Origin of the sequence: Bradyrhizobium japonicum USDA 6, assembly GCF_000284375.1 — a bacterium.
In the GTDB taxonomy this organism is placed as follows: Bacteria; Pseudomonadota; Alphaproteobacteria; order Rhizobiales; family Xanthobacteraceae; genus Bradyrhizobium; species Bradyrhizobium japonicum.
In genome coordinates, this window is sequence record NC_017249.1 from 6,831,235 (window position 1) to 6,887,474 (window position 56,240).

Below are 56,240 nucleotides of genomic sequence, written 5' to 3' on the forward strand. Positions count from 1 at the left end.
TGCAGCAGCTAACGTGAGCCCGTCGCAGGTTGATGATCGGGACTCGCCTGAACTAGCGCTCTTCGGTCGGATGCACCCATTTGTACGGCGTGATGCTTTGCGTCGCGGTCAGCTTGATCATGTGGACGGGCGGTGCGGAACGCCCTTTTCGGCATGACCGGCACTTGAGCGAGGCTTCCAGCTTCCAGATCGGCGTATCGCGCGGGCGGCGGATCGCATCGAGCGGCAGGCTCGCGCGCGCCTTGCACCTGTTGCACTCGACCTCGAGCCAGCCCATGCCGCCGTTGAGGCATTGCGCGATCGTCGGAGACGGCTGCGAGGGGCCACCATAGCCTTCCATGCGGACCGACCAGGCCTCGGCTTCAGCCCGATCGGCCGCACGGACCGCCTTCCTGGCTTCTTGGCGGGCGTGCCTGGCGGAAATCTCCGCCCCCATGATCCGGCCGCTCCAGATGACTTCCCGCGATTTGGTGCCCATGCCGCCACCAAAGCTGCGCCCGACAGCGTTGGCAAATTATCGATCGCTAGTGGGTCGGATCCGCAATTCGGTACTGCGTGTCGTGGGTGTGGACAACTGATGTTGCAGTTCCCAAGGCGATGCACCCAATCCCCCCGCGGGTTTTCTCATGGTGGAGCGAAGGTCGCCATGAAAGACGACCTCCGCTCCCCCCTATTCGGCGGCTTGCGAAACGCGCCCGGTCCATTCATCGGCAGGAGCCGATCGCTCGCCCGATGGAAGCCCCCGTCCCTTCACCAAGCCGAAAATTGCAGGGATTACGACCAGCGTCAGCAGTGTCGATGACGTCATGCCGCCGATCATCGGCACCGCAATGCGCTGCATGATCTCCGATCCGGCCCCGGTGCTCCACATGATCGGCAGCAGACCGGCCATGATGGCAACCACCGTCATCATCTTGGGCCGCACGCGCTCGACCGCGCCCACCATGATGGCATCGTGGAGATCCCGGCGCGTCAGTGGCCTCCCCTCGGCGCTGCACCTGGCTTTCACCTCGGCCAGCGCGTGATCGAGGTAGATCAGCATGACGACACCCGTCTCGGCGGCGACGCCTGCGAGCGCGATGAAGCCGACCGCGACGGCAACGGACAGGTTGAAGCCGAGCCACCACATCATCCAGATGCCGCCGACCAGCGCGAACGGCAGCGACAGCATCACGATCAGGGTCTCGGTCATCGCCCGGAAGTTCAGGTACAGCAGCAGGAAGATGATCGTGAGCGTCACGGGCACGACGATCTTCAGCCGGGCGGCCGCGCGCTGCAGATATTCATACTGGCCGCTCCACACGACGTAGGTGCCGGCTGGAAACCGGATGCTCTCCGTCACGGCGCGTTGCGCGTCAGCGACGTAACTTCCGATGTCGCGATCCCGGATGTCGACATAGATGTAGGTCGCGAGCTGGCCGTTCTCCGTCCGGATCGACGTCGGCCCGCGCGCGGGTTCGACCTTCGCCACCTCGCCGAGGGGCACGGCGCCGCCCGACGGCATCGGCACCAGGATGTCGCTGGCGATGGCCTTGGGATTGTCGCGGAGGTCGCGCGGATAGCGCATGTTCACCGTGAACCGCTGCCGTCCCTCCACGGTCGTCGTGACCGTCTGACCGCCGAGCGCGGCCGCGATGGTGTCCTGGACGTCCTGGATCAGGATGCCGTAACGGGCGAGCGCCTCACGGTCGGGAACGATCTCGAGATAATAGCCGCCGATGCCGCGCTCGGCGTAGGCCGACGACGTGCCGGGCACGGTCTTGATGACGCGCTCGATCTGCTTCGCGAGCCGGTCGATCTCGGCGAGGTCCGTGCCCATGACCTTGACGCCGACCGGCGTGCGGATTCCGGTGGAGAGCATGTCGATGCGCGCCTTGATCGGCATGGTCCAGGCGTTGGAGACGCCCGGAAACTGCAACGCCTTGTCCATCTCGGCGATGAGACTGTCGACGGTAACGCCGGAACGCCACTGCTCCTTCGGCTTCAGGTTGACGACCGTCTCAAACATCTCGGTCGGGGCGGGATCGGTCGCAGTGGCGGCTCGTCCCGCCTTGCCGTAGACCGAAGCGACCTCCGGGAACGACTTGATGATGCGGTCCTGCATCTGCATCAGTTCGGCCGCCTTGGTGACCGAAATGCCGGGCAGCGTCGTTGGCATGTAGAGCAGCGTTCCCTCGTTCAGCGCCGGCATGAACTCGGTGCCGAGCTGGCGCGCCGGCCAGATCGTCACCGCAAGCACGACGAGCGAAGCCAGGATGACCAGCGTCTTGGCGCGCAGAACCCCCTTGATCACGGGACGGTAGACCCAGATCAGGACGCGATTGATGACGTTCCTGCTCTCCGGGACGATCCTGCCGCGGACGAAGATCACCATCAGCGCCGGCACCAGGGTGACGGACAGCAGGGCCGCTGCGGCCATCGAGAAGGTCTTCGTGAACGCCAGCGGGCTGAACAATCGGCCCTCCTGCGATTCCAGCGTGAAGATCGGCATGAACGACACGGTGATGATCAGCAGGCTGAAGAAGAGCGCGGGGCCGACCTCGGATGCCGCGTCGATCAGGACCTGCACGCGCGACTGATCGGGCCTCGCCCGTTCGAGGTGCTTGTGCGCGTTCTCGATCATGACGATGGCGGCGTCCACCATGGCGCCGATGGCAATCGCGATGCCGCCGAGGCTCATGATGTTCGATCCCAGCCCGAGCAGCTTCATGGCGCCAAACGCCATCAACACGCCGACCGGCAACATCAGGATCGCGACGAGTGCGCTGCGGACATGCAGCAGGAACACGATGCAGACGAGCCCGACGACGATGCTCTCCTCAAACAGCGTATGCCTGAGGGTATCGATGGCCGCATAGATCAGGTTCGACCGGTCGTAGACCGGCACGATCTCGACCGATTTCGGCAGGCTGCTCGCGATCTCCCTGAAGCGCTTCTTGACGTTTTCGATGACGTCGAGGGCGTTGACGCCGAACCGCTGCAGCACGATGCCGCTTGCGACCTCGCCCTCGCCGTTCAATTCGGCGATGCCGCGCCGCTCGTCGGGCCCGAGCTCGACGCTGGCGACGTCCCGCAGCAGCACCGGGGTGCCGTTGCTCGTCTTCAGCACGATGTTGCCGAGATCGTTGATGCTCTTGATGTAGCCCTTGCCGCGGATGACGTATTCGAACTCGGAGAGCTCGACGGTGCGGCCGCCGACGTCGGCGTTGCTGGAGCGGATCGCCTCACGTATTTTCTGCATGCTGATGCCGCGGTCGCGCATCCGCTGCGGGTCGAGGACCACGTTGTACTGCTTGACGAAGCCGCCGACGCTGGCGACCTCGGCGACGCCTTCGGCCTTGGCCAGCGCGAATTTCAGATTCCAGTCCTGGATCGTGCGCGTGTCCGCCAGGTTCAATTCCTTCGATATGACGGCGTATTGGTAGACCCAGCCGACGCCGGTCGCGTCGGGCCCGATGGTCGGGGTGACGCCGGCGGGAAGCCTGGACGCCGCGCCGTTCAGGAATTCCATGACGCGCGACCGCGCCCAATAGATGTCGGTGCCGTCCTCGAAGATCACATAGACGAAGGAGACGCCGAAGAACGAGAAGCCGCGGACGACCTTCGATTTCGGCACGGTGAGCATCGCCGTCGTCAGCGGATAGGTGACCTGATCCTCGATCACCTGCGGCGCCTGACCGGGATACTCGGTGTAGACGATGACCTGCGTATCCGAGAGATCCGGGATCGCATCCAGCGGAAGGTGAACCAGGGCATAGAGGCCGGCGGCGGCCGCGAAGCCGGTCCCGAACAGCACGAGCAGCAGATTGCGCGCCGACCAGGCGATGATGCGGGCGATCATTTGCGATCTCCCGTTGCATCGCCAGGGCCGGCGTCGGAGGCCTGGGACGCCGCCTCGCCAAAACCCTTCAGCGCCGCCTTCAGGTTGCTTTCCGCATCGATCAGGAAGTTGGCGGAAGTCACCACCGCCTCGCCGTCCGCGAGACCCTGGCGCACCTCGACATAACCGCCGCCGCGACGGCCGAGCTTGACTTCCCGCGGCTCGAAGCGCCCTTCCCCCTTGTCGACGAGGACGGCCTGCCGGCTGCCGGTGTCGAGCACCGCGCTGTCCTGTATCGCCAGGACGGGCGCGGCATCGGCCGTGTCGATGTCCGCATCGACGTACATGTCCGGCAGCAGCACAGCGTCCGGATTGGCAAGCTCGATCCTGACGCGAACGGTTCGCGTGTCGCGGTTCACCTGCGGATAGACGACGGCGATTGTCCCGGTGAAGCTTCGGCCGGGGAAACTGCGCGCGCGCACCGCGACGGACTGCCCCACCGCGATGTTGCCGAGATCGCGCTCGGCCACGTCGACCAGCGCCCAGACGACCGAGGTGTCCGCGATCCGGAACAGGACGTCGCCGGGATTGGCCCGCATCCCTTCGATCGCGTTGCGTTCGAGCACGACCCCGTCGCGCGGCGCGGACCAGCGTATGGACACGGGCGCGGTGCGCGTCTTGTCCATCTCCGCGATGACGGACTCGGGAACGTCGAGATTGACCAGCCGCTGCCGCGAGCCGCGGCCGTACATCTCGACACCGCCGACCGTCTTGGAGGTGATCGTCGCGAGATATTCCGCCGCCGCGGACGCCACCGCCGAACTGTAGATCTCCATCAGCGGCTGGCCGGCCTTCACGCGCGTGCCGGTCGTCACGTCGGCGACCTTCTGCACGAAGCTTTCGGCGCGCATCGCGATCACCGACACGCGGCGTTCATCGAGCTGGATCGTGCCGGGCGCCTTCACCGAGACCCGGATCGAGCGCCGCGCGACGGGCTCGGACTTCACGCCCGCGCGCTGGATCTTGCCGGGCGACAGCTTCACCGTGCCGTCGTCGGCGTCGTCGCCTTCGTAAACGGCGACATAGTCCATCCCCATCGGATCTTTCTTTGGGACGGTCGACGTATCGGGCAGCCCCATGGGATTGCGGTAGTAGAGGATTTTTCGCGGCGAAGCCGCCTGCGCCTTCGGCGGCGCCGGCGCGACGGCCGCGCCATCGTCGTCGTAGACCGGCAGATAGTCCCGCCCGCGGTCGTCCTTCTTCGGACCCGCGGACCAGAGCGGCGCACCGCTTGGATCGCGGTAGTAGAGCGGCGTTCGCTCCGCGGCAGCCGCAGCCGATGTCATGTCGGCCTCAGCGAGCCAGCCCGCACCGTTCGAATGCCAGTAGTCGCCGGCCAGGACCAGGCCGCCGCCCAGCACAAGTGCCGTCAGGAGACGCAGCGTTTTCATGTCGTGTATCCGCGCGCCCGGGAGCGCGCGTCCGTGTGAAGGAAAATGGGGAATGTCGGGCGCCGCCGGGCAGCGCCCGAACGCTCACTTGACCGCCGTGACGATCACCTTGCCGGTGACCGTCTCCGGTTCGCCCTGCACCTTCACGGACAGCGTCATCTGGTAGCGGCCAGCCATCGGCAGGTCCGTCTTGAAGGCGTACACACCCGGCTCCCTGGACGGCAGCGGCGCGACCGCCGATTCCATCTCGGCCATCCCGTCCGGGGCCATGTCGAGGCGGGTCTTGAAGATGACCGCGTCCGGTATCGGCTTGCCGGTCTGCTTGTTCGTCAGCCGAACGGCGAGCGTGACGTCTTCGCCCTTCTTCATCTGCGGCGTGACGGGCTCGAAGGCGTAGTCGCCCGCGCCCGCCATCGCGGCGGACGCGGCAAGCGAAAGGGTGGCGGCGAGAGCCGCGGTGCTGATTTTGGAAAGCATTGTCCTGTCCTCATGAATTGATCTTTCGCCGTGGCGCGTGAAGCGCGCACGTCAGTCGTCGTCGCGAGCAGGCATGCCGCTCGCGTCTCGGGCTTTGCGAGATCAGATTCGAGGAGGTCGGAAAGGAGGACTGCCGCCACGGAAGGAAACGACCTGATCCGGGGGAATAGCCATCGTGCTGGCCACGACGGCGAGACGTTCGAACGCCACAGGCCTGACATCACCGAGCGCGATGGTCCCGCCGACGCAGCAGAAGCCCATCCCGCACTTGTAGTCGCCGCTATGGGAGCCCGTTCCCTTCATGTCGGGACAACAATCGTCCATCGACATGGCGGCGTCGCCGCTCATGTGCATGGCCGTCTGCATGCCATCCGACGACATTGCGAGGTTCGCCGCGGACGCGCCAACCGGCAGCATCGCCAGGGAGATGGCGATGGCGACTGCCAGGATGGTACGGACGAACTGCATCAATATCGACTTACCTTGTCGGGCCGGAACTCGGTCTCAGTAGCATATTCGGACACCAAAGGCAGTCATTGATCGTGGTCAAGCGTTCGTTACCCAGGCTCGTCCGGAGGCCGGGTTGGACGTTTCGTCGCGGTCCCTCGGACTATCGTGCAAATCGGCAACACAAGGCCGCCATCGACCGACCGGTCCGTCCAGCAGCCCGCGGGGATGTTGACGCGCCCATCCCCGGATGCCAGTTTCGTGATCGGTAGTGCCCGCAAGGGCTCTTCAAGGGAATGCGGTGCGTCCACCTCAGTGGGCAATTCCGCGGCTGCCCCCGCAACTGTAGGCGGATAGCCGACGACCAAACGAACCACTGGAGCCCCGCTTGGGCCTCTGGGAAGGTGGTCGAAGGCGATGACCCGCGAGCCAGGAAACCTGCTACCAGCCATGGTCACGCGCGAACGCATTGGGCGGGGTGCCCTGATGTCGGACAAGTAGCCGGTGCATCCGCCGCCTGGGGCGAAGGTGGATGACTAAGGCAACCGCGGTGACGGTTTGTTTGCGTCGCCGCAGAGCGTTGTCATGCAAAATCTTTATTTCCGTGCTGGCGCGAGGCCAGCGTTGTCGCGTGCTTTCCTGATTACCCTGCTCTCGTCGGTGTCCTTGTGGTCCGCGGCGCTCGCGCAAAGCGCGGCGCAGGACAACCGCTCCCGGGAGGTTGGCCCGGTGATCGTCACCCCGCCTGCTCAGAGACAGGCTCCCGCCATAAGCCCCGGCACCCAGAAGCCGCGCGCGGCCCGGCGCGCCGCGGGACGCAATCGTGGCGCCCCTGCTGTCGCCGTTCCGGCCACGCAAGCTCCGAGCGGCCCGGTGCAGACGCCGCTCAACACGGCCGCCGTCACCGACGTCGGCTCCCGGCTCGGCATCACGGCGCGGGAAATGCCGGCGACCGTCGAGGTCATCAGTCAGAAGACGATGGAGGATCTCGGCATCAGGACCACGACCGACGTCGCCAAGGCGGCGGTCGGCGTCATCGGCGGCGATGCGCCCGGCGCGCCCGCCATCTTCTCGATGCGTGGCTTTTCCGGCGACCAGATCTCCACGCTCTACAACGGCATCCCGATCGGGCCGTCGACCATGACCGGCCGTCCCATGGACGTGGCTGGCCTCCAGCAGGTCGAGATCATCAAGGGACCGGACTCGCTGGTGGCGGGCCTCGGCGCGACCGGCGGCGCCATCAACTACGTGAACAAGGTGCCGCATACCGGGCCTATTATCAACGACGCCTTCACGTCCTACGATTCCTTCAACGGTTATCGCGCCGGTTACGGCTCGGGCGGCAGCACGCTGATCAACGGCCTCGACTACCGCTTTGACATCAGCCATTTCAACAACAAGGGCTTTATCGACGACACCTATTCGAAGCTCAGCAACGTTTCGGGCCAGCTGAACTATCGCGTCAACGAGAACCTGAAGATCTGGGGCGCGGCCGAATACAGGCAGGACAACGACCGCTTCTACTGGGGAACACCGCTGGTGCCCGCGAACGCGCCGGGCATCGTGCCGACGAACGGCATCGTGTCCGGTCGGTGGAGCAACTATTACCTCGGCGGCGGCACGCCGGTACCTGTCACCATCGACGCGCGCACGCTGACCACGAACTACAACGTTCTCGACAATCACAGCGGCGCTGGCGAGCTCTGGCTACGCAGCGGCTTTCAATGGGACATCACCAACAACGTCTCGCTGAAAAGCCAGGTCTATGGCTATGACGCCCACCGGCACTGGTTCAACAACGAGATTTCGTCGTTCGACCAGACCGTAGGCAATTTCGCAGGCGCGCAGAGTATCTATCGCGAACGTCTGGCGCTGGATCACGCCCAGCGACTCTACGGCAACATCACCGACCTCACCGTTAATTCCAGTCTCGGCGGAATGGACAATCGCTTCGTCGCCACCGTGGCGGCGAGCAGCAACCAGTTCAACGTCTCGCAGGACACGCTGTTCTTCAACGACTACGTCGACCTCCTCAACCCGGATCGCGGCCTCTACGGCCCGCGCAGCGACGAGAAGATCTACACCCATCTCGACACCACCTCGCTGTCGTTCGAGGACCGGCTCAAGCTGACCTCGACCTTCGCGCTGATCGGCGGCATCCGTTTTGAGAATATCGAGCTATCGCGGACCCGCTTCGACGAGAATGGCCTCCTGAAAGCCAACTATCCTTTCTCCAAGACGTTCAATCCGGTCACCGGACGCATCGGCTACACCTGGGACATCGCGCCCGGCGTAATGCTTTACAGCCAGTACGCGACGGCAGCCGACCCGACGGTGGCGAACATCTTCATCCTCAGGCCCACGACGCCACTGCTGCTCACGACGTCGCGGACCTACGAGACCGGCGTGAAGCTGCTGTCGGCCGACAAGCGCGCGGAGGCCACGTTCTCGGCCTTCGACATCGAGCGCAAGAACGTCTACGTCCCCGAAAGCGGCATCCTCTTCAACGTCGCCGGCAAGATCGCCTCCAAGGGCGTCGAGATTGCCGCCGCGGTCAATCCGGTCGCAGGCCTGAAGCTGTGGGGCAACGTCGCCTTCGTGCAGTCGCGCTTCATCGACTTCACCTATGTCGACGGCAATGGCGACTTCCAGTCCTATTCGGGCAAGACGCCGCCCAACGTTCCCAACTTCATCGCCAACGCCGGAGCCTCCTACCGCTTCGACACGAAACTGCCGGTGGAGATCGGCGGCCTCGTCCGTCACGTCGGCGACCGCTTCAACTTCCAGGACAATTTGGTCACGATGGACGCCTACACGATCTTCGACGCATACGCGTTCGTCGATATTCCAAAGGCGTACTTCCCGACCGTCGACCAGACCCGGATCAGCTTTCGCGTGAGGAACCTGACCAACAAGCTCTACGCCGCCTGGGGCGATCCCGGGTACACCGACCAGATCATCCTGGGCGCGCCGCGCAGCTACGAGGTCGCAGCTTCGTTCAAATGGTAGTCGCGGATCACCTTGCCCTCGCAGTGGCGGGAGCTGTCACGCGACAGTAGGACGCAATCGCAAATCGATTGCGCCGTTGAAGCCGCAGGTCTGGAGAGCTATCGATCAACGAAACCTGCCTGCCATCGGGAGGAACGCATGAGCACCATCACCGGCGGTTGTCACTGTGGCGCGATCCGCTATCAGGTCGAGGGCGAAGCGATCGTGCATGCGCTGTGTCACTGCCGCGATTGCAGGCTTCACGCGGGCGCTCCCGTCGTCGGCTGGACGATGTACGCGGACGATGCCGTCAAGGTGACCAAGGGCGAGCCCAAGGTGTATCAGTCCTCGGAACATGCCCGGCGGCACTTTTGCAGCGACTGCGGAACCGGCCTGTTTTATGTCAATGCCGACATGTTGCCCGGGGTCATCGACGTCCAGAGCGCGACCTACGACGATCCCGATGCCGTACCGGCGACGATGCACATCCAGGTCGCAGAGCGCCTTGGATGGATGGAGCGCGCGCACGAACTGCCGACATTCGACCGCTATCCTCCGCCACCGTAGCAGCGCGCGCGAAGCGTTCGCCGTCTAGATGGAACCGCACAAACACCATCTTGCAACGACCGGATGATCTCACGTAGATTGATCGGCGTGGGGACGAAGCAGACTCCCCGTGAGACCTCGGTCCAAGCTCTGCGCAGCACGCCATTCGTGGAGCTTGCGCATGGATACCGAACGCCACTCTCCTCTCCGCCATACCGTTGCCATCCTCTCCCGCGGCGACGCTGCCGCGCGCCGGGACGCGACGGCGCAAAACAGCCGCTTCGTCCGCGTTTTCGAAGCACTCGCTGTGGTCGGCATCGACGCCCGGCCGGTGATCTACGACGAGATCTTCGCCGACGCCGTCCGCGATCAGCTGCTCGCCGTCGATGGCGTGCTCGTCTGGGTCGATCCGATCCATCAGGGCAAGACGCGCGAAGCCCTCGACCCGCTGCTTCGCGAGGTTGCGGCGCAGGGACCATGGGTGAGCGCCCATCCCGACGTGATCCTGAAGATGGGCGTCAAGGACGTGCTCTACCGAACGCGTCATCTCGGCTGGGGAGCCGACACGCATCGCTATGACACCGCCGCAAGCTTCCGCGACGAATTTCCCGCGCGCCTTCAGGCGAACGGTCCGCGCGTGCTCAAGCAGAATCGCGGCAATGGCGGCCAGGGGGTGTGGAAGGTGGAGGCCCTGCCCAACGCGGACGGCATGGTTCGCGTGCTGCATGCGCAACGCGGCAGCCTGCCCGAGGACATGCCGCTCGATGCCTTCCTCGCCCGCTGCGAACCGTATTTCGGATGGGGCGGCTGCGTCATCGACCAGGCGTTCCAACCCCGCCTGCCCGACGGCATGATCCGCTGCTACATGAGCGGCGCCAAGGTCGCGGGCTTCGGGCATCAATTGATCAAGGCCCTGATCCCGCCGCCGCCGGAAGGCCCCGACGCACCCGAGGCGCAGCCGGGTCCGCGGATCATGCACGGACCCGACGCTTCGCAATTCCAGGCGCTCCGAAGATCGATGGAGGACCAATGGACGCCGCAGCTGATGGACACGCTCGGCATCGACGAACCGTCGCTGCCGGCGATCTGGGACGCGGACTTCCTGTACGGGCCCCGCGACGCCGCAGGTACCGACACCTACGTCCTGTGCGAAATCAACGCGAGCTCCTGCTTCGCGATTCCCGACGACGCGCCGGCCGCCATCGCGCGAACGGTGAAGCACCGCTTGCTCCGGACTCAAGCAGTGCGTTCGGGCGCATAACGGGACGGCAGGATACCCCGATAGCATCCAACACTAGTCACATGAATCTAAAGTTCGCCACATAAAGTCTGCTGGGCTTTGTGGCAAAAGCGTTTGACGGAAGCCAAGATCTGGTCTGCGGACTTGGTCCATTTGAAGGGCTTCGGGTTGTTGTTGTGCAATTCGATGAAGGTACGGATGTCGGCTTCGAGCTGCCTGACGGAGGTGTGAACACCTCGCCGGATCTGCTTTCTGGTGAGTTCAGCGAACCAGCGCTCGATCTGATTGATCCACGACGCGGAAGTCGGCGTGAAGTGGACATGATAGTGCGGCCGGCGAGCGAGCCACGCTTTAATCTTGGGGGTCTTGTGGGTAGCGTAGTTGTCCATGACGATATGGACAGCGAGCCCCTCAGGGATTTGAGCGTCGATCTCTTTGAGAAACTTCAAGAACTCGAGCGCCCGATGGCGCTTGTAGCATTTGCCAATGACGAAGCCGGAAGCGACATCGAGCGCGGCAAACAGCGTGGTCGTACCATGCCGCACATAGCTATGCGTGCGACGTTCCGGCACCCCAGGCATCATCGGCAAGACCGGCTGCTCGCGATCGAGTGCCTGGATCTGGCTTTTCTCATCGACACTGAGGACAACGGCTCGGTTAGGCGGCGACAGATAAAGCCCGACAATATCGCGCACCTTATCGACGAATAGCGGATCGCTCGATAGTTTAAATGTCTGGCTGCGGTGCGGCTGCAAGCCGAACGCCGTCCACATTCGGCGGATCGTGGTGTGAGAAAAGCCAGTATCCGCAGCCATCGAGCGGATCGACCAGTGCGTTGCGTCGGGCGGCGTCGTACGCAATGTCCGCTCGATTACCTCGGCAACCTGATCATCGTCGATGGTTCGAGGGCGGCCCGGGCGGGCTTCGTCAAGCAGGCCATCACAACGATCCTTCAAGAATCGGCGGCGCCACTTGCCGACGGTGTGTTCATGGATGCCAAGTTCGGCAGCCACAGACTTGCTTGGCAGACCATCTGCACACCGCAGGATCGCGCGGCATCGCTCAGATAGCGATCGGGCTACACGATGACGACGAACTTGCCTCTCCAAGTACGCCCGCTCCTGCGAACTCAGCACCAACGGCGCGATCGGCCGGCCTTTCACACCTGCATTCGCCACGAGCGCTCTCCTCTCTAGAGATCCGAGCGATCAACTAATGTCACGAACTTCCGTTCCAGATGACTAGGGCGTGGACTCATAACGCGCCGCCAGCCGTAACCGGATAGATGCGAGTTGGACGAAGGCGAGGTAGTTTCCCGCAAGCCTGTCGTAGCGCGTCGCCACACGACGACATTGTTTGATCCTGTTGAAGAACCGTTCGACCTGGTTGCGAGCGCGATAAAGGTACGAGCTGAAGCAGATCGGATCGCTGCGATTGCTTTTCGGGGGATGCTGGCCCACGCCCCCTTTTTCACGGCCAGCTCTCTTATCCAGTCGGCGTCATAGCCACGGTCGGCAAGCGGCATTGACCCGGGCTTCAGGCGAGAGGCAGTTTTCCGGCAAGTCGAACGTCGTGGGCCTCGCCGGGGCTCAACGCCAACCGTACCGGCAAACCATTGCGATCGACCACCGCGTGGATTTTACTCGTCAAGCCGCCGCGTGACACTTCCCATCGATTGGCGCCGATTCCCAGTGATGCAGGCTCCATGCTGATGCACGCGGACAATCGAGGTGTAGATCATCTGGACAGCGGCATCGTAGGCAGCAGCAAGCGCGTCTATGATGCGGCCCCAGACACCAGCCCGCCGCCACGGACGAAGCGGTTGTAGCATGTGGTGTACGGACCAAACGTCTCGGGCAGATCACGCCAAGGTGCTCCAGAGCGCAAGACCCAGAAGATGCAGTTGAGGACACGACGGTCGCTAACCCGAAGAACGCCGCGCGGCTTGTTCGGCAGCATGGGCTTGATGGCAATCCATTCATAATCGGCGAATTCGTAGCGCACGATTCGAGCCCCCAGTTTGGATGCTTGAATCACGGGGTCTAGCCAGGCGCAACGCTTCCGGGCAAGCCCCGGCTGGACGCTTACGGGGGTAGAAGCGGACATCAACCGACCGACGACCCCGCCGAAACCGTCGAAAATGACCCAAAGCCGACCTCTTACCTTTCGGGGAAGAGCAGAGACAATTCGGCCCGCAACTGCCAATTTGGCGTGCCGGTTGGACGAACAACGTTGTAGTAGCCGGATATGTACGCACTCACAGGCTGGTCGCCGAGCTTGAAGATTCGACCAACACCGCCACCAACCGGTACGGTCCACTGCTGCCCTGATGCTGCCAACCAGTTCGCGGTGATCACTGGTGAACTTGTCAGGAACCAGCCGTGCGCCATGTTGTAATTGACAAATGGCTGCGCGAGAAATTGGTTCACGCTCTGGCGCAGTGGATCGCCGCCGACTGACCATTGATTGTTAACGAGCACGCCGATCACCCAGTGTCCGGGCGTTGTCAGGAAGACGGCTGTGGGACCGAGCAGAACTTTCCCCTGTCCAAGAATAGGATCGGTCGCAGACGGAACTGTAAACACGGGGCCGAGGCCCCAAATCAGTGAGCCTGGATGAGTGGGGGTGAAAAAGAACTGCTGAGTAATGTCGCCAATTCCATTCGTGTTGTTGTTGAAGAACGGACTGGGCTGACTGACGACGGGCATGATGGTGCGCGAGATCACGTTCCAGTCCGCGTTGATGCGCAGCGGTATGACTGGCTGAATGTTGAGAACTTCCTGGGTGCGGTTGAACGGCCCCGCGTTGAAGTTCGTATTGCTCTGGAACGGGACGCTGACAAGATCGGCGATGGGATTCTGCGATTTTTTGGCGAGGTCTTCGTCTTCGGAAGGTTCCGCAGAATGCCCGGCTCTCGGCGTGACCGTATCGGGAAGGCCACGCTCAAATTTGTAGTTAGCGCCAAGCTTGACCATTTGAAGGTCGCGGTTCAGCTGGATCGGCGGGACGGTGGGCGAAGTCCAGTTTCCTAGCCCAATGTAGTCGTATTCGAGTTTGAGCGTCCAATTCGGCTTGAAGCCGTACTCGACACCCACTCCTGCCAGCCAACCGGCGCTGGTGTTGGACCCCTGCCAGTTGACGCCGGGGAAGCTCAGCGTGGCATTGCTATGCACCCAGCCGCCGCCAAGTTTGGCATAGAAGAGCCACTCGTCCTGTACGAGGCCGGCGCGGCCTGCGATCGTTCCAATCCAGTTCTGCCTCACGGTGCCGAGGGTAGGTGTCGGAAGCGGAGGATGGCCAAAGGTCGCCCCATCGAAATCGCCTTCCACGCCAAACAAGAGATGACCGACCTGGAAATTGTAGCCGGCCTGAACGCCACCGATGAATTCGGTGATGCCGCCATAGAAATTGTTGCCTGGAATATTCAGGCTCCCGTTGGTCCACGCCCCACCGAGATTTGCGCCGAGATAAAACCCCGACCAATTGTACGTTGGCGAGGGAAGCGGCGCAGCCTTCACCGGCATATCCGCGGCACGCGCGGTGACACTCACACAGATTGCGAGCAGTGCAGCGCTTCCAAGGAACGGCTTCATGACGCCCCCAAAACAGGGTAACGATACTGCCATTTTTTCCCGTAGCCCCATTCAACTATAAAGCGTTGCTTTCCGCTGTCTCTCACGGGCCACACCCGCGAAAAATCCGATTTGCCGTATTGGGCGAGACTGCGTCCAAACAGATGCTGCGAAACGCCGCATCACGTCATCGCGAAATTAGCTCCTCAAAGGGGTTTGGGAGGCCAAATGACGCAACAATTTTCGCTATTCGTCGGCACGTTCACAACCTTACTGGCGATTATTAATCCGTTTGAGGTTCTACCTGTGTACCTAGCGATGCTGTCCGGCAAGGACAACGTGGCGCACCGATCGGTTGCCCGGAGATCTTGCCTTTACGCTCTGCTTCTTTGCTTTTTCTTCCTGGTCTTTGGCACGTTCCTGCTGCGGTTGTTTGACGTGCCCCTGAGCATGGTCCGTATTGCCGGAGGATTAATCCTTATGAAGATCGGGTTTGAGCTTTTCTCTCCTTCATCCGGCGGGATGGCGAGACCCGCGGCGGAGGCGAATGGGACCGACGGCGCCTTTGTGCCACTGGCAATGCCGCTAATGTTCGGACCTGGCGCGATCGCCACCATCCTCGGTATGACGTCCACGATCAAGAAGTCCTCAAATGAGCTTGCCTCATTCATGGCCATCGCGGCTGCGATCGTTGCCACAATGCTAGTCACCTTCCTATGTCTTGCCTATGCGGCGAAGCTGACGCGGGCTCTGGGCCGGCTCGGGATCGATGCGGCCACACGGATTGTTGGCTTCTTTGTCGCAGCCATGGGCGTCGGGCTGGCGTTTGATGGCGTGATCGAGGCCTTAGTGAGCCACGGCATGTCGTCGCTGCACTAGCACGACGACGGGCACAATCCGGTTCAACCATCTCGTGAATGTCGCCTGTTGGCCCATCGCGACATACTGCGCTGCCGCACGAACTTGGTCGCTATGGGAGCAAAGCGGACGTGGTCACCAGTCACATGACGCCGCGTACACGGCTTAGTGCGTCCCGCACCGGCAGCGCTCGTAATCGACGGGATCGTGGCTGTTGACGATGCTCACGCGGTCGCCGTGGTTGAGCTTCAGCGCGCGCAGCCGCGCCTGATTGGCGATCCGCATCTTGCGATCCATGTCGCCGCGGCGCTGGAAGTAACCCAGCATCAACGGCACGCGCGGCGATGGGGCGAGCTGGGCGTGGTGGAAATAGCTGTCGCCGGCATGCAGCAGCCATTTGTCACCTGATCGCACCGCGATGCCGCAGTGGCCGAGCGTGTGGCCGGCGAGCGGGATCATCAGGATGCCGGCTTCCTTGTCGCCGAGCGCACGCACGCCCTTGAAGCCGAACCAGTCCTCGCCGGCCTCACCATAGAATGTCCAGTCCGGGCCACGGCTCCACTGCCCCGTGACATAGCGCCCTTCGGGCGGCGCGGGCTTGCGCAGCACCGCCATGTCGTATTCGGCGCGGTGGACGTGGATCGCGGCATGGGGAAAGTCCGGCACGCCGCCCGCGTGGTCGCGGTCGAGATGCGTCAGCAGCACGTGGCGCACATCGCCGGGTGAGTAGCCGAGCGCCTTCACCTGCTCGACCGCCGTCTCCGCCGGATCCAGCCTTGGCGCGGTTTGGCGCAGCCATCGATCACCCAGCCGATCGGGCGCTGCGATATCGCCGAGACCGATGCCGGTGTCGACCAGAGCGAGGCCGTCATTGGTCTCGATCAGCAGGCAATGGCAGACCAGGCGGGCGCGCTGGAACAGGCTGCCGGTGCCGTTCACCAGCCGGCGGCCGATCGGACACATCGTGCCGGTGTTGAGATGGTGGATCTTCATCGCGCGTTCCTGCCTGTTGTGAGCGGAAGCGTTCTTGCCACCTGATGATCCATAGGTAAAATATCGAATAGTGATATTATCTCTAGGCTAGTCCTATGGACATCCGCGAGCTTCGCTACTTCGCCGCCGTCTACCGCGAGCGCAATCTGACCGCAGCCGCGCGCGCATGCTTCGTGTCGCAGCCGTCGATCTCGACCGCGATCACCCATCTGGAGGCCGAGCTCGGCACCACGCTGTTCATCCGGCACAAGAAGGGCGTCGCGCCGACCGCCTCGGCGGAACAGTTTCATGCGCTGGCCCGCCGCATCATCGACGAGGCGGACGCCGCGCGCAGCCTCTTCAGGAAACCGAATACGAAGACCACGGTGACGCTGGGACTGATGCGCACGCTCGACGTCCCCCGAACGATCGCGCTGCTGAAGCCGCTGACGGCGCGCGCCGACATCGCGCTCCGCCTCGTCGGCAGCGACGAGCGCGCCGATGCGCGCATCATCTCGAAGAGCATGCTCCGCGCCGACGAGCATTTCGTCGCGCTGTGGAGCGAGCGCTATGTCGCCGCACTTCCGCCCTCGCATCCGCTGACGCTGAAGGAGAAGCTGCGGACCGCCGATCTCGCCGGCGTCCCCCTGATCGACCGCTGCCATTGCGAGCAAAGCGAGTTCTTCGGTCGGAGTTCACAACGAAGGCAGACCGCGGCGATCGCGCAATCGGAGGATTGGGCGATGGCGCTGGTCGCGGCCGGCGTCGGCATTGCCATCGTCCCGGAAGGCGCGGCGCGCGGCAATCCCGACGTCACCGTGCGCGAGATCGAGGTCAAGGTTCGGCGCGAGGTCGGCCTCGCCTACCGCGCATCCGTACCGCTGGCGGATGCGCTGAAGGAGTTTGTCGGGAAGCTTCAGAAGCAGCGGCGCAAGCCGGATCGGATCGATCCACGGCGTAACAAGCGCAGGAAGTCCTAGCCCTTCGTGACCACGGCGCGCCCGTAGGGCGGCTGGCTCATGACCGGCGGATTGGCGGTCTGGGCTGCGAGCTCGCCGATCAGGCGGTCGGCATCGGCCGCCATACCGTCGGGCGCCTGGATCACCAGGCGCTCAAGCGCCCAACGGTAGGAGGAGACGCGCTGCTCCAGGCACTGCTGCACCCACTGCACGATCAGCGAGTTCTCCTGCATCCGCGCGACCGCATCGTCCCTCTCCCTTGGCGAGAGCTCGGAGACGCGCGTCATGCTGGCATCGCGCTTCCTGTCGAGATCGATGACGCGGATCGCGGAGGCGAAGAACGGCTCGAAGCGGGTGATGTCGTTGCGGACGTCCTCGATCAGCTGCGCATAGCGCGACGAATGCGAGCGATGCGGCTCGTCGATCAGCGTACGCCCATACATGGTGCGGTCGAACACGACCTTCTGCTGCCAGGGCGACGGCAGCGCCCTGTAGTCGCCGAATACGCTCTTCCAGGCCGGCCGCGACAGCGGCGGCTCGATCATGGGATAGGCGAGATCGCGAAGCTGGCGCTCCGCGTCGGTGAGCTGGAATTGGGACGACTTCAGGCCGAGACTGCCGGTGGCCTCGGCGCCGAGCCAGCGGTGCATGTCGTCGCTGCGCATGTCAGCGCGGGTGCGGCCGAAATCGCCGCCGCTGCACGCGCCGAGCGTCGCACCAACGAGTGCAAGAAGGACGGCCGTTACGACGGGCCGGATCTGGCGGATGGCATCCGGCATTGCAAAGGCCGGATGCTAGCGGCGACGACGACGGCGCCCCGGCGCTGTGCCCTGCTCCGGCCCGCGATCGCCGCTCGTCTCTTCCGTCTGGCGCTCGATGCGGATCACGGGGAGGATCAGAATCGTTCCCGTTTCCGTACGCGGCGTGGCATCCCCCGACGAGCCTGCCCGGCGACCGGCCGGAAATTCGATAATGGTCCCCATATCAGCTCTCTATCAATTGCCGCGCGACCGAGCGCACTGGTGCAACGTGCGTTCATTAAGATCAGTTCATGGTTAACGGGGTGTAAACGCGCCTTCCGGACCGTAACTTCACGGGCGGCCTCCCGCGTCCCGTTGCGGGACGACAACACCTGAAATGATGGGGTCGACTTCACGCCTCGTTTTCCTTAACGAGCCTTTAAAGGAACCCGCGTTAGGCTCGCGGACGAGTATCTTTTCCAGGTCGCGTATCTCTCCATGACCAAGTCGCTGTTTCCCGGATTCGACGGGCTGATGAGCCTCTCCCGTCGCGAAGGCGTCGATGTTCGCCCGACGCTGCTGCGCGTGCTGACGGACCTCTATGTCCAGGCCCCCACCCACAGCGACGACGAGCAGCGCCAGTTCATCGAGCTTGCGACGCGGCTGATCGATCAGGTCGACGATGCGACGCGCGCGGCCGTCAAGGCGAAGCTTGCGATCTATCCGCAGACGCCCGTCCCGGTCCTGCAGAAACTCGGGCTGGTTGCGACCCAGGAAGGCCGCAGGGTTCCGCTCGCGCGCGAAATTCGCAACTCCCCGCAGGCGGCTTCACCTGCTCGCACGCCGACCGACGCCGAGTTGCGCATGGCCGCCAACATGGCGATGCAGCCGAAGGAAGCGGCCGAGATCCACGACATGTTCTTCCGCGCGGATGCGACCCAGCGCGCGCTGGTCCTGTACAATCTGGCGCAGACCCCGCTCAAGGCCGCGCCGCGGATTCCGACCGTGCGCGCCAAGCGCGCGATCCAGATCCTGGAGATGGCGGCAATCGCCAATGATGTCGAGAATTTCACCTACGAACTCGGCGACAGCCTGATCCTGCCCTCGCGCGTCGCAGCGCAGATCGTCGACGATGCCGGCGGCGAAGCGCTTGCGGTCGCCGCGCGGGCGCTCGACATGCCGAGCCCGAACTTCCAGCGCATCCTCCTGTTCTTCAAGCCGGAGATCGGCACGTCGGTCGATGCGGTGTACCGGTTGTCGCGGCTCTACGACCGGCTCAGCGACCGCTCCGCGCTGGTGATGCTGGCGGCCTGGCGCGGCTCGACGCTCGCGGTCACGCGCGCAAAATACCAGTCCTCGCTGCATGACAGCGAACGCCAGCGCGCGCGTGCGGGGGCCAACCAGACCCGGCCGGGCGTGCAGCCAGGCTCGGCGCCTGCGGTGCGGACGGGCACCGACGGATCGGACCGCTAGGTCTTCGCCAATTCGAGGAAGTGACGGCCTGTGCGGTCCTCGGTCTCGACGATCCAGGCATCCGGATCGAAGCGGATTTCCTTGGTGAGGCGCTCCTCGATGGTGTGCTCAGGCAAGGGCTCCTGCGCGACCGGCACGAAGAAGCGATCGACCGGGCGGCCGTCGTCATAGACGGTCTGCGGTGCCGGCGCGTACAGCATCGCATTGCCGTCGAGCAGCGACACCTTCACGAATACCGCCCCCGCCTCCTCGGCACCGCGACGGCGCACCGCCCCGAACACGCCCTCGGTCTGGCACCGGCGCAGGTAGGCGGAAACCCAGATGTTTGATTTCAAACGCATGAAGGGCACGATAGGCCAGTGCTGCAATCAGCACCAGCCTGCGCACAGCGATGACGCTTATTCGACCGGGTGGCCGATCGCGGCCGCGAGCTCGCGCAGCAGGCGGTCGGACACCTGACCCGTCACCTGCATCTTGTGCTCGCGCTCGAATTTCTGGATAGCGGACTGCGTCTCGGCGCCCATCGTGCCCGTGATCTTCAAATTGCCATAGCCGTACTCGGACAGTGCGCGCTGCACGCCGGCGATACGCCGCGCGGCCGGGCTCTGCGCCACGGGAATAGGCGCCGGCGGCCGCGCGATGGCGACGGAAGGCGGCGCGGACGTCGTTTGCTTGACCAGATTGGTCATCGGATCGCTCGCGCGCGGCGTCGATGCAGTCGCCTCGACGGGCTTCTCCGGGGCCTTCTCAGCGGCGCGCTCGGCAGGTTTGGGCTCGGCGCGAAACTCCGTCGCTCTCGGCTCCAGCGGCGAGGTATCGGCGCCGACCGGACGCGGACGCGGCAACGGGTTCGACAGCGGCACGGACGACGGCGCGGGAAGATTGATCACGGTGCCGAACATCGGCGCCGGATGCCGGCCAGTCTGAAGGAACAGCGCGTTGGCAACGATCGCGCTGACCGCGGCGACGGCGACGAGACCGGCCAGCGTGTCCTTGGGACTGTGCAGCAGGATGCGCATCGCAAGATTGCGCTCGGTCTCGACATCGATGACTGCGGCCTTGGCGCCACGGCGGCGCGGAGCGGCATCGTCCTTGGCAGACTTCTTAGGCACTTTTCTTCACCAGAGCGGGTTGGTCGTGAGATTGGTCCTGAAGCTCATGGCGCGGCACCGGCGTCAGCGTCGCGATCTTGCTCTCGGCCGCCATCCTATCGGACGTCTTGGCCTGCGGCGGCGTGTAGACGAGCGGCAATCTGACGGTGACGGAGGTGCCCTCGCCGAGCCTGCTTTGTACAGTCAATTCGCCGAGATGCAACGCCACCAGACTCTTCACGATCGAAAGTCCGAGACCCGTGCCTTCGTGACGGCGCTGATAGGTCTTTCCGGCCTGGAAGAACGGCGCGCCGATGCGCTTGAGATCATCCGCCGCAATGCCGACACCGGTGTCGCTGATGCGCAGCGCGAGCTGCGATCCGGACACCGCGGCCGATACGGTGACCTGACCACCGCGCTCGGTGAACTTGATGGCGTTGGCGACGAGATTGAGCACGATCTGCTTGAAGGCGCGCGGATCGCCGGTCATGACAGGCAGGTCCTGCGGCGCATCGGTGACGAGGTCGATGCCGTTCTCCCGCGCCTTCAGCGCCAGCAGATTGCAGCAATGCATCAGAGAGGCGCGCGGCGCGAACGGTTCCGACGCAATCTCGAAATTGCCCGATTCCATCTTGGACATGTCGAGGATGCCGTTGACGACCGACAGCAGATGCTGGCCGGAATCGTTGATGAGCTGGGCATATTCCTTGCGCTGGGCCGCACCCAGCATCAGGGTCTGCTCCTGCGCGATCATCTCGGAGAAGCCGATGATGGCGTTGAGCGGCGTGCGCAGCTCGTGGCTCATGGTGGCGAGGAAGCGCGTCTTGGCGGCATCGGCCGCTTCTGCGGCGCTGCGGGCCTGATCGAGCGCCTGCTCCGCGAGCTTGCGATCGGTGACGTCGCGCATCACGCCGACGACTTCCGCCTCGGGCGTCGAGTCACTGTCGATATCCTGGCGGCCCATGTCCTGATCGAGCGGACGGCAGCGCATCTCGACCCAGATGAAATCGACCTGGCCGCGCTCCGATCCGGCCGGCTCCCGCCGCAGCCGGAACTCGACGCTGCGCACGTCGCCGCGCGCGGCATCGGACAGCGCGGTCAGATAGGCCGGACGATCGGCGACATGGACGCGGTCGAACAGGCCGTGGCCGAGCAGCTGCGCGACGGGCATGCCAAGCATGGCTTCCACCGCCGGCGAGATGAACTGCACCGCACCGTTGCGCCGATGCCGCGAGATGACGTCGCTCATGTTGCGCGCCAGCAGGCGATAGCGCTCTTCCTCGCGCAACAGCAGCGCAACGCTGGTGCGCGCGAGCGATTCCGCACCGAAGGCGAGGCCCGCAGCATAGAGCGTCGCCGAGGCGACACCGAACGCCATCAGCACGCCGCGTTCTGCGGCGCTGGCGTCTCCGGCCGGCAGCCAGCCGAGCTGTCCGGCAAGGATCAGGACGCCGGCGCAGGACAGCGCAAGCAGGGAGGCGAAGGCCGCGACGCGGCGCGAGGCCGACAACGCAGCTTCCAGGGGAACCACGACCAGCCAGATCGCGGCGAATGATTCGATGCCGCCGGTGGTGCCGGCAACCGCCATGATCAGGCCGGCGAGCGCCAGCGACGACAGCACATGGGCGCCTTCATAGCGGCCGGTGCGCGACAGGAACCATGACAGGAGAATGGGGGCGATCAGCCACGCGAAGGCGGCGACCTCGATCGCGCTCGGCGCGCCGCGCGTGGCGAGATAGACCGGGAATGCGGCAAACGCGGCGAGGCTGCCGAGCAGCCGCGGCGCCATGAAGGCACGATGGCGCGCTCGCGTCAGCGCGTCGTAACGCGCGGAGGGATGCAGCAGTGCATCGAGACAATCGCGGATGATACTCAAAACTGTCACGGGTCTCGCGCTTCGGCCCACTCGTCGAGAAGACGCGCCGGAACGCCTCCTTATCGTTGAGCCACCGTGTCAGAGCGACCTTAAACGAGTGCTAAGGCAATGCGGCCCGCCGCCGGACACCGTGTCATCGCGGACATTTTTAGGCGATTTGACCACGTCATCATCGGGGATGGTGAACACAGGGTTTCCCCATCGCCCGCATGGTTTCGAATTGGTGGACAAGCGGCGCCGGCGGAATCACAGGCTCCGGCGTCAATCGAAAATTTACGACGTGGCGGTTCGGGAAGATTCTTGCGTAGATTTTCCGCGAATTAAGCGGAAGGCAATCACTTGCGATTTATCGAGAGTTGCTAGGTCCGACGCCTCGCGGGCATCGCCGCGGCGGGATCTAACATACAGGTCGATAAGATGCGCTTTCTGCTCCGCATCACATTCTGGCTCGGGCTGGTGCTGGTGCTCCTGCCGCGGGACAAGACGCCCGAATCGGAGAAGCTGCCGCAGATCGGCGCCGCCGATGCGGTGCAGGCTGCGACCGCGGCCGTCTCCGACGTGACCCAGTTCTGCAAGCGCCAGCCGGCGGCCTGCGAGGTCGGCGGACAGGCCGCGACCATCATCGGCCAGCGCGCACAGGACGGCGCGAAGAAGATCTACCAGATCATCAACGACAAGAAAGAGCAGCTCGAGAAGACCGACAAGAAGGCGCCCGATCATACCGGCTCGATCGCGATGGCCGGCGAAGGCGATGCCGCCTCAAGCGAGGCGCCGCGCGACACCCTGAGCCAGGACGACCTCGCGCTGGAATGGCGGGGGCCTGTGGCGGCGCAGGCGAATTAGCGCCCAAACCCTATCGATTTTGCGTCCTCGCATCCTTATATTGGCCTGAACGGGAACATTGGGCCAGCATGACGACGATCGACGAAATCAGGGATAATTTCGAGCTTCTGGACGAGTGGGACGACCGCTACCGGTACGTGATCGAGCTCGGCCGCACCCTGGAACCGATGCCCGCGTCCGAGCATTCGGCCGAGAACAAGGTGAATGGCTGCGTCAGCCAGGTCTGGCTCCAGAAGCTGGTCGATCGCGATGGCGGCGCCCCGATCCTGAAATATCGCGGCGACAGCGACGCCCACATCGTGCGCGGGCTGGTCGCGATCGTGCTCTCGCTTTACTCCGGCCGCACGCCGCAGCAGATCCTTGCGACCGACGCGATCGCGGTGTTCGACGAGTTCGGCTTTCGCGATCATCTGACGCCGCAGCGTTCCAACGGCCTGCGCTCGATGGTCGAGCGCATCAAGACCGACGCGAAAGAGGCGCTCGCGGAAGCCACCTGAAGCGGTTATTTCCGCTTTCGCTGCTGCTGCCCCAGTCCCATCTGCTTGGCCAGTTGCGAGCGCGCCACCGCGTAGTTCGGCGCGACCATGGGATAGTCGGCCGGCAGGCCCCATTTCTCGCGATATTGCTCCGGCGTCATGTTGTACTGGGTGCGCAGATGGCGCTTCAGCGACTTGAAGCGCTTGCCGTCTTCCAGACAGACCAGATAGTCCGGCGCGATCGACTTCTTCAGCGACACCGCCGGCTTGGCCGGCTCGAGCGGCGCCGTCTCGGCGCGGCCTGACGAGACGCGCACCAGGGCGCCATGCACCTGGCTGATCAGGTTCGGAATCTCGGCCGCCGGCGTCGGGTTGTTGCCGACATAGGCGGACACGATGCTCGCCGTCAGCTCGATGAAATTCTTAGCCCCGTTGTCCGACATGGGCCCGACCTCTCCCTGACCTTGCGTCTCACCGGATTGACGACGCCTAAGTATTCCGTGTCAACAATACATTCGGCCGAAATAAGACGACTGACGAATATGAGCTGATTACTGACGAAGTGACAAGAACGATGGCGCTCTACTTGGATGCGGCGGTCTCACGACCGCTGGTCGAGATGGGCACGCAGTTCGTCGATCGAGGCAAAGCGCATCATGCCTTCCGGCATCTGCGCTTCGATCGAGCCGTCGGAATAGAGCGAATAGGCCATGCCGTCGACGATACCCGATTTGAGCACGGTCACGGGCGCCTGCTCGACCGCCGGTTCGGGTGGAGGCGGCGGCGGGCCGGGCTCGGCAAAGGGCGACGGCGAGCGCGGTGGCGGGCGACGCCCGGCAGCCGGCGGTTCCGGTGGCCGCATACGGTCCGGCCTCGGCCAGGCATCGTCGAAGCTCGCCGGCTGGCTCTCCGGGGCGGCCGGTTCCGTGGGCTCGTCATGAGGCCGCGGCGGCAAGCTCTCTGTCGCCTTCGCCTCCGCGCGCTCGCGCTCCTTGCGGGAGGACGATGCGAACAACAGGTTGCGGCGGCGCGGCGCTTCCGGAGCCGCGGGCGGTGCCGGGGCTTCCGGCTCCGGCGGCGGCTCGGCGCGCGGACGCTCGCGCGCGGCGGCCTCGCTCTGCCACGGCGGCGGACCCGCAGCCAGGGGCGGCGGCGGCTCGGTTTTCGTCGCAGGTGCCGGGAACGGCTCGGCGCCAGGCACCGCGAGGCCCGGCAGCACGGGCCTGACCCGAACCTCGCCAGGCGCGGCCGATCCGGCCAGCCGGCGGGCGATGCCCTTCAGTTCCACGACCACGACGTGGAGGCCGGCCAGTAACATTCCGGAGCAGACGCCAATGGTGCCGGCGATTATGAGGGTGCTGCCGAGGCTGAACTCCCTGACGGTGAAGCCGAACAGGATCGTAAGGAGGCCCGCCAGGACGGCGAAAATCCCCACAATCAACAATGCCAAGCTCATCGAACTCACCCCTGGTCGCGCAGCCATGCGCGACACCCGATACGGCACGATACCGTCATACGGTGTTCCACGCCAACGGCGAATTAGAGCCTGCGTTCCTAAAGGGAAGGATATCAGGGACTTATTCACATTCCCTTCAGCTACCGCCCGCTACTTCTAAGCTGCTCTCAAGCCTCCGGATTTGCTGCGTCGCATCAGGATTTTAGCCATAATGCCCAATTACTTGGTAATGGAACTGCGCTATAGGGATTCCGGGGAAGTGGCCCGCGGGCACCAGCAGGGCCAAGAGGGGATTCCGGGTCACCAATAGCCATGACATCCATCACGACTTTGGCGATCGACACGCCTCTGCGGCGCTCGGTTGAACGGACTTGCGACGATCTCGCCATGCTGGTGCTGGCTGCGGTCGCCGTCATTGCAGGCTTGACCTTCCGCGACTACGGACTCGGCTGGGACGATTACACCCACGCTGAATATGCCGACCTGCTGCTGCGCATGTTCGGTTCCGGCTTCAGGGACACCGCGGCGCTCTCCTTCGCGAATCTCTACATGTATGGCGGCGGCTTCGACATGGTCGCGGCTCTCCTGCACAAGGTCATTCCGCTCGAGCTGTTCGAGACGCGACGCCTGCTCGGCGCCATGGTCGGCGTGGTCGGGCTTGCGGTGACGTGGCGGCTCGGCCGCCGCATCGCCGGGCCCCTTGCCGGTCTTGCCGCACTCCTGCTGCTCGCGCTTTGCCCGATCTTCTACGGCCACATGTTCATGAACCCGAAGGATGCGCCCTTCGCGGTGGCCATGATCATCCTGATGCTCGGCCTCGTCCGCCTCGCCGAGGAATATCCGCAGCCGTCGCCGCGCACGATCCTGATCGTCGGCCTGGGTGCCGGCCTCTCGCTCGGCTGCCGCGTCCTCGGCGGCCTCGCGCTGGTCTACGCCATGGTCGGCTTCATGCCGTTGTTCCTGGAGGAAACGCGCACCGAAGGCGCCCGCGAAGCAGCCCGCCGCTTCGCCCATGTCGTCTACGTGCTGCTGCCCGGCCTCGTGTTCGGCTATCTCGTAATGGGCCTGATCTGGCCGTGGTCGATCATGGAGCCTGGCAATCCCTTCGAGGCCCTGACCTATTTCTCGCACTTCTTCGAGAAGCCCTGGAAGGAGATGTTCGACGGCGCGATCGTGTCCGTGCCCGACATGCCCTGGTCCTATCTCCCGACGCTGTTCGCGCTGCAGCTTCCCGAGGTGATGCTGGTGCTGATGGGCGGCGCCGTGGTCAGCACCTTCGCGATGCTGCCGCGCCGCGAGGTTCCGGCGCGCCGCAAGACCATCCTCTTGATGCTGACGCTGGCGGCGACCCTGCCGCTCGCGATCGCGATGGTGAAGCGCCCGGCGCTATACAACGGCATCCGCCACTTCGTCTTCGTGATCCCGCCGATGGCGGTGCTCGGCGGCGTCGCCTTTGCCTGGGCCATGGAGCGCCTGCGCACCAACCACCGCACCTGGCAGCCGGTCGTGCTCGCGACCTTCTGCTTCGGCCTCGCGCTCTCGCTGGCCGAGATGATCCGGCTGCATCCCTATCAATACACGCACTTCAACCACATCGCCGGCACCGTGCGCGGCGCCGACGACCGCTTCATGCTGGACTATTGGGGCCTTGCGCTGAAGCAGGCCTCGGACGAACTGCGCGAGCAGATCGTCGAGCGGCAGGAAGTGGCGCCGGGCAACCGCAAATGGAAGGTCGCGGTGTGCGGTCCGCAGCGCCCGGCCCAGGTCGCGCTCGGACCCGACTTCACCATCGGCTGGGATTCCAACGCGGCCGATTTCGCAATGACGCTCGGCGAGTTCTACTGCAAGGGCCTCACCGCGCCTGTGTTGGTCGAGATCAAGCGCGACGACGTGGTGTTCGCCCGCGTCTACGACATCCGCGGCCGCAGCATTTCCAGCCTGCTGTCGATCCCGGCGCCGTAATAGTCTTCTCCGGGCCCTTTCATTTCGCTTCGCTCCATGCGGGCTACGCGTGGCTGCCGCGATTTGACCGCCTTGCCGCCGGCCTCACCCGCGACTACGCTCCTTCCCCGCAACAACGATGTTCGGAGAGATAAGCCATGTCGCCAGCGGAAGCGCGCTTGAAGGAAGTACCGTCGAACATGACGGAGGCGGAGTGGCAGCAACGGGTCAATCTCGCCGCCTGCTACCGCCTCGTCTCGCTGTACGGCTGGGACGATCTGGTCGACACCCACATTTCAGCGCGCGTGCCCGGCCCCGACCATCATTTCCTCATCAACCCCTATGGACTGATGTTCGACGAGATCACGGCATCGAGCCTCGTCAAGGTCGACCTGCACGGCAACCAGCTCTCCGAGAGCGAGTACAGCATCAACCCGGCCGGCTTCACCATCCATTCGGCGATCCACGAGGTGCGCGAGGACGCGATCTGCGTGCTGCATCTCCACACGCTCGACGGCACCGCGGTGTCGAGCAGCGCGGAAGGGCTGTTGCCGCTGAACCAGACCGCCCAGCTCGTCACCCACGACCTCGCCTATCACGACTATGAGGGCATCGCGCTCGACCACGACGAGCGGCCGCGGTTGCAGAAGGACCTCGGCGACCACAACCACATGCTGCTGCGAAACCACGGCACGCTGACGGTCGGCCGGTCGGTCGCCTCCGCGTTCGAGCGCATGTACCATCTCGAGCGCGCCTGCTCGATGCAGGTGCGCACGCGCGCGTTGGGCACGCCGGTCTATCCGGTCGAGGAGATTGCGATCGAGAAGAACACCGAGCTGCTCGCCAACCGCGACCGCGCCGAGCTCCGCGCCACCAACCTGGTCTGGCCGCCGCTGCTGCGCAAGCTCGACCGCGAGCTTCCGGGTTACCGGTCTTGAGATTTTCGGGGTTTCGTGTAGGGTAGCGTTCAACGAACCTCTACGCCTTTTGGAATGAAACGCCGCCCAATTCCGGGCGGCGTTTTTGTTTGCGCCGTCATTGCGAGGAGCGAAGCGACGAAGCAATCCAGACTATTTCCGCGGAGGGATTCTGGATTGCTTCGCTCCGTTCGCAATGACGAGGAGAGTTCGTAGGGTGGATCGGCCAGCGGACTGCGCTTCGCGCAGCCGCGGGCTAGTCTACCCTACCGCACCGCGCCTATTTCACCTCCGCGAGCGCCGCGAGGATCCGCGCCCAGGAGCGGATGCCCTTCTGGAAACTGCGGAGGTCGTACTTCTCGTTCGGCGAATGGATGTTGTCGTCGTCCAATCCGAAGCCGACCAGCAGCGAGTCGAGCCCAAGCGTCCGCTTGAAATCGGCGACGATCGGGATCGAGGCGCCCGAGCCCATCAGCACGGTCTCCTTGCCCCATTCCTCGGTCAGCGCCTTGCTGGCGGCTGCGAGCGGTTTCATGTTCCAGTCGAGCGCCACCGCGGGCGCGGCTGAATGGTCGCCGAACTCGACCTTGCAGTCACCGGGAAGCCGCGCCATCACGTAGTCGCGAAACGCCTTGCGGATCTTCTGGGGGTCCTGCCCCTCGACGAGGCGGAACGAGACCTTCGCCGAGGCATGCGACGGGATCACCGTCTTGGAGCCTTCGCCGATATAGCCGCCCCAGATGCCGTTGACGTCGCAGGTCGGACGCGAGGAGGCCTGCTCGATCAGCAGCCGGCCCTTTTCGCCGGCGGGGATCGACAGACCGATCGGCTTGAGGAACATCTCCGGCGTGAGGTTGAGCTTCTTCCACTGCTCCAGGATATCGGGCGGCAGATCCTTCACGCCGTCATAGAAGCCGGGGATGGTGATGCGGTTGTCGTCGTCGAACAGGCCGCCCAGGATTTTCGTCAGCACCCGGATCGGATTCATCGCGCTGCCGCCGAACACGCCGGAATGCAAATCGCGATTGGCGGCGGTGATCTTCAGCTCTTCATAGAGCAGGCCGCGCAGCGACGTCGTGATCGCGGGAGTGTTGCGGTCCCACATGCCGGTGTCGCAGACCAGCACGTAGTCCGCTTTGAATTCGTCCTTGTTGGCCTCGATGAACGGCACGAAATTCTTGGAGCCGACCTCCTCCTCGCCTTCGATCAGGAAGGTGATGTCGATCGGCAGCGAGCCCGTCACTTTCTTCCAGGCGCGACAGGCCTCGATGAAGGTCAAGACCTGGCCCTTGTCGTCCTCGGCACCGCGCGCGACGATGATCTTGCGGCCGTCGGCGTGGTCGGTGACGACGGGCTCGAACGGCGGGCGGTGCCAGAGATCGAGCGGATCGACCGGCTGCACGTCGTAATGGCCGTAGAAAATCACATGCGGCCGTCCGCCCGCCCCGGTCTTGCCGACGATGGCGGGATGGCCGGCGGTCGGGCGCACTTCAGTGGCGACACCGAGGCTCGCGATGTCCTTGGCGAGATGCTCGGCCGCGGCCTTGCAGTCGGCGGCAAAAGCCGGATCCGCGGAGATCGACTTGATCCGCAACAGCGAGAACAGACGCTCCAGGCTGTTGTCGAAATCCTTGTCGATGTGATCGAGCACCGATTGAAGCTGCGCATTGGCCATGGTCGTATTCCTGACTTTTGAATCTCAAGAGATACCGGGTTTTAGCGCTGCCGCCGCCTCGGAGCCAGCCGCAACCGGCGGATGCCGGATGTGCCATGCGAGCGCACCGGCAAGAATGGCGGTCGCGACAAGGTTATTGCCCCAGGCCTGGATGACATTGGGAAACCATGGCAGCGACAGCAGCATGAGGATGCCGGCGGCGCCCAGCGCGAGCCAGGTTCCCAGCCGCACATTCGGTCGCGCGTCGAAGGCGGCGCGATGCATCAGCACCGTCATCGGGAAGAACAGCCACATGAAGTAGTATTGCCGCGCCAGCGGCGATGCCACCGTCATCAGGCAGAACAGGATGCCGAGCTCCTCCGCATCCGAGCGCGCCGTTCGCCGCGCTTGCGGCGGCATCACCGCGAGGAAGCCGAGCCCGAGCAACGCCGACAACGCCAGCACGATCAAGTTCGCCGTCTTGTAGTCGACGTCGATGACATTCATCGTGCGCGGCGGCTTGTTGGGATCTTCCTGATTGTAGTTGATCGGCCGGACCAGACGGTGCGTGACGGCAATGAGCGACTGGTTGACCCACGACCAGTTCTGCTCATCGCGCTGGCCAAAGCCCTTTTCCGAGCTCGTGCCGACCATGCCCTGGTACCAGGTCTTGAGCTCGGCCGCGTTGCGCTCGAAGCCGCGGATCGGCGCCGGCACGACATAAAGAAGGATGCCGGTGAAGGCGACCGTCGCGACGGTGGCTGCCCACTTCCGCCGCCAGACCAGATAAGGCAGCACCGCGATCGGAAACACCTTGATGGCGGTAGCGAGCGCGAACAGGAAGCCCGCGAGCCAGGACCGTTGACGCTGCAACAACCAGAAGCCCCACAGCATCATCGCCAGCAGCATGAGGTTCGGCTGGCCGAGGTCGAACATGTCGAACACGAAGGTCACGGTGACGATGGCCGGCAGCGCTTCCAGCCATGGGCCCGGCTTGCGGCCCGACCCCGTCATGGCATTGGAGAATACGCCCGTGTACCACCATGCCGCCATGTTCAGGATCGACAGCACGGTGTAGAGCGCGAGCTTGCCGAACCAACTCGGGATCGCGAGCAGGATCGCGGGCAGCGGCGGATAGATGAACTCGAAATACTCGCCGATCTTGTCGGGATAAAGCGACCCGCCGTTGAGGACCTGCTGTCCGGCCCAGTACCACAGCCCATAATCCTTGGTCTTGCCGTGGCCGAAGATCTCGGGAACGAGCACGTCGGCAGTCAAGAGGACGCAGCAGAACAGGAAGAGCAGATCGAGCGGCGCACGCAGCGACAAGGCTCTGTGCGGGCCGAGTTTGTCTGATAGATTCGGTGATGTCACATTATGTCCCGTCGGCAACAAATAGCACGTAGCAGACCGACGGACGCTTGGAGAACCCCCTTCACCTGAAATTATGGTGTTCGGCCTCGCCCGGCGTGCGGGGTAATCGCATCCAAATACTCGCGAGATCTCGTCATGCCCGGGCTTTTCCCGCCTGCGCGGCCGAAGCCGCTTCTGCAAGGCGAAGGTCCGGGCATCCACGTTCTTCAAGCTGCAACCAAGGCGTGGATGGCCGGGACAAGGCCCGGCCATGACGCAGTGGGGCTCTAGTGCCTCAAACCTGGCTTCTCTGCCTACCGACGCAGCAGCCCACCGAGCGCGCCGCGCACCAGGGTGCGGCCGATCGAGCCACCGAGCTGGCCGGCGACCGACTTGCCGAGATTGGCCGCCATCCCTCCGATCACCTGGTTGGTGACCGATCGCGTCACGTCGCGCGCGATCACCTGGCCCGCCGACAGGCGGCCGCGCTTGACATTGGTGCCGAAGATGGTGCCGACCATCGAGCCGATCTGGCCGAGGATGCCGCCGCCACCTCCGTCGGCCGCGCCGGCGTCGGCAGTCGCAGCCGTGCCGGCGATCCGCTTCTGGATCATCTCGTAGGCGGATTCGGCATCGACAGCGGTGTCGTATTTACCCTTCACCGGGCTCGCATCCATGATCGCCTTGCGCTCTTCCGGCGTGATCGATCCGATGCGGGCCGATGGCGGCCGGATCATGACACGCTCGACCATCGTCGGCGTGCCGTTGCCTTCGAGGAAGGACACCAGCGCCTCGCCCTTGCCGAGCTCCATGATCACCTTGGCGGTGTCGAGCTTCGGGTTGGGCCGGAAGGTCTGGGCCGCGGCGGCGACAGCCTTCTGGTCGCGCGGGGTGAACGCACGCAGCGCATGCTGGACACGGTTGCCCAATTGCCCGAGCACGCGGTCGGGCACGTCGACGGGGTTTTGCGTCACGAAATAGACGCCGACGCCCTTGGATCGGATCAAACGCACGACCTGCTCGATCTTGTCCATCAACGCCTTCGGCGCGTCGTTGAACAACAGATGGGCCTCGTCGAAGAAGAACACCAGCTTCGGCTTCGGCAGATCGCCGGCCTCGGGCAGCTCCTCGAACAATTCTGACAGCATCCACAGCAGGAATGTCGCGTAAAGCCGCGGACTCTGCAGCAGCTTGTCGGCGACAAGGATGTTGACCATGCCGCGGCCGTCGCGGTCGGTCTTCATGAAGTCCTTCAGGGTCAGCGCCGGCTCACCGAAGAATTTGGTGCCGCCCTGGTTCTCCAGCACCAGAAGCTGGCGCTGGATGGTGCCGACGGTGGCCTTGGTGACGTTGCCAAAACCCTGGGCCTCCTTCTTGATGTCGGCAAGCGGGCTTTCCTCGGCGTCCGCCCCCTTCTTGCCGGCATCCGGCACGATGGCATCGAGCAGCGCGCGCAGATCCTTCATGTCGATGAGGGTCAACCCGTTGTCGTCGGCGACGCGGAAGGCGACGTTGAGCACGCCTTCCTGCACATCGTTCAGGTCGAGCATGCGCGCGAGCAGAAGCGGCCCCATCTCCGTGACGGTCGCCCGCACCGGATGGCCCTGTTCGCCGAACACGTCCCAGAACACCGTCGAGAACTGGTCGGGTTGAAACGTCAGGCCCATCTCGGTGGCACGCTTGACGATGAAATCCTTGGCCTCGCCAACCTCGGAGATGCCGGAGAGGTCCCCCTTGATGTCGGCCGCGAAGACCGGAACGCCGGCGCGCGCAAATCCTTCCGCCATGACTTGCAGCGATACCGTCTTACCGGTTCCGGTAGCACCCGTGACGAGACCGTGGCGATTGGCGAGCGCGAGCGTCAGCCATGCCTGCTCGTCTCCCTTGCCGACGAAAATCTTGTCGTCGGTGTCGCCGAGCTTGCTGTCCTGTGCGGTCATGCTTCTCTCTGATCTCTCTGCCGTGTTTCGCGTATTGAAACTCGAATGCGCCTGTTCCGTAGTTTAACGCATGTCGCGTGCGGATTAAAACGGTTCAACGCGCCCTGAGCATGCGACATTGTCGGAAACTTACCGGCGACATCAGCCGAAAGTAGGAATGACGCGTTCGCACCGCGGCAATTTTTTGCAAGAATCCACCTCCGCTCTTGCATCGCTGCAACACTTTTTGCGCCTTTGAGGGTGAATCGGAACGTTGCGTGCGTTCATCGCTTGTATTTCACATCGTGCCGGATCAAGATCATTCCGGAAGCAATACTCCGGCATATAAACCGGTTGAGGGGCGGGCCTTATGGACGAGCTGATCGGGCGGCTGGCGTCGAACGCCAGCATAGATAGTGCTGTGGCTGAAAAGACCGTCGGCATTATCCTGGGCTTCCTCCGCAGCGAAGGTCCTTCCGAGAACGTCGAAGCGCTGATCGATCGGATTCCCGGTGCGGAAGCGGCGATCGAGGCGTCCAGGAGCGGCGGCGGACTGTCGCGGCTGATGGGCGGCGGCCTGATGGCCGTCGGCACGCGCCTGATGGGCCTGGGACTTGGCATGTCCGAGATTCAAAGCGTTGCCCGTGAACTTTTCCGCTACGGCCGAGACAAAATCGGAGCTGATCAGATGGGTAAGATCATCGCGGGGACGCCGGGCCTCAGCCAGTTCGCCTGAGCGACGCTTTTCGTATCGAGCATCATGACATATCCGATCTCCGAGATTGAGGGTCTGCCGGCCTTTGCCGCCAACAAGTTGAAGGCGCATGGAATCCGCACGACCGACGCGCTGCTCGAGGCGGCCTCGACCGTGAAGGGCCGCAAGGCGCTCGCCGCCAAGACCGGCATCAGCGAGCAGCAGCTGCTGGAATGGGCCAACGTCTCCGACTACATGCGCATTCCCGGGATGGGCCGGGCCAAGGTCGGCCTCGTCCGCGCCGCCGGCGTCACCACCGTGCGCGAGCTCGCCTATCGGAATCCGGCACGGCTCGCCCAGAGCATGCGGGAAGCCAACGAGAAGAAGAAGCTCGTCCGCGTCCTGCCCTCGGAAAAATCAGTCGGCGACATCATCGCCAAGGCGAAGAAGCTGCCGCCGAAGATTACGTATTAGGGCATCTCCCTCGGCATACGACCTGCCGCGTTAGCTCTCGGTGTCATCCCCGCGAAGGCGGGGTATTCAGTACGCCGTGGCTCCTCCGTATCACCGCACGCCTCGGAATACTGGATTTCCCGCTTTCGCGGGCAATGACAGCGGAGGCGATCGATGCTCCGCGAACACATCGACATTCGCTCCCAATCCCACCTTGAATCCCCCCTCCCCGACCGCTAAAGCGGGCCGCATGAATGCCTCGCCCTCCCCATCCGTCCCGCCGGCCGGCTCGGCCGGGCCCGACGTGCTGCGGACGCTGCTGGAGCGGCCGATTCCGGCAGTGATGGGCGTGCTCAACGTCACCCCGGATTCCTTTTCCGATGGTGGTGAGTTCATCGCGCCCGAGCTGGCGCTTGCGCGGGCGCGGGCAATGATCGAGGCCGGCGTCGACATCATCGACATCGGTGCCGAGTCCACCCGGCCCTACACGGGCGCCCGGCCGGTGACGGCGGCAGACGAGCTGGCCCGGCTGAAGCCGGTGCTGTCAGGCGTGGTGGCGCTCGGCGTCCCCGTATCGATCGACAGCATGAAGGCCGAAGTCGTGGCCTTTGCGCTCGACCAGGGTGCTGCGATCGCCAACGACGTCTGGGGCCTGCAGCGCGACACCGGCATGGCGCAGCTCATCGCCGCGCGCGGCGTCCCCGTCATCGTCATGCATAACCGCGAGACGGTCGATTCCGACATCGACATCGTCGCGGACATGAAGGCGTTCTTCCTGCGCTCGCTCGATATCGCCGCCAAGGCCGGCATCGCGCACGACAAGATCGTGCTCGATCCCGGCATCGGCTTCGGCAAGACGGCCGAGCAGAGCATGACCGCGCTGGCGCGGCTGCGCGAATTCGACATGTTCGGCCTGCCGATCCTCGTTGGTGCCTCGCGAAAACGCTTCATCGCCTCGGTGTCGCCCTCGGAGCCGAAAGAACGGCTCGCCGGCTCGATCGCCGCGCATCTGATCGCCGCACAGCGCGGCGCCAAGATCATCCGGACCCATGACGTCGCCGAGACCTTGCAGGCCCTGCGGGTCGCGAACGCAATCGAGAGCAAGCAATGACCGATACGATCTTCGTCACCGGCCTGTCGATCCACGCCCGCCACGGCGTGATGGATCATGAGACCGAAGTCGGCCAGCGCTTCGTCATCGATCTCGAGCTCTATACCGATTTGTCGGAGCCGTCGCGCAGCGACCGGCTCGCCGACACCGTGTCCTACGCCGAAGTCGTGGCGACCACGACGGCGGCGTTCAAGAATACAAATTACAAGCTGCTGGAGCGGGCGGCCGGCGCGGTCGCCGATGCCATCCTGTCGCACTTCCCGCGCATCCGCGCCGTGAAGATCACCGTGCACAAGCCGCATGCTCCGATCGCCGCGATCTTCGACGACGTCGGCATCATGCTGACGCGCTCGCGGCATCCGTGACATGGCAAGCGTCCTCATTGCACTCGGCGGCAATGTCGGCGATGTCCGCGCGACGTTCCGGAAGGCGATCTCGCACATCTGCGGCATGGCGCAAGCCGCGCTGATCGCGCGCTCCTCGGACTATGCGACGCCGCCCTGGGGCGACGAGGACCAGGATCCCTTCATCAATGCCTGCGTCGAGATCGAGACCAGCCTCGATCCGCATGCGCTCCTGTTCGTGATGCAGAAGGTCGAGCAGAAATTCGGCCGCACACGGAACAAGGAGCGGCAATGGGGCCCGCGCACGCTCGATCTCGACCTGATCGCCTATGACGATGTCAGCTTGCAGAAGCCCGACCTGACCTTGCCGCATCCGCGCCTGTTCGAGCGCGCCTTCGTGCTGGTGCCGCTGGCTGAAATCGCGCCCGACCGCGTCATCTCAGGCATTCGTGTGCGTGACGGGCTTGCCAGCGTCTCGACGCAAGGTATTGAGCGGCTTCCGGATACCGGTTAACCAAAAACAACCGTTTGCAGCGACGGCCGGCCGTGGCAATTTCGCCTGCGAACGACAAGATTTTTGGGAGCCCTTCGCCGCATGACCTCCGTGACTGACGACCTGCCGCTGGCGGCGGATTTCCCCAAGGCAACCGTCGACGACTGGCGCAAGCTGGTCGACGGCGTGCTGAAGGGCGCGCCGTTCGAGAAGCTGGTCGGCAAGACTTATGACGGCCTCAAGATCGACCCGCTTTATCCGCGCGCCAAGGGCGTTGCGCCCGTGGTTGGACGGCCCGCCGCCGCGCCGTGGCAGATCATGCAGCGGATCGACCATCCCGATGCGGTGGCCGCGAATGCGCAGGCGCTGACCGATCTCGAGAACGGCGCGACGGGTCTCGCGCTGGTGTTCGCCGGCGGCAGTGGCGCTCACGGGTTCGGGCTGGAACCTTCGGCCGATGCGGTCGCCAAGGTCTTCAAGGATGTTCATCTCGATGCCGGCATCGGCATCGAGCTCCAGATCGGTCCGCAATCGCGGATGGCGGCGATCCATGTCGCGGAATATGTGAAGAGCAACGGCCTCGATCCCGCCGCCTGCAACATCCGCTTCGGGCTCGATCCGCTTGCGGCGGGCGCGGTGTGGGGTCACAGCCCCTACACATGGGACGAGATCGTTCCGGCCGTCACCGGCGCCATCAAGGGTCTCGCCGCGCTCGGCTTCAAGGGACCGTTCGCGTCCGCCGACGGGCGCGTGATCCACGATGCCGGCGGCTCCGAGGTGCAGGAGCTCGCGTTCGTGCTCGCCTGCGGCGTCGCCTATCTGCGCGCGATCGAGGGCGCCGGCGTTCCGCTGGAGCAGGCGCGGGAAATGATCTATGCGCGGCTCGCCGCGGATGCCGACCAGTTCATGACCATGGCAAAATTCCGCGCACTGCGGCTGCTGTGGGCGCGCATCGAGACGGCGTGCGGGCTGACTCCGAAGCCGTTGTTCATCGCCGCCGATACCGCCTGGCGCATGCTGACGCAACGCGATCCCTACGTGAACATGCTGCGCGCGACCATCGCGACATTCGCGGCCGGGCTCGCCGGCGCCAACGCGATCACCGTGCTGCCGCATACGCTGGCGCTCGGCCTCCCTGATCCATTCGCGCGGCGCGTGGCGCGCAATACGCAAGCCCTGCTGCTGGAGGAAAGCAACCTCGCCAAGGTCAGCGATCCCGCTGCCGGCGCGGGTGGCATCGAGACATTGACCGCGCAGCTTTGCGAGGCGGCCTGGGGGCTGTTCCAGGAAAGCGAGAAAGCCGGCGGCGCCTTCGCCGCGCTTCAGCAAGGCCTGTTCCAGGGCAAGGTCGCGGCCGCGCGAAAGGCGCGCGACGCCAACATCGCCAAGCGGCGCGACGTGCTGACTGGCGCCAGCGAGTTTCCCAACCTGCATGAGAGCGAGACCGCGGTGCTGAAGGCAACGCCGGTCGCGCTCGCGCCTTATGGCGAGCAGAAGTACAAGTTCGACGCAATGCCGCCGATCCGGCTGGCGGAACCGTTCGAGGCGTTGCGCGACAAATCCGATGCAGCGCTGAAGGCCCGCGGTGCGCGGCCAAAGGTGTTTCTGGCCAATCTCGGCACGCCCGCCGATTTCACGGCGCGGGCGACCTTTGCCAAGAGCCTGTTCGAGGCCGGCGGCATCCAGGCGGTCGACAGCGAGGGCTTTGCCGATCCGGCCAAATTGGCCGCCGCATTCAAGGCCTCCGGCGCCGAGCTTGCCTGTCTTTGTTCCAGCGACAAGGTCTATCCGGAACACGCCGACGCCGCGGCGAAGGCCCTGCAAACGGCCGGCGCGCGACATATCTATCTGGCAGGCCGCCCGACCGAGGCCGAGGCGGCACTCCGTGCGGCCGGCGTCACGGGTTTTGTCTTCGCCGGAGGCGATGCGCTTGCGACACTGCAAGACGCCTACCGACGGATGGAGCAGGCATGAGCGAAGCGGGCAAACCAGTTTTCACCGGCGGCTGCCAATGCGGCGCGGTGCGCTTTGCGGTTTCGGCGACCCCCAACAGGGTTTCGATCTGCCATTGCCGGATGTGCCAGAAGGCGAGCGGTGCGCCGTTCGCGTCCTTTGCCGACATCAACCGGACGGACTTCGCCTGGACCAAGGGGCGGCCGTCGTTCTTCCGCTCCTCCTCGATCGCCGATCGCGGCTATTGCGCCGCCTGCGGCACGCCGCTGAGCTTTGGCCGCATCGACGGCGACCGGATCGAGATCATGACCGGCGCCTTCGACCGGCCCGACCAGATCATACCGGCGCGACAGTTCGGCACCGAGTCCCGTCTCGGCTGGGTGGTCGGCATCGCCAATTTGCCGAGCCAGACCACGCAACAGAATTACGGACCGGAGAAGATGGCGACCATCGTCAGCCATCAGCATCCGGATCATGATTGATATGCTAGGATTGGATGATGCTCGGTTTCCTGGCGGAATTTCTGGTCTGGGTGATCGTGTGGTCCATCGAGCATTTCTTCACCAATCCAACGCGCTTGGCCGAAAAGAAACTTCGAAGACTGGTCGAGCGAAACCGCAGGTTTGAGGACTCCAAGGAATGACCCGCATTCCCAATTTCGCCGATGTCGCCTTCGAGCGCGCCGCCACTGCCGCCCCGACCGGCAGCGCCGAGCCGTGGCTGACGCCCGAGGGCATTCTGGTGAAGCCCGCCTATGGCGAGGCCGATCTCGCCGGGCTCGATTTCCTCGAGACCTATCCGGGCATCGCGCCGTACCTGCGCGGTCCCTACCCGACCATGTATGTCAACCAGCCCTGGACCGTCCGGCAATATGCCGGCTTCTCCACGGCGGAGGATTCCAACGCGTTCTACCGCCGCAACCTGGCGGCCGGACAGAAGGGTCTCTCGGTCGCCTTCGACCTCGCCACCCATCGCGGCTATGACTCTGATCATCCGCGCGTCGGCGGCGACGTCGGCATGGCCGGCGTTGCGATCGATTCCATCTACGACATGCGCACGCTGTTCGCAGGCATTCCGCTCGACCAGATGAGCGTGTCGATGACCATGAACGGCGCGGTGCTGCCGATCCTCGCGCTCTATGTCGCGGCCGCGGGCGAACAGGGCGTGGCACCGGAAAAGCTCTCGGGCACCATTCAGAACGACATCCTGAAAGAGTTCATGGTGCGCAACACCTACATCTATCCGCCCGCGCCCTCGATGCGGATCATCTCCGACATCTTCGCCTACACCTCCACGAAGATGCCGAAATACAATTCGATCTCGATCTCCGGCTATCACATGCAGGAGGCCGGGGCGACGCAGGACCTCGAGCTCGCCTACACGCTCGCCGACGGCGTCGAATATCTGCGTGCCGGTCTTGCCGCGGGCCTGGATGTCGACCGCTTCGCGCCGCGCCTGTCGTTCTTCTGGGCGATCGGCATGAACTTCTTCATGGAAGTCGCCAAGATGCGCGCCGCGCGCCTGCTCTGGGCGAAGCTGCTGAAGCCGTTCAACCCGAAAGACCCACGCTCGCTCTCGCTGCGCACGCATTGCCAGACCTCGGGCTGGTCCCTGACCGCGCAGGACGTCTTCAACAACGTGATGCGCACGACGGTGGAGGCGATGGCGGCCACCCAAGGCCACACCCAGTCGCTGCACACCAACGCGCTCGACGAGGCCTTGGCGTTGCCGACCGACTTCTCGGCCCGCATCGCCCGCAACACCCAGCTCTTCCTGCAGCAGGAGAGCGGCACCACCCGCATCATCGATCCCTGGGGCGGCTCGTACTATGTCGAGCGGCTCACGCGCGACCTCGCGGCCAAGGCGTGGAGCCATATCCAGGAGGTCGAGGAGCTTGGCGGCATGGCCAAGGCGATCGAGGCCGGCGTGCCAAAACTGCGCATCGAGGAGGCCTCGGCCAAGACGCAAGCCCGGATCGATGCCGGCAAGCAGGCGGTGATCGGCGTCAACAAGTACAAGCCGACGGATGAGGCTCCCATCGACATTCTCAAGGTCGACAACACCAATGTCCGCCGCCTCCAGATCGACAAACTGACGCGGCTTAAATCCGAGCGCAACCAGACCGACGTCGACGCGGCGCTTGCCGCGCTGACGCGCTCGGCCGGCGAAGGCAACGGCAATCTGCTCGCGCTCGCGATCGACGCGGCACGGGCGAAAGCCACCGTCGGCGAAATCTCGGACGCGATGGAAAAGGTGTTCGGCCGGCATCGTGCCGAGATCAAGTCCATCACCGGCGTCTACAAGCGGGAGGCGTCCAGCATGGGCAACAAGGTCGAGAAGGTTCAGGCGCTGATCGACGCCTTCGAGGAGGCGGAAGGCCGCCGGCCGCGCATCCTGGTCGCCAAGATCGGCCAGGACGGCCACGACCGCGGCCAGAAGGTGATTGCCTCGGCCTTCGCCGACATCGGCTTCGACGTCGACATCGGGCCGCTGTTTGCAACTGCCGACGAAGCGGCGCGGCAGGCGGTCGAGAACGACGTCCACATTCTCGGCGTCTCCTCGCTCGCCGCCGCCCATCTCACCGCAGTGCCTGAACTCAAGGCCGCGCTGAAGAAACAGGGCCGCGACGACATCATGATCATCATCGGCGGCGTGGTGCCACCGCAGGATTACGACGCGCTCTATGCGGCCGGTGCCGAAGCCATCTTCCCGCCGGGCACGGTGATCGCGGAAGCCGCCGAGGAACTGATCCGCAAGCTGAATGCCCGGCTCGGGCATAGCGAGGCGGCCGAGTAGATGATAGACTGGCCCGGTAACCGGCCAGGTTGTGTCCATGACACGTGACGAGATCGTCGCTGCGATACGCGAGAACGCCGATGCCATCAAAGGCAAGGGCGTGTCAAAGCTTGCCATATTGGGTTTGCGCGCCAATGAGGATTACCGTCCGGACAATGACATCGACGTCCTTGTCGAGGTCGAACCGGAGACATCTTTCTCGCTGCTCAACCTGATCGATGTCGAGCAGATCATCGAGGATGCGACTGGCTTGCAGACGCAGGCGACCGTCCGGCACTCCATTTCGCCTCGCTTTGTGGAGAGCATTGCGGGCGACATTCTCGAAGTATTCTGACGCTCACGCAGGAGCACTCCCCTTGAAGTTCATGACCGGTTTGAGCGTCGCCTTGGCGCTTGGCGCAACGTGCGTGTTCTCCGCCCTCGCCGCCGATCCAAAACCCGACGCCGTCGTCAAGACTAAGAGCATCGACGCGCGCATCTTCCTCGACGACAGGATCAAGGCTGATGCGGCGCTCGCGGCGGATTGCCTCACTGAGGGCAGGAAGTGGCTCGACAAGAACGCGGCCGAGGCCGCCGCCGCGCGCAAGGAAGATCCGCAGTTCTTCAAGGATGGCGGCTGGGATTTCGAACGCAAATATGCGATCCGCTCCGTGGTCGGCGATCGCTATGTCAGCGTCTTGCGCAACGACTACATGGACACCCATGGCGCCCCTCCCAACTCGGACGTGAACACGATCCTGTGGGACAAGAGCGAGAGCAAGCGCATCTCGATCCGCCCGTTCTTCACCGAAACCGCCGACAACGGGGCGACCATGAAGGCGATGGTGAAAGCCGTGATCGCTTCGCTGAGAGCCGAGAAGAAGAAGCGCGACACCAGCGAGACCGCGACCGACGAGTGGTTCAAGAGCGTCGAGCCGAGCCTGCTCAAGATCGGCGCGGTGACGCTCGCGCCGTCAACCGAAGCGGGCAAGAGTTCCGGGCTCACCTTCCACTATCCGCCTTACGCGGTCGGCCCCTACGCCGAGGGCGAATATGTCGCCTTCGTGCCGTGGGAAACGCTCAAGACCTATCTCACGGCGGAAGGTATGCGCATCTTCGGCGGCGCGCGGCCGAAGGGCGACGCTGAGGAGCCGCAGTGATGATGTTTTGGGCAGCGACACGTTGCTCACAGTGCCGTGGTAGCGCTACCTTGCAGCGGCGCCGCAAAGCCGACTAGAATGCCTTCATTGACAAGAGCGCCCGGTGTCACGGGCGCCGCTGGGAGGCATTGATGTCCAAGATCACGCGCCGCACTTTTGCGGCCTCTTCCGCCGCGATTGCCGCATCCGCCGCATTCGGTCTCACACCCGCCCGCGCGCAGGCGTATCCGGCCCGGCCGGTCACCGTGATCGTGCCCTGGGGCGCCGGTGGCGGCACCGACGCGACTGCGCGCATTGTCGCAGCCCTGCTGGAAAAGGATCTCGGCCAGCCCTTCAACGTCGTCAATCGCACCGGCGGTTCAGGCGTGGTCGGCCATAGCGCGATCGCGACCGCGCAGCCGGACGGCTACACGATCGGGATGCTCACCGTCGAAATCTCGATGATGCACTGGCAGGGCCTCACCGAGCTGACGCCGAAGAGCTACACGCCGCTGGCGCTGATGAACGAGGACCCGCCCGGCATCCAGGTCTCCTCCTCCTCGCCCTACAAGACCGTCAAGGAGCTCGCCGAAGCCATCAAGGCGGCGCCTCCCGGCAAGTTCAAGGCGTCGGGCACCGGCCAGGGCGGCATCTGGCATCTCGCGCTGGTCGGCTGGATGCAGGCGATGGGCCTGCCCGCCAACCAGGTCGCCTGGGTGCCGTCGAATGGCGCCGCGCCCGCGATGCAGGATCTTGCCGCCGGCGGCCTCGACCTCACGACGTGCTCGGTGCCGGAGGCGCGCGCCATCATCGAGGCGGGCAAGGCGAAGAGCCTTGCCATCATGGCGCCGGCGCGCAACCCGATCTTCAAGGACGTGCCGACGCTGAAGGAGGCGATGGGAATCGACTACGCGACCGGCGCCTGGCGCGGCATCGGCGCACCGAAGAACCTGCCGCCGGAGATCGCAACGAAGCTCACCGCGGCGCTGAAGAAGGTCTACGACTCCGCCGAGTTCAAGGACTTCATGAGCAATCGCGGCTTCGGCACCGTTTGGGGCGATGCCGGCCAGTTCGCGAGCTTCATGGACAAGGGCGACGCCCAGATGGGCGAGGCGATGAAGGCCGCCGGCCTGAGCAAGGCGTGACGTTTCACCTCTCCCCGCGCTTGTCCGCCGAAGCTTCAGCGAAGGTGGATGCGGGGGAGAGGGAACGCACCTCCCGGAATTCTGACAGGACCACTCCCATGCGTCTTCCCGACTCCGTCACGGGATCGTTTCTCGTCGTGCTCGGCGCGGCGGCTGCCTATGGCGGCTGGATCCTGCCGCCGGTGCCGGGGCAGCCGGTCGGCCCCAACGTATTTCCGCTCGTGATCGGCATCGGGCTCGCGCTGTGCGGGCTCGCGATCGTGTTCGGCATCGGCCATTCCTTCGAGGAGGAGGAAGAGCTGGTCCCGCTCGAGGACGGCCAGGTGGCGGCTGCGCCGCCGCCGCCGGGCAAGCTCTACGGCCTGCGCGCCCTGCTGCCGCCGGCGCTGCTGCTGTTCTACGTCGCCGCCGCCGACCGACTCGGCTTCATCATCACCGCGGCGATCATGGTCTACGTCACCTCGACCGCGCTCGGGGCGAAGTGGAAGCTGGCGCTGCCGCTCGCGGCGCTGTCGCCGTTCGGCATCCACCTCATCTTCGGCAAGCTGCTGCGCGTGCCGCTCCCCGCCGGCCTGCTGCCGACGCCCTGGTGATCCCATGCTCAAGACCCTCATTGAAGCGTTCGCGCTGATCTCCACCTGGGAGGTCATCATCGCGATGTTCGCAGCCTCCGTGTACGGGCTCGTCATCGGCTCGCTGCCGGGCCTGTCGGCGACGATGGCGACCGCCCTGCTCGTTCCCGTCACCTTCTACCTCTCGCCGATCGCGGCGATCGCGACCATCGTCGCGGCCTCCTCGATGGCGATCTTCTCGGGCGACATCCCCGGCGCACTGCTGCGCATTCCCGGCACCCCCGCTTCGGCAGCCTATGCCGACGAGGCCTACGCCATGACGCGCAAGGGCCAGGCCGAGCTGGCGCTGGGGGCCGGCGTCTGGTTCTCCGCCGTCGGCGGTATCGCCGGCGTGCTGTCGCTGATGATCCTGGCTCCGCCGCTCGCCGAGATCGCGCTGTCGTTCTCGACCTTCGAATATTTCTGGCTGGCGCTGCTCGGCCTGATGTGCGCCACTTTGGTCGCGCGCTCCTCGCCGGTGAAGGCGATCGCGGGCATGTTCCTCGGCCTGCTGGTGTCCTGCATCGGAATCGAGAATCCCGGCGGCGTACCGCGCTTCACCTTCGGCATCACCGATTTGTTCGGTGGCATCGAGCCGATCCCGGCGCTGGTCGGCGTGTTCGCGGTGGCGCAGGTGATGCGCGCGATGCTGACGCCCGAACCGCCGCCGCTGCCGCGACGAAAATTCGGGAGCATCATGGCCGGCCAGTGGAAGCTGACCAAGAAGTATCACTGGCAGATGACGCGTGGAAACATCATCGGCATCATCATCGGCGTGCTGCCGGGCGCCGGCGCCGACATGGCCGCCTGGGTCTCCTATGCGATGTCCAAACGCTTCTCCAGGGAGCCGGAGAAATTCGGCACCGGCCATGTCGAGGGCCTGGTCGAGGCCGGCGCCAGCAACAATGCCAGCATCGCCTCGGGCTGGGTACCCTCGCTGCTGTTCGGCATTCCCGGCGACACCATCGCGGCGATCGCGATCGGCGTGCTCTACATGAAGGGCCTCAATCCGGGCCCGACGCTGTTCACCGAGAAGGCGTCGAGCATGTATGCGATCTATCTGATGTTCATCATCGCGAACATCCTGATGATCCCGCTCGGCATCGCCATGATCCGGATCGCCGCCTACATCCTGCTGGCACCGCGCTCCGCCATCATGCCGATCATCATGCTGTGCTGCGCGGTCGGCTCGTTCGCGATCGGCAACAACATGTTCGGCGTCGTCACCGTCGCCGCCTTCGGCGTGATCGGCTATGTCATGGAGGCCAATGGCTATCCGGTGGCCGCGATGGTGCTCGGCATCGTCATGGGCACCATGGTCGAGCAGGCCTTCGTCACCTCGCTGATCAAGTCGGACGGCAGCATCCTGCCGTTCTTCGAGCGGCCTGTCGCGGCGATCCTCGCCGCCATGGCAATCGGCGCGCTGCTCTGGCCGGTGATGGTGTGGGTCTGGCGCAAGCTGAAGCCGGTGCAGACGGCAGCGGCAAGATCCCGGTGATAGGGGGCGGGCAGCCCTCGCCTACCCCGCCGGGGCGGGTCCAGCCGGCTCCGCCATGCTGGGCCAGACGGTCGCCTTGTGCTAGTGTCCGGTCATGACCGACGTCGCAGACATTCCGCTCCAGACGCTTGTCAGGAAGCTCCGAGAGCTTGCTCCCGCCCTGAGGGCTGCAGGTGTCATCCGGCTTTACCTGTTCGGGTCGCGCGCGCGCGGCGACGCTCGGCCAGACAGCGACCTCGACGTGCTGGTCGAGACAACCTCGCGCGAGGAAACGCCGCGGTTCGACTACTTTAGAGCCTTGCATTTGATCGAGGACCATGTCGGCCTACGAGCGCAGATATCGATACGGGACCTGCTGAAGCCGCGCATGGCCGAGCGTATCGCGGATGATCTGGTCGAGGTCTTCTGAATGCCGCCGACCGTGGAAGACCGGCTGCGAGATATTCTGGAAGCTATCGCTGACATCGAGAGTGTCGTGAAGGGCTTCACATTCGATCAATTCGTCTCTGAAAAAACCGCCCGGCTGGCAATCGAACGACTTCTCGAGATCATCTGCGAGGCATCAAGATTCATCCCGGATGAGATAAAACGAACCGAGCCGGCAATCGATTGGCGCAAGATGATCGACTTCGGAAATCTACTGCGTCATGCCTACCACATGACGAAGGCCGAGATCGTTTGGGACATCATTCAAATCCACCTTCCACCTTTGAGATCTTGCGCTGAAAGACACATTCGCATGTCGGGCCGCTAGCGGCTGGACGCGAAGACAATCATGACCGGTAGCAAATCCATCGACATCAAGACCCTCGCCCGCGACTTGCGCTCCGGCAGTCGCGCAGCCCTCGCCCGGGCGATCACCCTGGTGGAGAGCCGGCGCGGCGACCACCAGGCGCTGGCGCGCGAGCTGGTGCAGATGCTGCTGCCCGACACCGGCAAGGCGGTTCGCGTCGGCATCACCGGCTCGCCCGGCGTCGGCAAATCCACCACCATCGACGCGCTCGGGACGTACCTGATCGAACAGGGCAACAAGGTCGCGGTGCTCGCGGTCGATCCATCCTCGGCGCGCAGCGGCGGCTCGATCCTTGGCGACAAGACACGGATGGCGCGGCTGTCGGCCTCCGACGACGCTTTCATCCGTCCCTCGCCATCGTCAGGCACGCTCGGCGGCGTCGCCGCCAAGACGCGCGAGGCCATGCTGTTGTGCGAAGCCGCCGGCTTCGACGTCGTGCTGGTCGAGACCGTCGGCATCGGCCAGTCCGAGACCGCAGTCTGCGACATGACCGATTTCTTCCTCGCGCTGATGCTGCCGGGTGGCGGCGACGAGCTGCAAGGCATCAAGAAGGGCCTGGTCGAGCTCGCCGACATGATCGCGATCAACAAGGCCGACGGCGACAACCTCAAGCGCGCCAACATCACCGCCGCCGACTATCGCGGCGCACTGCACATTTTGGCGCCGCGCTCCGAGCACTGGCATCCACCGGTCGAGACCTATTCGGCGCTGACCGGCGACGGCATCGCAAAAATTTGGCAAAAGATCCTCGATCACCGCAAGGCGATGAACGCATCCGGCGATTTCGCCGCGCGGCGGCGCGACCAACAGGTGAAGTGGATGTGGTCGATGCTGGAGCAGCGCATGCTGGCGCGGCTGCGCAGCGAGGCGTCGGTGCGGACCAAGGTCAGGAAGATCGAGGCCGAGGTGGCCGAAGGCCATCTCACGCCGGCACTCGCCGCGGAGCAGATCTTGGAGTTGCTGCAATGAGCGAAAAGCTCCGCATTCTCCTCACCGGCTTCGGACCGTTTCCCGGCGCGCCCCATAACCCGACCCAGCCGCTGGTCGCGCGGCTGGCGCAATTGCGCCGTCCGGCGCTCGACGACGTCGCGCTCGCGAGCCACATCTTCCCGGTCACCTATGCCGCGGTCGACCGGCAATTGCCGGATGTGCTCGCGAAGCAGAAGCCGGATGCGCTGCTGATGTTCGGCCTCGCCGCGCGCACACCGTACCTGCGCATCGAGACCCGCGCGCGCAATGCCGTCACCATGCTCTGGCCCGATGCCGCCAACACCCGCTCCAGCAAGCGCGGCATCGCCGGCCAAGCGGACGCGATGACGTTCGGTCCGCACACGGCAAGGCTGCTGCGCGCCGCGCGCCTCACCGGCATCGACGCGCGCGCCTCGCGCGATGCCGGCGCCTATCTCTGCAATTATCTCAGCTGGCGAGCGATCGAGAATGTGAGGGCGGGCGGACCGCGGCTTGCGGCGTTCATCCACATTCCCCTGCTCGCGCGCAGCGGCGCGGTGCGCCGCAAGGGCGCAGCCCGGATCACGCTGGAGGAGCTGGTGGACGCGGGGGAAGCGATGCTGATGGAGATGGTGGGGTTGGCAAGAAAGAGGCGGAACATACCGGCTTCGTAGCTACGTAGGGTGGGCAGAGGCGCGCAAGCGCCGTGCCCACCATGCATCCGCATCGGTTGTAACAATGGTGGGCACGCTACGCTTTGCCCACCCTACGGCACCGTCTTTGCGGTAAATCTTTAACCCTACCGCGAACAATCCCCGCGCCGTCGGCCACCCTGCGCTACCTAACTCCCGCGGACCCCCGCGTCCGCCGGAGGACGCGTCATGGACCTCAATCGTCGCCATCTCATCGGAGCTTCGACCGCAGGCATCGCGGGCGCGCTCGCTATGCCGGCCGATGCCGCGCGCGCGGCGCCGCTGACATCCCTGCTCGGCCGCGATGCCACGCAATACGGCGTGCGGCCCGGCAGCAGCGAGGACCAGACCCGCGTGCTCCAGCGCGCCATCGACGACGCTGCGCGGGCGCAGATGCCGCTGGCGCTGCCGCCCGGCGTGTATCGCAGCGGATTGCTGCGGCTGCCGAACGGTTCGCAATTGATCGGCGTGCGTGGCGCGACGAAACTCATTTTTACCGGCGGGGCCTCGGCGATCCAGAGCGACGGCTCGGACTCGATCGGCCTCACCGGCATCAGCTTCGACGGCGGCAATATTCTGCTGCCGAGCCGGCGCGGACTGATCCACGTCCTCGGCGGGCGTGACGTCCGCATCACCGATTGCGAGATCACCGCCTCCGGCGGCAGCGGCATCTGGCTCGAGCAGGTGTCCGGCGACATCTCCGGCAACATCTTCACCAACATCGCGGTGACGGCGGTCGTCTCGTTCGACGCCAGGGGCCTCAGCGTCTCGCGCAACACCATCATCGGCACCAACGACAACGGCATCGAGATCCTGCGCACCGCAATCGGCGATGACGGCACGCTGGTCACTGATAACCGCATCGAGGACATCAAGGCCGGCCCCGGCGGCTCGGGCCAGTACGGCAACGCCATCAACGCGTTTCGCGCCGGCAACGTGATCGTGCGCGGCAACCGCATCAGGAACTGCGATTACTCGGCGGTGCGCGGCAATTCGGCCTCGAACATCCACATATCAGGCAACAGCGTCAGCGACGTGCGCGAGGTCGCGCTCTATTCGGAGTTCGCGTTCGAGGCCGCGATTATCGCCAACAACACGGTCGATGGTGCCGCCGTCGGCGTCTCCGTCTGCAATTTCAACGAAGGCGGCCGCATCGCGGTGGTCCAGGGCAACATCATCCGCAATCTGATCCCGAAGCGGCCGATCGGCACCGCCCCGGACGACGATGCCGGCGTGGGCATCTACATCGAGGCTGACAGCTCCGTGACCGGCAATGTGATCGAGAACGCGCCGTCCTACGGCATCGTCGCCGGTTGGGGCAAATATCTGCGCGACGTCGCGATCACGGGCAACGTGATCCGCAAGGCGCTGGCCGGCGTCGGCGTCTCCGTGGTGTCCGGCGCAGGCACCGCGCTCGTCAACAACAACATGATCTCGGAAACCCCGCGCGGCGCCGTGGTCGGGCTCGATCATGCCCATGCGGTGACGTCGGATCTGTCGGCCGACGGCGCGCAGCGCTTCGCGCAGCTGGTGGTCGGCGGCAATGCCCTGCGGCGGTAGGTGCCGCCCTCATCCCCGGCGCCCAAACGCTAGAACGCGTTCCTCAGCAGCGGGTACTTCGCTTGCAGGCCGTCGAGGCTGAAGGTGAATTCGACGACGCGCTCGGGAGCGGCGACGATTTCGGCGGCAGGCGGGGCGAACTGCGGCAGGAGCGTTGCCATTGCAGCCGGCACGGCGGGCGGCGCCTTCACGGCAGGTGCGGTGAACTCCGCCATAGCCGCAGGCGGGGCGACCGGTGACCTCACAGCGGGCGCGGTGAGCGGCGCCCGCGCAGCGGGAGCCTTGAGCGGAGCGACAGCGGCAGGCGCAGTGAACAATGCCACCGCAGCGGGCGTCGCTCGCGGCGCGAGCGGGGCTTCGGTGATTTCGGCAAGGATCTCCGGCGTGGGCGCGAGCCTGACCGGCACGGCGGTCTCCGCGGCGATGTGGACAGCCTTTGGCTGCAAGGTTTTGGGCTGCAAGGTTTTGGGCTGCACGGTCTGCGCCTGTTGGTCGCGCGGCAACACGCGGGACATGGTCGCCGGCGACCAGCCGAATGCGGGCGAGACACTCGCGGCCGCCGCCGCCACGTCACCACCGGTCGCGAGCGCGCGCCAGGTCTGGACGGCGCGCTTGGCTTCCTGGATGTTTTCGAGGAATGCGATCTCGGAGTGATAGCGGCGCCAGCGTCCGGTCTCGAACATTTCGGAGAGATGTTCCAGCCGTTGCTCGGCGAGAGCGCACCAGCGTGCCGCAATGTCGCGGCCACGCGCCACGTCGCGAACAGCCTCTTGGCGATGTGTCATAAACCAGCCCGTCAGGAGAAAAATACGGACGCGACGCAACGCACACGAATCAATTTAGACGCGACATGAATATTTTGTGGAAAAGTTTTGACTTGTCCAGCAACGACACGCCGGTCGTCGTCAATCACCGTAGTCGTGCGGAGAATTGCTGTGTTTTCGAGTCAAGCTTCGCGCAAGCATAACCGGCCTGCGGGGCGACTCGCGGACGCCGACAATGGGCTCCGCCACGTTCGCTCAACCGGAAGCTGATCGCGCCGGGCGGTTCAAGAAATCAGACGCCTGAAAGGAAAAGACCCGTCCGGGGGGACAACCGGACGGGTCGAGCCATATGGGCGCTTGGGGTGGATGGGCGCTCGCGCCTGATATGACTTATGGGGAGGGATGACCGCTCCCACATAATTTGGTCGTGGCAGCCGGCTGAACGTTCAATGCAGCGTTCGATTTCTTGGCCGTCGCACCGCGCGCAAAGTTGTCGCAGCCGCTATCGCGTCGCCGGCCTATCCGCCTGAGAAATCGTGGATTTATCGTCTGCGCTCGATAGCGAGGGTTGTTCGATCGCGCGGATGCCAGGCTCGTCGCGACGCTTCTCGGCATCTTCACGTTTTGTTGTACCGGACGCAGCCGCAACAGGCGTCGCGCTGTCGGCGGGAACAGCCGTCACCGCGGCAAACGCGTCGGCCTCACCGTCGCCGAACAGATCATCACGGCCGGGTGAACCGAGGTCGCGCGCGGTCTTCGCCAGCGTCATGCGCAGCGCCTCCGGCTTGAGCGTGTAATTGCGCTCGAGCAGCAGCGCGGCGACGCCCGAGACATAGGCGGCCGAGAACGAGGTCCCCGAGGTCATCTGGTACTTGCCGTCGGGCGCGGGCAGGAAGATGTCGACGCCGGGCGCCGCCAGCGCGATGTAATTGCCGCGGTTGGACGCCGAGAACAGCTTGTCCTGCTGGTCGGTCGCGCTGACCGCGATCACGTTGGGATTGGCGGCCGGATAGAGCGGCGGCGATTTTGCGCCGGCATTGCCGGCGGCCGCGATCAGCACCAGCCCGCGGGCGGCGGTCGCCGCGATGGCGCGCTCGATCACGGCGTCCTTCGGACCGGCAAAGCTCATATTGACGATCTGCGCGCCGTGCTCGGCGGCGTAATTCAGCGAGCGCAGGACGATGTAGGACGAGCTCTGGGCTCCACCCGTCGAGCCGCCAAAGGCGCGGATGGCGATGATGCGCGCCTCGGGCGCGCTGCCCATCAGCTTGGCATGCGCCACGATGGCGCCGGCAATGCCGGTGCCATGGACATGCGGGCCCTCGGCGCTGCCGAGCGCATCAAAGTTGTCGGCGATGGAGTGGGCGAGTTCGGGATGTTGCGCGTCGATGCCGGAATCGATCACGGCAATCGTCACATTGGCGCCGTGCGCCAGCGTATGCGCCTGCGGCAGGCGAAGCCTGGCCAGCGCATATTGCGCGGGATCGCCCTCGGTCGGCACCGACGATTTCTGATCCTGGAGCACGTAGCGGAAGTTCGGCTGGACCGAGCGCACGCTGCCGTCGGCGGCGAACTCACGCCGCACCGTCTCGGAAGGCCTGCCGTCCGTGATGCGGAACAGGCCGAACGTCGCCCCGATCAGCGGGAAATTCTCCGATGAGACACGCGTCAAGCCGTGGCGACGCGCAAGCTCGTCGGCTTCGGTCGCCGACAGCGCGCCGTCGATCTCGGCCACGAATTCATTGGCGAAGGTGCGCAAGTCGACGGCAGCCGGCGTGCTGCTGCCCCGCCCCTTCCCCGCGCTCTTCTTGCCCGATTTGCCCGCGCCATCGCCGCCTGCGCCCGGCTGCGCCAGGCATTCGCCGTCGGCATCGCGATAGGGGGCGGTGCAGGCGGGGTACAGGTTCGGCGAATAGCGCGCATAGGGCAGCACTGGGACCGGTCTCATCCGCGCCGTGGTGATGGTACGCGGGATGGCAGGGATAGCCCGCGGGCCTGGGGCAACGCCGACAGCCCGGGCGCCGACACCGGGGCTGACGCGCGCGGCGATGCTGGGAGAGATGGTCGGGGTGCGCGTGGGGACGCTGATCGTCGGCGTGCGCATGATCGCCTGCGCCTGCGCAACCTCGACGCCGAGACCGGCCGCGAGCAGGAGTGCAGCTCCGACCGATGAAGCGTAGGCCCCGGCTCGCGACTTACTCTCGGACTTGCGCGTCATCGGTGCAGCGGCGCCTTACGGCGCCGCGACGGCGAGGTTGACGAACTTCTCGCGCGACATCCTGCCGAGCAGCGAGGCGAGCTCGTCCCGGCTCATCGCCTTGTCGAACTGGAGACGGAACATGCCGCCCTTGGCATCGCCGATGATCGAAGCGTGGTAGCTGTCGAGCAGCGCGGTGATGTCGGCGACGCGCGCCTCGGGCGCGAAGCGCACCAGCGCGCGCGCAGGCGCAGCTCCAAGATCGCGCGTGATCGGCGCGCCGACCGACAGCGAAGCAGTCTCGAAGGTCGCGGTCTGGGTCTTCATCAGCACGGCGCCGATGATGCCGGCCTGGAGCAGCAGCGCGATGGCACCCAGGCTCGCCGACCAGGCCAGCGTACGCGGCGACAGGCTCGAGAAGAAGGTCGCGATGCGCGCCGAGAGCGGCAGCGAACCGACCGGCCGCGCCGGCTCGGCATCGATCGCGGAAAACAGCTTCTGCATCGCCCGCGCCGACGGAGCCCCCAAGCTCTCGTTCAGATGGATGGTCTCTTCGTACTCGCCGCGGATCGCGGCATATTGCCTTGCAAGCGCCGGATCACGCGCCATCGCTTCCTCGACGCGGCGAGCGTCACGCGTGTTCAGCGTGCCGGCGGCGTGCCAGGGCAGTAGCAGTTCAATTTCACTGGGCTCTTGCTCCAGCATCTTCTTGCTCAATGCCATCATGGCCAGCCTCGCTCAACGCCGGCTGCCTTCAGCAGTTCGGCCAGTTTCTTGCGCGCATAGAACAAGCGCGTCTTCACAGTGTTCTCCGGAATACCGACGATTTCGGCCACCTCTTCCACGGATTTCTCGTGGTAGTAGACGAGATCGACGATTTCCCGATGGTCCGGCGAGAGGCCCGTCAGACACTCCCGCAACGCCTCACTGGTATCCTTTTTCTGCACCGCGATTTCCGGATCGTCAGACGAATCCTCGATCGCGTTGGCAGCTTCGTCGTCCAACCCAACGTCCTTCCTGCGCCGGAGCGCAGACAGGGCCTTGAATCGGGTGATTGCCAGCAGCCAGGTGGAAACGGCGGATCGACCCTCGAACTTGCCGGCCTGACGCCAGACGTCGAGAAACACCTCGCTGATGAGGTCTTCCGCCGCCTGCTCGTCCCGCACGAGCCTTAGCCCGAACCTGTAGACCCTGACATGGTGCCGCCCGTACAGCACCTGCATGGCGAGCCGGTCACCTTGAGCGATCCTGGCGATCAGGACCTCGTCCGAAGCCGCCTGTGTCACGCTCAATGCCCGTCTCGCAAAGTTGGTCGGGTCGGCGCGGCGGACGGTTCGACGGGCGGGGCGAAATTCTTCAGGCTACCGCAGTCACACGGGGGTCTGTGTGATCTAGCCCACATACGCGAATTTTCCTTTTGCCACCCGCCGCGGTTGGCCGGCTCGCTCGATAACGGTAACATAGTATTGATGCATTCCCTATGCAATGCCGTCCGGCACGGACGGCCTGACATGATGGAACCTTAGCAGCCCTGCACGACGTATGTCTCACCAAGCCCTGCTTTGGCTCGACGCCGTCGCCAACGATGCCTAATCGCCGGCAAATTTCCCCGCCGGCCGCTGTCACCCTGTTGCGCGCTGCACCGTTTGGATTCGATTTCGAAGGATACCAAACCTAAAGGCTTGCCGCGTAGATTTTTGCGCTGACATCCACCCTTGGCGGGACAATGAGCACGGCCGCGACGACCTTACCGGAGAGGAATGCCGCTGAGGTCGCGGATCTCGTTCTCATGCCCGACGCGGCTGCGCCCGAGGTGCGAGCGCGCCGGGTCCGGCAACGCCGGCAGATGTATGTCGGCCAGGTCGCAAGCTACTCGCTCGGCGCCTTCGTGCTGCTGATCTATGCCCATGACGGTATCGTCCCGATGAACGTTCCGTCGCTGTTCTGGATCGGCGGCCTGATGATCATCGGCATCTTCGTCGTGATGTCGGAAGCCGGCGTCGGCGACAGGCACAGCGACCACTATCTCACCGTCTTCCAGATCTCGGCGCACATGGCGCTGCAGTTCATCTTCCTGGTGTCGGTGCCGATCCTCGGCATCGCCTTCATCAGCGTGCTGTTCCTGATCTTCGCCTTCGGCACGCTGCGCATGACCTCGGCGCAGGCGATGTTCACGTGGGCGATTGCGACGACCTGCCTCGCGGCTGTCTTCCTCGCCTCCGACCTGCCGATCGGCATGCCAGTCGCCACGAGGCTCCAGCGGACCGCCTCGATGCTGTGCTTCGTCCTGGTGATCGGCCAGTGCGCCTTCCTCGGCCTGTTCGGCGCCACACTGCGAAAGGTCCTGTACCGGCGCAGCATCGAGCTGAAAGCCGCCTATCAGCGCATCGAGGAGCTCGCCGAGCTCGACGAGCTCACCGGCTCCTACAACCGCCGCTGCATCATGCGGCTGCTCGATGCAGAGGTCGAAAAGTCGCAGCAGGCGTCCGCACCTTGCGCCATCGCGCTGATCGACCTCGACTGGTTCAAGCGCATCAACGACGCCCACGGCCACCCCGTCGGCGACGAGGTGCTGCGCACCTTCGCCATCACCATTTTTGCAAATATCCGCCCGGCCGACTTTTTCGGCCGCTATGGCGGCGAGGAATTCCTGCTGCTGCTGCCGGGCACCGACGGCGGCGCGGCGCGGCGCATGCTCGAGCGGCTGCGCGGCATCGTCGCCGATCTCGACTGGAGCGCATTTTCCCCCGGCATGCGGGTGACGATTTCCGCGGGCGTCGTGACGCTGCGCGACAACGATACTGCCGACACGTTTCTCGCACGCGCCGACAGCGCGCTTTATTCCGCCAAGGCGCAAGGGCGCAACCGTATTGCAACGAGCTGACCAATCCATTTTCTCCTGGCTGCGCAGAAGCCGCAGCCGGATCGAACGCTCCAGGACAGGGCCATGAGATCGAAATCCGAAAGACCATCCGAGAACCTGCTTGAGGAATTGCAGACCGCGCTCTCGCACGGCACCGTCGCGCGCCGGGTCGAGGCCCTGCGCCGCGTCACCGATCTCTTCATCAACAATGCGGTGGATTATTCCGACGAGCACGTCAGGGTGTTCGACGACGTGTTCCAGTGCCTGATCGAGCAGATCGAGGCCTCGGCGAGAGCGCTGCTCGCCAACCGCCTCGCGCCGATCGCGGCCGCGCCGCCCAAGATCATCCGCACCCTCGCCCTCGACGAGGTGATCGAGGTCTCCGGCCCCGTGCTCACGAAATCGGAACGGCTGGACGAGGCGACCCTGATCGAGATCGCGCGCACCAGGGGCCAGGCGCATCTCAAGGCGATCTCGCTGCGGCGTGTGTTGTCGGAAGCACTGACCGACGTGCTGGTGGCGCGCGGCAACGAGGACGTGGTGCAATCGACCGTCAGCAATCCGGGCGCGCGGCTCTCCGAGGGAAGTCTCACCGACCTCGTCACGCGCGCCGAACGCGACGATGACCTCGCCGCCTGCATCGGCCTGCGGCCCGACCTGCCGCGCCATCACTACCTGAAGCTGATCGCCAAGGCGTCCCTGAGCGTGCGCAGGAAGCTCGAGGCTGCGCATCCGGAGCTCGCGGACGAAGTGTCCAGCGTGGTCCAGGAAGCGACCCAGCGGGTCCGCGCCGCCGCCATGACCAGGCAGACCGAAATGGCGCGCGCACTGGTGAGATCGCTGCACGAGGACGGTCGTCTCAACGAGTTCCAGGTCACCAGCTTCGCCGAGCAGGGCAAGTTCGACGAGACCAATGCAGGGCTCGCGGCGCTCGCGGGCGTGACGGTCGAGACCGCCGAGAACATGATGATCGAGAGCCGCAACGAGGGCGTGATGGTCCTCGCCAAGGTCGCAGGCATGCAATGGACGAGCGTCCGCGCGATCATCGCCATGCGCGAAAAGCTCTCGGGCGGGTCGAAGACCGACATGCTGACGCTGCGCGATGCCTACGAGGCCCTGCGCTCATCGACTGCGCAGC

53 protein-coding genes, 1 pseudogene and 1 riboswitch (1 of these 55 running past the window's edge) are annotated in these 56,240 nt (G+C 64.8%); of the genes and pseudogenes, 31 read left to right on the forward strand and 23 right to left on the reverse strand.

Features of this window, described 5'->3' with window-relative positions; genetic code table 11:
* Positions 1–52: 52 nt before the first annotated feature.
* The 5 genes from BJ6T_RS32110 to BJ6T_RS32130 all read right to left on the reverse strand — a co-directional run bounded on the left by BJ6T_RS32110 (position 53) and on the right by BJ6T_RS32130 (position 6,216).
* The gene (locus BJ6T_RS32110) at positions 53–478 is read right to left on the reverse strand and encodes a hypothetical protein (protein ID WP_014496732.1); all 426 of its coding nucleotides are present in this window, start codon (positions 476–478) and stop codon (positions 53–55) included.
* Positions 479–670: 192 nt separating this feature from the next.
* A complete protein-coding gene (locus tag BJ6T_RS32115; protein WP_014496733.1) occupies positions 671–3,841 on the reverse strand; it encodes an efflux RND transporter permease subunit in 3,171 nt (1,056 codons plus the stop codon).
* Positions 3,838–5,271, reverse strand: coding sequence for an efflux RND transporter periplasmic adaptor subunit (locus BJ6T_RS32120; protein WP_014496734.1), 1,434 nt, complete (start codon positions 5,269–5,271; stop codon positions 3,838–3,840). Before BJ6T_RS32120 ends, BJ6T_RS32115 begins: the two co-directional genes overlap by 4 nt.
* A gap of 84 nt (positions 5,272–5,355) precedes the next feature.
* Positions 5,356–5,748 (reverse strand): FixH family protein, encoded by a 393-nt coding sequence (locus tag BJ6T_RS32125; protein ID WP_014496735.1) that lies wholly within the window; start codon positions 5,746–5,748, stop codon positions 5,356–5,358.
* A 102-nt stretch (positions 5,749–5,850) separates the two neighbouring features.
* A complete protein-coding gene (locus BJ6T_RS32130) occupies positions 5,851–6,216 on the reverse strand; it encodes a hypothetical protein (protein WP_014496736.1) in 366 nt (121 codons plus the stop codon).
* A 231-nt stretch (positions 6,217–6,447) separates the two neighbouring features.
* Positions 6,448–6,655, forward strand: a riboswitch (cobalamin riboswitch).
* A gap of 125 nt (positions 6,656–6,780) precedes the next feature.
* Between BJ6T_RS32130 and BJ6T_RS32135 the strand changes: the two genes are divergently transcribed.
* The 3 genes from BJ6T_RS32135 to BJ6T_RS32145 all read left to right on the forward strand — a co-directional run bounded on the left by BJ6T_RS32135 (position 6,781) and on the right by BJ6T_RS32145 (position 10,990).
* Positions 6,781–9,204 (forward strand): TonB-dependent receptor, encoded by a 2,424-nt coding sequence (locus BJ6T_RS32135; RefSeq protein WP_043900278.1) that lies wholly within the window; start codon positions 6,781–6,783, stop codon positions 9,202–9,204.
* A gap of 138 nt (positions 9,205–9,342) precedes the next feature.
* Entirely contained in the window at positions 9,343–9,750 is a 408-nt protein-coding gene (locus BJ6T_RS32140) for a GFA family protein (RefSeq protein WP_014496738.1), read from the forward strand.
* A 160-nt stretch (positions 9,751–9,910) separates the two neighbouring features.
* On the forward strand, positions 9,911–10,990 hold the full coding sequence (locus BJ6T_RS32145; RefSeq protein WP_014496739.1) for a Cj0069 family protein: 1,080 nt from the start codon (positions 9,911–9,913) through the stop codon (positions 10,988–10,990).
* Positions 10,991–11,037: 47 nt separating this feature from the next.
* On the opposite strand, the gene BJ6T_RS32150 is transcribed toward BJ6T_RS32145, so the two are convergent.
* The 3 genes and pseudogenes from BJ6T_RS32150 to BJ6T_RS32160 all read right to left on the reverse strand — a co-directional run bounded on the left by BJ6T_RS32150 (position 11,038) and on the right by BJ6T_RS32160 (position 14,562).
* Positions 11,038–12,147 (reverse strand): IS630-like element ISBj5 family transposase, encoded by a 1,110-nt coding sequence (locus BJ6T_RS32150; RefSeq protein ID WP_011085265.1) that lies wholly within the window; start codon positions 12,145–12,147, stop codon positions 11,038–11,040.
* Positions 12,148–12,210: 63 nt separating this feature from the next.
* A pseudogene (locus tag BJ6T_RS44030) lies at positions 12,211–12,928 on the reverse strand (IS5 family transposase).
* A gap of 200 nt (positions 12,929–13,128) precedes the next feature.
* Entirely contained in the window at positions 13,129–14,562 is a 1,434-nt protein-coding gene (locus tag BJ6T_RS32160) for an outer membrane protein (protein ID WP_014496741.1), read from the reverse strand.
* Positions 14,563–14,769: 207 nt separating this feature from the next.
* Between BJ6T_RS32160 and BJ6T_RS32165 the strand changes: the two genes are divergently transcribed.
* Positions 14,770–15,420 carry a MarC family protein gene (locus BJ6T_RS32165; protein WP_014496742.1) on the forward strand — a complete coding sequence of 217 codons (651 nt, stop codon included), beginning with the start codon at positions 14,770–14,772 and terminating at the stop codon, positions 15,418–15,420.
* 144 nt (positions 15,421–15,564) lie between these two features.
* On the opposite strand, the gene BJ6T_RS32170 is transcribed toward BJ6T_RS32165, so the two are convergent.
* On the reverse strand, positions 15,565–16,392 hold the full coding sequence (locus BJ6T_RS32170; RefSeq protein WP_014496743.1) for an MBL fold metallo-hydrolase: 828 nt from the start codon (positions 16,390–16,392) through the stop codon (positions 15,565–15,567).
* A 95-nt stretch (positions 16,393–16,487) separates the two neighbouring features.
* Between BJ6T_RS32170 and BJ6T_RS32175 the strand changes: the two genes are divergently transcribed.
* A complete protein-coding gene (locus BJ6T_RS32175) occupies positions 16,488–17,351 on the forward strand; it encodes a LysR family transcriptional regulator (protein WP_014496744.1) in 864 nt (287 codons plus the stop codon).
* Here the strand turns inward: BJ6T_RS32175 and BJ6T_RS32180 are convergent.
* A complete protein-coding gene (locus BJ6T_RS32180) occupies positions 17,348–18,109 on the reverse strand; it encodes a hypothetical protein (RefSeq protein WP_014496745.1) in 762 nt (253 codons plus the stop codon). The two genes, BJ6T_RS32175 and BJ6T_RS32180, sit on opposite strands and share 4 nt — an antisense overlap.
* Before the next feature lie 15 nt (positions 18,110–18,124).
* Positions 18,125–18,313 carry a hypothetical protein gene (locus tag BJ6T_RS44035; protein ID WP_014496746.1) on the reverse strand — a complete coding sequence of 63 codons (189 nt, stop codon included), beginning with the start codon at positions 18,311–18,313 and terminating at the stop codon, positions 18,125–18,127.
* Positions 18,314–18,568: 255 nt separating this feature from the next.
* Between BJ6T_RS44035 and BJ6T_RS32185 the strand changes: the two genes are divergently transcribed.
* Complete coding sequence (locus BJ6T_RS32185; protein ID WP_014496747.1) at positions 18,569–19,543, forward strand: DUF2336 domain-containing protein; 975 nt, start codon at positions 18,569–18,571, stop codon at positions 19,541–19,543.
* On the opposite strand, the gene BJ6T_RS32190 is transcribed toward BJ6T_RS32185, so the two are convergent.
* Genes BJ6T_RS32190 through BJ6T_RS32200 form a run of 3 tightly spaced genes read right to left on the reverse strand, consistent with a single transcriptional unit; the run spans position 19,540 to position 22,519 of the window.
* Positions 19,540–19,884 carry a DUF1491 family protein gene (locus BJ6T_RS32190; protein WP_028169736.1) on the reverse strand — a complete coding sequence of 115 codons (345 nt, stop codon included), beginning with the start codon at positions 19,882–19,884 and terminating at the stop codon, positions 19,540–19,542. The two genes, BJ6T_RS32185 and BJ6T_RS32190, sit on opposite strands and share 4 nt — an antisense overlap.
* Before the next feature lie 57 nt (positions 19,885–19,941).
* Positions 19,942–20,655, reverse strand: a complete 714-nt coding sequence (locus BJ6T_RS32195) for a peptidoglycan-binding domain-containing protein (RefSeq protein ID WP_014496749.1) — start codon at positions 20,653–20,655, stop codon at positions 19,942–19,944.
* Positions 20,648–22,519, reverse strand: coding sequence for a PAS domain-containing sensor histidine kinase (locus tag BJ6T_RS32200; protein ID WP_028169737.1), 1,872 nt, complete (start codon positions 22,517–22,519; stop codon positions 20,648–20,650). The genes BJ6T_RS32195 and BJ6T_RS32200 overlap by 8 nt, the downstream gene beginning before the upstream one ends.
* 408 nt (positions 22,520–22,927) lie before the next feature.
* Here BJ6T_RS32200 and BJ6T_RS32205 point away from each other — a divergent pair, with 408 nt between their 5' ends.
* Positions 22,928–23,353, forward strand: a complete 426-nt coding sequence (locus BJ6T_RS32205; protein WP_014496751.1) for a DUF5330 domain-containing protein — start codon at positions 22,928–22,930, stop codon at positions 23,351–23,353.
* Between the two features lie 68 nt (positions 23,354–23,421).
* Positions 23,422–23,850, forward strand: a complete 429-nt coding sequence (locus tag BJ6T_RS32210) for a SufE family protein (protein WP_014496752.1) — start codon at positions 23,422–23,424, stop codon at positions 23,848–23,850.
* Between the two features lie 5 nt (positions 23,851–23,855).
* Here BJ6T_RS32210 and BJ6T_RS32215 read toward each other — a convergent pair whose 3' ends face one another.
* On the reverse strand, positions 23,856–24,272 hold the full coding sequence (locus BJ6T_RS32215; protein ID WP_014496753.1) for a Ros/MucR family transcriptional regulator: 417 nt from the start codon (positions 24,270–24,272) through the stop codon (positions 23,856–23,858).
* Positions 24,273–24,430: 158 nt separating this feature from the next.
* The gene (locus tag BJ6T_RS32220) at positions 24,431–25,285 is read right to left on the reverse strand and encodes a hypothetical protein (protein WP_014496754.1); all 855 of its coding nucleotides are present in this window, start codon (positions 25,283–25,285) and stop codon (positions 24,431–24,433) included.
* Positions 25,286–25,597: 312 nt separating this feature from the next.
* On the opposite strand from BJ6T_RS32220, the gene BJ6T_RS32225 reads away from it, so the two are divergent.
* Complete coding sequence (locus BJ6T_RS32225) at positions 25,598–27,247, forward strand: glycosyltransferase family 39 protein (protein WP_028169738.1); 1,650 nt, start codon at positions 25,598–25,600, stop codon at positions 27,245–27,247.
* A 137-nt stretch (positions 27,248–27,384) separates the two neighbouring features.
* The gene (locus BJ6T_RS32230) at positions 27,385–28,164 is read left to right on the forward strand and encodes a class II aldolase/adducin family protein (RefSeq protein ID WP_028153549.1); all 780 of its coding nucleotides are present in this window, start codon (positions 27,385–27,387) and stop codon (positions 28,162–28,164) included.
* A gap of 259 nt (positions 28,165–28,423) precedes the next feature.
* Here BJ6T_RS32230 and BJ6T_RS32235 read toward each other — a convergent pair whose 3' ends face one another.
* The 3 genes from BJ6T_RS32235 to BJ6T_RS32245 all read right to left on the reverse strand — a co-directional run bounded on the left by BJ6T_RS32235 (position 28,424) and on the right by BJ6T_RS32245 (position 33,090).
* Positions 28,424–29,818 (reverse strand): M20/M25/M40 family metallo-hydrolase, encoded by a 1,395-nt coding sequence (locus tag BJ6T_RS32235; protein WP_014496757.1) that lies wholly within the window; start codon positions 29,816–29,818, stop codon positions 28,424–28,426.
* 24 nt (positions 29,819–29,842) lie between these two features.
* Positions 29,843–31,126 carry a glycosyltransferase family 87 protein gene (locus tag BJ6T_RS32240; protein ID WP_014496758.1) on the reverse strand — a complete coding sequence of 428 codons (1,284 nt, stop codon included), beginning with the start codon at positions 31,124–31,126 and terminating at the stop codon, positions 29,843–29,845.
* Positions 31,127–31,464: 338 nt separating this feature from the next.
* A complete protein-coding gene (locus BJ6T_RS32245; RefSeq protein ID WP_014496759.1) occupies positions 31,465–33,090 on the reverse strand; it encodes a helicase HerA-like domain-containing protein in 1,626 nt (541 codons plus the stop codon).
* 349 nt (positions 33,091–33,439) lie between these two features.
* On the opposite strand from BJ6T_RS32245, the gene BJ6T_RS32250 reads away from it, so the two are divergent.
* From BJ6T_RS32250 to BJ6T_RS32335, 19 genes are all read left to right on the forward strand, one after another.
* On the forward strand, positions 33,440–33,805 hold the full coding sequence (locus BJ6T_RS32250) for a hypothetical protein (protein ID WP_014496760.1): 366 nt from the start codon (positions 33,440–33,442) through the stop codon (positions 33,803–33,805).
* A 24-nt stretch (positions 33,806–33,829) separates the two neighbouring features.
* Entirely contained in the window at positions 33,830–34,237 is a 408-nt protein-coding gene (locus BJ6T_RS32255; RefSeq protein WP_014496761.1) for a DUF4332 domain-containing protein, read from the forward strand.
* A 229-nt stretch (positions 34,238–34,466) separates the two neighbouring features.
* Positions 34,467–35,327, forward strand: a complete 861-nt coding sequence (folP, locus tag BJ6T_RS32260; protein ID WP_014496762.1) for a dihydropteroate synthase — start codon at positions 34,467–34,469, stop codon at positions 35,325–35,327.
* Positions 35,324–35,692: a dihydroneopterin aldolase gene (folB, locus tag BJ6T_RS32265; RefSeq protein ID WP_008553485.1), complete on the forward strand. Its 369-nt coding sequence runs from the start codon at positions 35,324–35,326 to the stop codon at positions 35,690–35,692. Before folP ends, folB begins: the two co-directional genes overlap by 4 nt.
* A gap of 1 nt (position 35,693) precedes the next feature.
* On the forward strand, positions 35,694–36,185 hold the full coding sequence (folK, locus tag BJ6T_RS32270) for a 2-amino-4-hydroxy-6-hydroxymethyldihydropteridine diphosphokinase (protein ID WP_014496763.1): 492 nt from the start codon (positions 35,694–35,696) through the stop codon (positions 36,183–36,185).
* 81 nt (positions 36,186–36,266) lie between these two features.
* Complete coding sequence (locus tag BJ6T_RS32275; RefSeq protein ID WP_014496764.1) at positions 36,267–38,138, forward strand: methylmalonyl-CoA mutase family protein; 1,872 nt, start codon at positions 36,267–36,269, stop codon at positions 38,136–38,138.
* Positions 38,135–38,599 carry a GFA family protein gene (locus BJ6T_RS32280; protein ID WP_014496765.1) on the forward strand — a complete coding sequence of 155 codons (465 nt, stop codon included), beginning with the start codon at positions 38,135–38,137 and terminating at the stop codon, positions 38,597–38,599. The genes BJ6T_RS32275 and BJ6T_RS32280 overlap by 4 nt, the downstream gene beginning before the upstream one ends.
* Positions 38,600–38,616: 17 nt before the next feature.
* Positions 38,617–38,760, forward strand: a complete 144-nt coding sequence (locus tag BJ6T_RS47580; RefSeq protein WP_155256718.1) for a hypothetical protein — start codon at positions 38,617–38,619, stop codon at positions 38,758–38,760.
* Complete coding sequence (gene scpA, locus BJ6T_RS32285) at positions 38,757–40,913, forward strand: methylmalonyl-CoA mutase (RefSeq protein WP_014496767.1); 2,157 nt, start codon at positions 38,757–38,759, stop codon at positions 40,911–40,913. The genes BJ6T_RS47580 and scpA overlap by 4 nt, the downstream gene beginning before the upstream one ends.
* Before the next feature lie 37 nt (positions 40,914–40,950).
* Positions 40,951–41,247 (forward strand): nucleotidyltransferase family protein, encoded by a 297-nt coding sequence (locus tag BJ6T_RS32290; RefSeq protein ID WP_014496768.1) that lies wholly within the window; start codon positions 40,951–40,953, stop codon positions 41,245–41,247.
* Between the two features lie 31 nt (positions 41,248–41,278).
* Positions 41,279–42,052, forward strand: a complete 774-nt coding sequence (locus tag BJ6T_RS32295; protein WP_039229556.1) for an RsiV family protein — start codon at positions 41,279–41,281, stop codon at positions 42,050–42,052.
* 131 nt (positions 42,053–42,183) lie between these two features.
* Entirely contained in the window at positions 42,184–43,176 is a 993-nt protein-coding gene (locus BJ6T_RS32300; RefSeq protein WP_014496770.1) for a tripartite tricarboxylate transporter substrate binding protein, read from the forward strand.
* A 98-nt stretch (positions 43,177–43,274) separates the two neighbouring features.
* Positions 43,275–43,769: a tripartite tricarboxylate transporter TctB family protein gene (locus tag BJ6T_RS32305; protein ID WP_014496771.1), complete on the forward strand. Its 495-nt coding sequence runs from the start codon at positions 43,275–43,277 to the stop codon at positions 43,767–43,769.
* Positions 43,770–43,773: 4 nt separating this feature from the next.
* On the forward strand, positions 43,774–45,285 hold the full coding sequence (locus tag BJ6T_RS32310) for a tripartite tricarboxylate transporter permease (RefSeq protein ID WP_014496772.1): 1,512 nt from the start codon (positions 43,774–43,776) through the stop codon (positions 45,283–45,285).
* A 94-nt stretch (positions 45,286–45,379) separates the two neighbouring features.
* Positions 45,380–45,694 (forward strand): nucleotidyltransferase family protein, encoded by a 315-nt coding sequence (locus BJ6T_RS32315; RefSeq protein WP_014496773.1) that lies wholly within the window; start codon positions 45,380–45,382, stop codon positions 45,692–45,694.
* Positions 45,695–46,039, forward strand: a complete 345-nt coding sequence (locus BJ6T_RS32320; RefSeq protein WP_014496774.1) for a HepT-like ribonuclease domain-containing protein — start codon at positions 45,695–45,697, stop codon at positions 46,037–46,039.
* Positions 46,040–46,060: 21 nt separating this feature from the next.
* The gene (meaB, locus tag BJ6T_RS32325; protein ID WP_014496775.1) at positions 46,061–47,047 is read left to right on the forward strand and encodes a methylmalonyl Co-A mutase-associated GTPase MeaB; all 987 of its coding nucleotides are present in this window, start codon (positions 46,061–46,063) and stop codon (positions 47,045–47,047) included.
* Entirely contained in the window at positions 47,044–47,700 is a 657-nt protein-coding gene (locus BJ6T_RS32330) for a pyroglutamyl-peptidase I (RefSeq protein WP_014496776.1), read from the forward strand. The genes meaB and BJ6T_RS32330 overlap by 4 nt, the downstream gene beginning before the upstream one ends.
* Before the next feature lie 207 nt (positions 47,701–47,907).
* Complete coding sequence (locus tag BJ6T_RS32335; protein ID WP_014496777.1) at positions 47,908–49,278, forward strand: TIGR03808 family TAT-translocated repetitive protein; 1,371 nt, start codon at positions 47,908–47,910, stop codon at positions 49,276–49,278.
* A 29-nt stretch (positions 49,279–49,307) separates the two neighbouring features.
* On the opposite strand, the gene BJ6T_RS32340 is transcribed toward BJ6T_RS32335, so the two are convergent.
* From BJ6T_RS32340 to BJ6T_RS32355, 4 genes are all read right to left on the reverse strand, one after another.
* Positions 49,308–50,063, reverse strand: a complete 756-nt coding sequence (locus BJ6T_RS32340; RefSeq protein WP_141378808.1) for a TIGR03809 family protein — start codon at positions 50,061–50,063, stop codon at positions 49,308–49,310.
* A 481-nt stretch (positions 50,064–50,544) separates the two neighbouring features.
* Positions 50,545–52,260: a S8 family serine peptidase gene (locus tag BJ6T_RS32345; protein WP_014496779.1), complete on the reverse strand. Its 1,716-nt coding sequence runs from the start codon at positions 52,258–52,260 to the stop codon at positions 50,545–50,547.
* A gap of 15 nt (positions 52,261–52,275) precedes the next feature.
* Entirely contained in the window at positions 52,276–52,965 is a 690-nt protein-coding gene (locus BJ6T_RS32350; protein ID WP_014496780.1) for a hypothetical protein, read from the reverse strand.
* On the reverse strand, positions 52,962–53,531 hold the full coding sequence (locus tag BJ6T_RS32355) for a sigma-70 family RNA polymerase sigma factor (protein WP_008140099.1): 570 nt from the start codon (positions 53,529–53,531) through the stop codon (positions 52,962–52,964). The genes BJ6T_RS32350 and BJ6T_RS32355 overlap by 4 nt, the downstream gene beginning before the upstream one ends.
* A 434-nt stretch (positions 53,532–53,965) precedes the next feature.
* Between BJ6T_RS32355 and BJ6T_RS32360 the strand changes: the two genes are divergently transcribed.
* Positions 53,966–55,123: a GGDEF domain-containing protein gene (locus BJ6T_RS32360; protein ID WP_028169740.1), complete on the forward strand. Its 1,158-nt coding sequence runs from the start codon at positions 53,966–53,968 to the stop codon at positions 55,121–55,123.
* A 63-nt stretch (positions 55,124–55,186) separates the two neighbouring features.
* Positions 55,187–56,240, forward strand: the 5' portion of a protein-coding gene (locus BJ6T_RS32365; protein WP_014496783.1) for a DUF2336 domain-containing protein. The gene runs 50 nt beyond the window's last position; 1,054 of the gene's 1,104 nt are visible here — the first part of the coding sequence; the start codon lies at positions 55,187–55,189; its stop codon lies off the right edge, out of view.

Excerpts from the sequence above, each read along its gene's own strand:
- BJ6T_RS32110 (WP_014496732.1), bottom strand. The coding sequence starts at position 478 with ATGGGCACCAAATCGCGGGAAGTCATCTGGAGCGGCCGGATCATGGGG.
- BJ6T_RS32115 (WP_014496733.1), bottom strand. The coding sequence starts at position 3,841 with ATGATCGCCCGCATCATCGCCTGGTCGGCGCGCAATCTGCTGCTCGTG.
- BJ6T_RS32120 (WP_014496734.1), bottom strand. The coding sequence starts at position 5,271 with ATGAAAACGCTGCGTCTCCTGACGGCACTTGTGCTGGGCGGCGGCCTG.
- BJ6T_RS32125 (WP_014496735.1), bottom strand. The coding sequence starts at position 5,748 with ATGCTTTCCAAAATCAGCACCGCGGCTCTCGCCGCCACCCTTTCGCTT.
- BJ6T_RS32130 (WP_014496736.1), bottom strand. The coding sequence starts at position 6,216 with ATGCAGTTCGTCCGTACCATCCTGGCAGTCGCCATCGCCATCTCCCTG.
- BJ6T_RS32135 (WP_043900278.1), top strand. The coding sequence starts at position 6,781 with ATGCAAAATCTTTATTTCCGTGCTGGCGCGAGGCCAGCGTTGTCGCGT.
- BJ6T_RS32140 (WP_014496738.1), top strand. The coding sequence starts at position 9,343 with ATGAGCACCATCACCGGCGGTTGTCACTGTGGCGCGATCCGCTATCAG.
- BJ6T_RS32145 (WP_014496739.1), top strand. The coding sequence starts at position 9,911 with ATGGATACCGAACGCCACTCTCCTCTCCGCCATACCGTTGCCATCCTC.
- BJ6T_RS32160 (WP_014496741.1), bottom strand. The coding sequence starts at position 14,562 with ATGAAGCCGTTCCTTGGAAGCGCTGCACTGCTCGCAATCTGTGTGAGT.
- BJ6T_RS32165 (WP_014496742.1), top strand. The coding sequence starts at position 14,770 with ATGACGCAACAATTTTCGCTATTCGTCGGCACGTTCACAACCTTACTG.
- BJ6T_RS32170 (WP_014496743.1), bottom strand. The coding sequence starts at position 16,392 with ATGAAGATCCACCATCTCAACACCGGCACGATGTGTCCGATCGGCCGC.
- BJ6T_RS32175 (WP_014496744.1), top strand. The coding sequence starts at position 16,488 with ATGGACATCCGCGAGCTTCGCTACTTCGCCGCCGTCTACCGCGAGCGC.
- BJ6T_RS32180 (WP_014496745.1), bottom strand. The coding sequence starts at position 18,109 with ATGCCGGATGCCATCCGCCAGATCCGGCCCGTCGTAACGGCCGTCCTT.
- BJ6T_RS44035 (WP_014496746.1), bottom strand. The coding sequence starts at position 18,313 with ATGGGGACCATTATCGAATTTCCGGCCGGTCGCCGGGCAGGCTCGTCG.
- BJ6T_RS32185 (WP_014496747.1), top strand. The coding sequence starts at position 18,569 with ATGACCAAGTCGCTGTTTCCCGGATTCGACGGGCTGATGAGCCTCTCC.
- BJ6T_RS32190 (WP_028169736.1), bottom strand. The coding sequence starts at position 19,884 with ATGCGTTTGAAATCAAACATCTGGGTTTCCGCCTACCTGCGCCGGTGC.
- BJ6T_RS32205 (WP_014496751.1), top strand. The coding sequence starts at position 22,928 with ATGCGCTTTCTGCTCCGCATCACATTCTGGCTCGGGCTGGTGCTGGTG.
- BJ6T_RS32210 (WP_014496752.1), top strand. The coding sequence starts at position 23,422 with ATGACGACGATCGACGAAATCAGGGATAATTTCGAGCTTCTGGACGAG.
- BJ6T_RS32215 (WP_014496753.1), bottom strand. The coding sequence starts at position 24,272 with ATGTCGGACAACGGGGCTAAGAATTTCATCGAGCTGACGGCGAGCATC.
- BJ6T_RS32220 (WP_014496754.1), bottom strand. The coding sequence starts at position 25,285 with ATGAGCTTGGCATTGTTGATTGTGGGGATTTTCGCCGTCCTGGCGGGC.
- BJ6T_RS32225 (WP_028169738.1), top strand. The coding sequence starts at position 25,598 with ATGACATCCATCACGACTTTGGCGATCGACACGCCTCTGCGGCGCTCG.
- BJ6T_RS32230 (WP_028153549.1), top strand. The coding sequence starts at position 27,385 with ATGTCGCCAGCGGAAGCGCGCTTGAAGGAAGTACCGTCGAACATGACG.
- BJ6T_RS32235 (WP_014496757.1), bottom strand. The coding sequence starts at position 29,818 with ATGGCCAATGCGCAGCTTCAATCGGTGCTCGATCACATCGACAAGGAT.
- BJ6T_RS32245 (WP_014496759.1), bottom strand. The coding sequence starts at position 33,090 with ATGACCGCACAGGACAGCAAGCTCGGCGACACCGACGACAAGATTTTC.
- BJ6T_RS32250 (WP_014496760.1), top strand. The coding sequence starts at position 33,440 with ATGGACGAGCTGATCGGGCGGCTGGCGTCGAACGCCAGCATAGATAGT.
- BJ6T_RS32255 (WP_014496761.1), top strand. The coding sequence starts at position 33,830 with ATGACATATCCGATCTCCGAGATTGAGGGTCTGCCGGCCTTTGCCGCC.
- folP (WP_014496762.1), top strand. The coding sequence starts at position 34,467 with ATGAATGCCTCGCCCTCCCCATCCGTCCCGCCGGCCGGCTCGGCCGGG.
- folB (WP_008553485.1), top strand. The coding sequence starts at position 35,324 with ATGACCGATACGATCTTCGTCACCGGCCTGTCGATCCACGCCCGCCAC.
- folK (WP_014496763.1), top strand. The coding sequence starts at position 35,694 with ATGGCAAGCGTCCTCATTGCACTCGGCGGCAATGTCGGCGATGTCCGC.
- BJ6T_RS32275 (WP_014496764.1), top strand. The coding sequence starts at position 36,267 with ATGACCTCCGTGACTGACGACCTGCCGCTGGCGGCGGATTTCCCCAAG.
- BJ6T_RS32280 (WP_014496765.1), top strand. The coding sequence starts at position 38,135 with ATGAGCGAAGCGGGCAAACCAGTTTTCACCGGCGGCTGCCAATGCGGC.
- BJ6T_RS47580 (WP_155256718.1), top strand. The coding sequence starts at position 38,617 with ATGCTCGGTTTCCTGGCGGAATTTCTGGTCTGGGTGATCGTGTGGTCC.
- scpA (WP_014496767.1), top strand. The coding sequence starts at position 38,757 with ATGACCCGCATTCCCAATTTCGCCGATGTCGCCTTCGAGCGCGCCGCC.
- BJ6T_RS32290 (WP_014496768.1), top strand. The coding sequence starts at position 40,951 with ATGACACGTGACGAGATCGTCGCTGCGATACGCGAGAACGCCGATGCC.
- BJ6T_RS32295 (WP_039229556.1), top strand. The coding sequence starts at position 41,279 with ATGACCGGTTTGAGCGTCGCCTTGGCGCTTGGCGCAACGTGCGTGTTC.
- BJ6T_RS32300 (WP_014496770.1), top strand. The coding sequence starts at position 42,184 with ATGTCCAAGATCACGCGCCGCACTTTTGCGGCCTCTTCCGCCGCGATT.
- BJ6T_RS32305 (WP_014496771.1), top strand. The coding sequence starts at position 43,275 with ATGCGTCTTCCCGACTCCGTCACGGGATCGTTTCTCGTCGTGCTCGGC.
- BJ6T_RS32310 (WP_014496772.1), top strand. The coding sequence starts at position 43,774 with ATGCTCAAGACCCTCATTGAAGCGTTCGCGCTGATCTCCACCTGGGAG.
- BJ6T_RS32315 (WP_014496773.1), top strand. The coding sequence starts at position 45,380 with ATGACCGACGTCGCAGACATTCCGCTCCAGACGCTTGTCAGGAAGCTC.
- BJ6T_RS32320 (WP_014496774.1), top strand. The coding sequence starts at position 45,695 with ATGCCGCCGACCGTGGAAGACCGGCTGCGAGATATTCTGGAAGCTATC.
- meaB (WP_014496775.1), top strand. The coding sequence starts at position 46,061 with ATGACCGGTAGCAAATCCATCGACATCAAGACCCTCGCCCGCGACTTG.
- BJ6T_RS32330 (WP_014496776.1), top strand. The coding sequence starts at position 47,044 with ATGAGCGAAAAGCTCCGCATTCTCCTCACCGGCTTCGGACCGTTTCCC.
- BJ6T_RS32335 (WP_014496777.1), top strand. The coding sequence starts at position 47,908 with ATGGACCTCAATCGTCGCCATCTCATCGGAGCTTCGACCGCAGGCATC.
- BJ6T_RS32340 (WP_141378808.1), bottom strand. The coding sequence starts at position 50,063 with ATGACACATCGCCAAGAGGCTGTTCGCGACGTGGCGCGTGGCCGCGAC.
- BJ6T_RS32345 (WP_014496779.1), bottom strand. The coding sequence starts at position 52,260 with ATGACGCGCAAGTCCGAGAGTAAGTCGCGAGCCGGGGCCTACGCTTCA.
- BJ6T_RS32350 (WP_014496780.1), bottom strand. The coding sequence starts at position 52,965 with ATGATGGCATTGAGCAAGAAGATGCTGGAGCAAGAGCCCAGTGAAATT.
- BJ6T_RS32360 (WP_028169740.1), top strand. The coding sequence starts at position 53,966 with ATGAGCACGGCCGCGACGACCTTACCGGAGAGGAATGCCGCTGAGGTC.